The following is a 57,671-nucleotide window of genomic DNA, read 5'->3' as shown; positions in this document are numbered from 1 at the left end:
CTGCGACCCAGCCTGACGCGAGGCTCGCCAGCACGACGATGACGCCGGCGATGATGGCCCCGACCGTCGGGATGAAGGCGAGCAATCCGGCCTGAATCCCCAGGATGAACGAGCCGGGGATGCCGATCAGGGCAAGCCCGATCCAGGTCACGACGCCGACCGCAATCATCACGACGATCTGCGCGATCAGCCAGCGCTCCAGCGTCTCGCTGATGCGGTCGATGATCAGGGCGACGCGGATGCGATGTCTTGCGGGCGCAAGGAACAGCAGCCCGTCGTGATAGATGCTGGGCTGTGCGGCGAAGGCCAGCCCGAGAAACAGCACGATGAAGATATTGCCGACGGCGCTGATGGTGCCGAGCAGCAGCTTGAAGGTCTGGCTCACGATCGCCCCGCCGCTGGAGGCGAGGGCGCCTGCGCCGGACAATCCGTTCTTTGGCGGGGCGCCGGGCGGGAGGCTGGGCTCCGTCGGTGTCGCGTCCGAGGCGGGAGCGGCGCTGCCGAGATCGAAGAAGCTGGTGTCGACGCCGTGGCTGTCGAGGAAGGACTTCACGTTCGTGATCTGCGACTTGATGGTCTTGCTGAGCAGCGAAGCCTGTTCGGCGATGGTGGCGCCGCCAAGATAGGCGACACCCGCCAGCATCAAGGCCAGCACGACGCAGACGATCGCGAGCCGAGCCGTATGCGGCAGGCGCACGCGGCGGCCGAGCGCGTTGGTCAGTGCATTGAGGGCGACGCCGAACAGAAGACCGGCGAAGATCAGCAGCAGTGTGGCGGCAAAATACCAGGTGAACACCAGCAACGCGGTGAAAAGCACGACACCGATGCCGCCGACCGAGATCGCCCAGGCCAGGTCGTTGCGTGTCGAGGGCCGTTCATCTCTTGAAATCGTCACATCGAGTCCTTTTCGGCGGCTGCAGCCGCCGCACTCTCTCGACAAACGCGCTTCGGATCAAGACCGCGTCAACGCGCTGGTTTGACGCTGCGGTTCGAACGGTGCAGAGCGATGAGGAGAGAACAGGTGGGGGCGGCTTGAGTTTCATCAGCAAATGGGCCGGTCTGCTCGGGCTTCTGGCCGTGCTCGTGATCGGCGACCAGATCCGGATCAATCGGCCAGGCCACAAATATCGCCTCACGGTCGAGGTGACGACGCCGGGCGGGATCAGGACCGGGTCCGGCATTCTGGCCGTCGTACCCGACCGCGGCTACAGCCGTGGCGGCCGCACCACGATGCTTGGAGAGGCCGTGTTCGTCGACCTCGGCCATGGAAAGAACCTGGTGGCACTGCTGGCGCATCGGCAGGACGCCAAGCTCGACCTCGATGATATCAATTATGTCGCGCTCCGCGCCTATGGCGTCGCGCGCGGCAACCGCGTCTCGTTTGGCGAGCTCAACCGGCAGACCGGCATTGTCCCGGTGCAGGGGGACCTCGTCCCCGTGCTCGTGAGCTTTGGCGATCCCGCAGACCCCAGGACCGCGCGTCTTGTCGCCGGCGACCATGCCGATGCGGTTCTGGGCGACGGCTACGCCATCCGCGGGCTCACCGCCGAGGTGGTGCCCAACGGGCTTTGGCCGATCGATTTCGGTGGCGTGCTCGGGGAGCCCGTGACGCGTGGAATCGAGGCGAAACTGCCCTGGCTGACCGCGCCGGGCGAACTGGCGGCAACCGCGCTGAAGGCCGCCGGCCTGCCCGCCGGGAGCGAGATCGAGGCACGGGAGGGATTTGCGCGAAAATAGCATTGCCGTCCCGCGTGCCCTTCAGTTGAATTTGTTCCACCCCGGGGGCATGTTTGGAGAATCTTCTTACGGGGAGGTCGGAACGGAAGATGAGAAAGCCGGTCGTCGGCGTGATCGGGAACGCCCATCGCGTCGAGAATCGATTTCAGGTCCAGATGGTCGGCGAGCGTAATTTGCGCGCCGTGGCCGAGGTTTCCGGCGGCCTGCCGTTGATGTTTGCGGGCGCGCCCGACATTACCGACATCAGTGCGCTGCTCGACACCGTCGACGGTATCGTGCTGACCGGCGCCCGCGCGAACGTTCATCCGACCCGTTTCAATGTCGATCCCTGTGAGGCGCACGAGCCCTATGACATCCACCGCGACGAGGTCGCGCTGGCGCTCTCGCTCGCCTGCGTCGCCCGCGGCATTCCGCTGTTCGGCATCTGCCGCGGCTTGCAGGAGATGAACGTCGCCTTCGGCGGCTCGCTGCATCCGGAGATCCGCGAAATCCCGGGCCGCATGAACCACCGCATGCCGAGGCTCGAGAACGGCGAGATCCATCCCGACCCGACCGTGGTGTTCGCCGACCGCCACGACGTCGATCTCACGCCGGGCGGCGCGTTCGCGCAGTTGCTCGGCTGTGAGAAAATTCGCGTCAATTCGCTGCACGGTCAGGGCATTCTCGATCCCGGCAAGCGCGTACTGATCGAAGGCGTTGCCGAGGACGGCACCATCGAGGCGATCCGCATCGCGGAAGCCCCGACCTTCGCGCTCGGCGTGCAATGGCACGCCGAATACGACCCGCAGCGCAATCCGATCAACCGCAAGCTGTTCGAGGCGTTCGGCGAAGCCCTGGTGGCGAAGCAGAAGGCGGCGGCGTAGGAGTGGCGCGCGGACGCTCTGATCGCGACGTCAGCGCAGCGCAGGCAATGCGGCGCTGGTGACGTGGGCGCCGGCGGCGATCGGGTTGAATTTTCCGGGCGAGTGGGTTCGACCAATGAACCGAGTTCTCAGTATTTTCGGGCGGCATAAACCAATCGGCAAGAATTGGTGCGCGTCGATTTTCGCGACTCCGATTCGTTCTTCGAGAACGAAATGGAGTCGGATGCAGAACGAAGCTTGCTGGCCTCAAACAAAAAGGCGCCCCTTTCGGAGCGCCTTTCGCATTGTTGTCTCTCGAGCCGCTTAGCCCGAATAGTACATGTCGAATTCGACCGGGTGCGGGGTCATTTCGAAGCGGGCGACTTCGGTCATCTTCAGCTCGATGTAGGCGTCGATGAAGTCGTCGTCGAACACGCCGCCGTTCTTGAGGAAGCCGCGGTCCTTGTCGAGATTTTCCAGCGCCTCGCGGAGCGAGCCGCAGACGGTCGGGATCTGCTTCAGCTCTTCCTTCGGCAGGTCGTAGAGGTCCTTGTCCATCGCCGGACCCGGATCAATCTTGTTCTTGATGCCGTCGAGGCCGGCCATCAGCATCGATGCGAAGCCGAGATAGGGATTGGCGAGCGGATCGGGGAAACGCACCTCGACACGCTTGGCCTTCGGATTCGCCGTGTAGGGGATGCGGCAGGAAGCCGAGCGGTTGCGCGCGGAATAGGCGAGCAGCACGGGAGCCTCATAGCCCGGGACCAGACGCTTGTAGGAGTTGGTCGACGGGTTGGTGAAGGCGTTGATCGCCTTGGCGTGCTTGATGATGCCGCCGATGTAGTGGAGGCAGGTCTCCGACAGGTCGGCGTACTTGTTGCCGGCGAACACCGGCTTGCCGTCCTTCCAGATCGACTGGTGCACGTGCATGCCCGAGCCGTTGTCGCCGTAGATCGGCTTCGGCATGAAGGTGGCGGTCTTGCCGTAGATGTGCGCGACCTGGTGGATGCAGTACTTGTAGATCTGCATGTGGTCGGCCATCAGCGTCAGCGTGTCGAACTTCATGCCGAGTTCGTGCTGGGCCGAAGCGACCTCGTGATGGTGCTTCTCGACCTTGACGCCCATCTTGGCCATGGCGCCGAGCATTTCCGAGCGCATGTCCTGCACCGAGTCCTGCGGCGGGACGGGGAAGTAGCCGCCCTTGGTGCGGATGCGGTGGCCGAGATTGCCGCCTTCATATTCGGTGTCGGAGTTGGTCGGCAGCTCGGAGGAGTCGAGACGGAAGCCGGTGTTGTAGGGGCCGCTGGAGAAGCGGACGTCGTCGAACACGAAGAACTCGGCCTCGGGACCGACAAACACGCTGTCGCCCACGCCCATCGACTTCACCATGGCTTCCGCCTTCTTGGCGATGCCGCGGGGGTCGCGGTTGTAGGCCTCGCCGGTGGTCGGCTCGAGCACGTCGCAGGTGATGACCATGGTGGTCTCGGCGAAGAACGGATCGATCGTCGCGGTCACCGGATCGGGCATCAGGCACATGTCGGACTCGTTGATCGCCTTCCAGCCGGCGATCGAGGAGCCGTCGAACATCGTCCCTTCGGCGAAGATATCGTCGTCGATCATGCTGACGTCGAACGTCACATGCTGCCACTTGCCGCGCGGATCGGTGAAGCGCAGGTCGACGTACTTGACGTCGTTGTCCTTGATCGATTTCAGGACGTCTTTGGCGGTCTTCATGCATACCCCTTTTGGCTCTGCGGGTCGGTTTCCAGGTGAGCAAGATTGTTCTCGCTTTTGGCGAGTTCGCGCGCGACCGCACAAACGAAATCAGGCCGCCGAAGCAGCCTTATTTCTTTTCAGAGTGTCGCAAGCTGCGGGATAGCACCCGGCTCAGATAGCGTCCAGCCCGGATTCGCCGGTACGGATGCGGATCGCCTCTTCGATGTTGGAGACGAAAATCTTGCCGTCGCCGATCCGTCCGGTCTGCGCGGCGCGGCGAATTGCGTCGATGGCGCGTTCGACCAGATCGTCGCCGATCACGATCTCGATCTTCACCTTGGGCAGGAAGTCGACGATGTATTCCGCGCCGCGATAAAGCTCGGCGTGCCCCTTTTGGCGGCCAAAGCCCTTGGCTTCGGTGACGGTAATGCCTTGCAGGCCGACTTCCTGAAGCGCTTCCTTCACCTCGTCGAGCTTGAATGGCTTGATGATGGCTTCGATTTTCTTCACTGCGCGCCTCCCGGCCTTTCGATCAAATAGCAACGTCTTCGTCAGGATGCGCTTTTGTCACGCACGATCGTGTCTTCGATATGCCTGAAACCCTGACCAGTCCGGCAACAACGGCCGGCCACACCCCTTGAAAGATGCCAGTGAGCACGACGAACCGAAGCGGCTTCCTCGAAAGCAGGGTCTATGCCAAGTTGCAAATGCCCTGATTATTGGAGCGTTATCAGCCTTTTAACGAGCAACTCTGATAGGTGGAGCCGACCGGCCCAAAATACCGAAGACTACGAAATAGGCAAACGGTTCGATCTGTGTGCAGATCGATGTCCCGTCGGTCGGATCGGCACGGAAGATGCCTGTTGAAGAGGCGTTTGTACAGGGAAGTGGCATGGAAGTTCTGACCAACGCTGAGATGGCGCGCGCCGACCAGCTCTCGATCGCGGCCGGCACACCCGGCTTCAAGCTGATGCTGAGCGCGGGCCAGGCCGTCGCCGCAGCCGCCAGCGCGCTGGTGGAGGAGGGGCCGATCCTGATCGTGGCCGGCCCCGGCAACAATGGCGGCGACGGTTTCGTCGTGGCCGCCGAGCTCGCAGCGCAAGGCCGGGAGGTTTCGGTGATCCTGATGTGCGAGCGCGACCAGCTCCAGGGCGATGCGGCCTCCGCCGCGCGCGGCTGGAAGCATCCGGTGCTCCCGTTCAATCCCCAGGCGATCGGACGGCCCGCGCTGATCATCGATGCGCTGTTCGGCGCTGGCCTCAGTCGGCCCGTCGACGGCGAGGCGCGCGCGATGATCGAGGCGATCAACGCCAACGGCGCCCCCGTACTCGCGGTCGACCTGCCGAGCGGCATCAATGGGACCAGCGCCGCCGTGATGGGCGTGGCGGTGAATGCCACCGAGACCGTCACCTTCTTCCGCAAGAAGCCGGCGCACCTCCTGATGCCCGGCCGGATGCATTGCGGCCACGTGCGCGTCGCCGACATCGGGATCGACGCACAGGTGCTGGACGAGATCGCGCCGCAGATTTTCGAGAACGATCCGGATTTCTGGAGCGCCGCCTTTCCGGTGCCGCGCATCGACGGCCACAAATATGCGCGGGGCCACGTACTCGCGGTCTCCGGCGATGCGGCGGCGACGGGGGCTGCGCGACTCGCTGCGCGTGCGGCGCTGCGGGCCGGTGCCGGTCTCGTGACGCTGGCCACCCCGCGCGATGCGCTCGCGATCAATGCGGCCGCGCTGACCGCGGTGATGGTTCGTCCCGTCGACACCGCGATCGAATTCGGCGAGTTGCTCGGCGACAAGCGCTACAACACCTGCATGATCGGACCCGGCGCGGGCATCGGCGAGCGCACCTGCGATCTCGTCCACACGGCGCTCGGCGCGCAGCGGCATCTGGTGCTCGACGCCGATGCGCTGACGAGTTTCGCCGCGAATCCCGAGCGGCTGTTCGAATCGATCAAGTCCTCGCAGGACAATGCGGTGGTGCTGACGCCGCACGAGGGCGAGTTTCCCCGCCTGTTCTCCGACCTCAGCAACAAATATCCGGGCCGCTCGAAGCTGGAGCGCGTCCGTGCTGCTGCCGAGCGCTCCGGCGCGGTCGTGCTGTTGAAGGGTCCGGACACCACGATCGCGGCGCCCGACGGCCGCGCCACCATCGCTGCCAACGCACCGCCATGGCTCGCCACCGCCGGCGCCGGCGACGTGCTCGCGGGGATCATCGCCGGGCTTTTGGCGCAAGGCGTGCCGGCCTTCGAAGCCGCCAGCATCGGTGTGTGGATGCACGGCGAGGCGGCGAGCGAGGCGGGGCCCGGACTGATCGCGGAAGACCTGACAGAGACGCTGCCGGCCGTGCACCGGCGGATTTATGGTGCGCTTGGGGTGGAGTACTAAGTGATCAGAGAGCTCGCGCTCACCGATACGGGCGCGGCAGCGCGGCTCCATCGGATTGCGTTTGACCATGCGATGCCTAGGCTCGTCGGGCTATATACGCCCGCCGAGGACCGCTGGTTCTACCGCGAGCATGTCTTCGCGATGTGCCGCGTGTGGGGACGCTTCGACGGCGACGAGCTCAGCGGGCTCATCGCCTTCCATGACGGCTGGATCGAGCAGCTCTACGTGCTTCCCGCTGTTCACGGCCGCGGCGTCGGCACCGAACTCCTCGGCATTGCCAAGGGCGCCTGCAAACGGCTGGAGCTCTGGACCTTCCAGCGCAACGCGCGAGCGCGACGCTTCTACGAAGCGCGGGGGTTCACGCCGGTCGAAAAGACCGACGGAACGCGGAACGAGGAGCGGGAGCCCGACGTCCGCTACCTCTGGACGCGTGCGGGCCGATAACTCACTCCACCGCGTACCAGCGCACCAGCCGCGGCGCGGCCCAGTCGGTGACGACGGATCTCGATCAGCCATCGTCCGGGGAGGTCGCGGCGAACGCGATGCGCTGGGTCTGGCCGGGCTCGACCGCGAGCGTGTCGAGCCAGTAGGGCTTCCAGCCGTCGTCGAGCCGGTCGAGCAGACGGAAGTGATGGCCGTGCAGGTGGAACACGCTGGTGACCGGCGCGGGGTTCTTGAGGGCCAGAACGACGGTGCGGCCGGGCTTGGCACGGAAGGCGGGAACGGAGGCGACGGAGAAGTCTGCCGGCCGCGTCCAGCCGGCGTCGGTTGCGCCGAGCGCGACATCGAACCGCAGGGCGCCTCTCAGGTCGAGCTTCTCGGGCAGATCGTTTGGCGGCAGCCGCTCGGGCGGCAACAGCGGGGCGCGCCGCTCCAGTCTGTCCGATATCGTCAGCTTCCCGATGGCGCGCGCCTCCTTGCCATCATGGAGCAGGAACGGGGCCGATGCGGCCGCATCCACCACGGCGTCGGCGCGCGCCCCCGGAGCCAGCACCAGGGCGCCGTTCCGCGCCGGGAACGGCTCGGCCGGTTGTCCGTCCAGCGCCATGACCCGGACGTCGTGGTTTTCCAATTTGATTGCCAGCACAGACCTTTGGGAGCCATTGATAAAGCGCAGCCGCATCCGCTCATCGGCCTTGGCTGAGAGTTCAAATGAAGTCTGCCCGTTGATTGTGTAGAGCGGCGTCGTGTTTCTGGGGTCGTGCCCCGGGGGCAGCGCGGTCCCGTCCGGCCGCACTCGCCATTCCTCGATCAGCAGGATCTCGTCGCGATCGACTGCGATCCGGATCGGTTCGTCGGCGATGATCGGAAGGGGGCGTGCGGGCTGCTTGAGGCTGTCCTCGAAAAGGCGGAAGTCGGCCAGCAGGGTCCCGGCGCTCACTATTGAAATAATTGAGGTTTCGGCCGTGTCCGGCGCTGTCGGCGCGCGCGCCCGCAGCGGGTCGACCGCGGCTGGGCCATTCAGGCCGTACCAGACTGGGGCAAGCGGCACAGGCAGGTCGTTGCGGAAGACGACCTCGCAGCGGTCGCTTCGCCTGAGACGGACGCCCCTGGTGTGGCTTACGGCGGCCAGCTCCCAGATTGGTGTAGCCGGCTGACCCGACCTCAAAGCCAAGGTCGCGAGTCGGGCCTGGAGCGCGACCTGGGCGGTCACGAGCGGGCCTGCGCCGCCGGACATAAACCCGGCCGCAGACGCTCCGAGCGAGGCGCCAAGTCCGGCCAGAACCTCGCGTCTGGTCGGGTCGAAAATCCGCAGTTTCATGGCTCGATCCGGACCACGCCGCGCTGGATAAGTCCAGCCATCCCGCCTACTTGAAGCCTGCCTGGATCAGGCCATTTTTTTGCTGCGAACAGGCGGGCACATGTTATAAGCCCGCCGCCCGCGGCATCGCGGCCGGTCTTGATGCAAATTACGCGGGCGTGGCGGAACTGGTAGACGCGCTGGATTTAGGTTCCAGTGACGAAAGTTGTGGGGGTTCGAGTCCCTCCGCCCGCACCAAGCGCTTTCAGCGTTTGCACGGATTACCGAAGGGTTGCTTCCACACGGAGTGTTTCCGGCGGAAGCGGTCCGATCAACTGCCGGCGTTGAGGCGTTCGCCTCGCGCCGGATCGATTAATGACAGCGTCCCGACGCGATAGCGTGCCGGGGCCGAACGAGAAGAAGATTGGACGCCATGCAGGTCACAGAAACCCTCTCGGAAGGTTTGAAGCACGAGTTCAAGATCAGCGTTCCTGCGTCTGATCTCGACGCCAAGGCCGGTGCCAAGCTCGTCGACCTCAAGGACAAGGTCAAAATCAACGGCTTCCGTCCGGGCAAGGTGCCGGTCTCGCACCTGAAGAAAGTGTATGGCCGCTCGGTGATGGCCGAGACCATCGACCAGACTATCCGCGACACCAACACGCAGCTGTTCAGCGAGCGCGGCTTCAAGCTCGCGACCGAGCCGAAGATCACCATGCCGAGCGAGCAGGCCGAGGTCGAGGAACTGCTGAGCGGCAAGACCGATCTGACCTACACGGTCGCGATCGAGGTGGTGCCGGCGATCGCGCTCGCCGACTTCAAGTCCTTCCAGGTCGAGAAGCCGGTGGCCGACGTGACCGACGCCGACGTTGACGAGGCGATCAAGCGCGTCGCCGATTCCAACCGCGGCTATGCCGCGAAGGCGGACGGCGCCAAGGCTGAGTCGGGCGACCGCGTCACCATCAGCTTCAAGGGCACCATCAACGGCGAAGCCTTCGAGGGCGGCACCGGCGAGGGCATCCAGGTCGTGATCGGCTCCAACACCTTCATTCCGGGCTTCGAGGAGCAGCTCATCGGCATCGGCGCGGGCGAGACCCGCACGCTGAAGGTGACGTTCCCCAAGAACTACATGAGCGAGAAGCTCGCCGGCCAGCCGGCCGAGTTCGAGACCACTGCAACGACGATCGAGGCGCCGCAGGACATCGCGATCGACGACGAGTTCGCCAAGACGCTCGGCCTCGAATCGCTCGACAAGCTGAAGGAAGCCGCGCGCGAGCGGCTGGTCGCCGAGTTCGCGACCGCGACGCGCCAGCGCGTCAAGCGTGCGCTGCTCGACCAGCTCGACGAGGCCCATCGCTTCGAGGCGCCGCCCTCGCTGGTCGACGAGGAGTTCAATCTGATGTGGAACTCGGTCAGGGCCGAGATGGACTCCGCGGCCAAGACCTTTGCCGACGAGGACACCACTGAAGACGCCGCCAAGGAAGAGTACCGCAAGATCGCCGACCGCCGCGTGCGGCTCGGCCTGGTGCTCTCGGAGATCGGCGAGAAGAACAAGATCACCGTGACCGACGACGAGGTCGGCCGCGCCGTGATCGAGCGGGCGCGCTCGATGCCCGGTCGCGAGAAGGAAGTCTGGGACTATTACCGCAGTAACGCCCAGGCGCTGGCCCAGCTTCGTGCACCGATTTACGAGGACAAGGTCGTCGACTTCATCCTCGAACTCGCCAACGTGACCGAGAAGAAGGTCTCGCGCGATGACCTCTACAAGGACGACGAGGCGGAAAAGACCGCAGCCTGAAGGCTTTGAGCAATCCTTTCCCCAGGGAAGCCTTCTATTAAGGATGATCAGCGGAAGCGCCCGGCTAGCCAAGTGGCTGGCTGGGCCTTTTGCGAGAATCAGCTTCAAGTGCCGGGTGGATTAAGCCTTAATTCGCTCCGCACTTGTCTGGCGCGAATTGGGCTATATCTGTCGGTACGCCCTTTACGTACGCGTTCTACTTCTACCAACTCCCTGCATCACGGGACGTCCATCGGCCTTCCGGCAAGTCCAGCAAGCCTGGCAGCCAAGACTGGCGATGTCCTCCTAAAACCCCAGGTGACTCATGCGCGATCCGGTTGAAACCTACATGAACCTCGTGCCCATGGTGGTCGAGCAGACCAACCGTGGCGAGCGCGCCTACGACATTTTCTCGCGCCTTTTGAAGGAGCGCATCATCTTCCTGACCGGACCGGTCGAGGACGGCATGTCGACGCTGATCGTCGCGCAGCTCTTGTTCCTCGAGGCGGAAAATCCGAAGAAGGAAATCTCGATGTACATCAACTCGCCGGGCGGCGTGGTGACGTCGGGTCTTGCGATCTATGACACCATGCAGTTCATCCGCCCGCCGGTCTCGACGCTGTGCACGGGCCAGGCCGCCTCGATGGGCTCGCTGCTGCTCTGCGCCGGCGAGAAGGACATGCGCTTCTCGCTGCCGAACGCGCGCATCATGGTGCATCAGCCCTCCGGCGGCTTCCAAGGCCAGGCCACCGACATCATGCTGCACGCCCAGGAAATCCTGAACCTGAAGAAGCGGCTCAACGAGATCTACGTGAAGCACACCGGCCAGACCTACAAGACGATCGAGGACGCGCTGGAACGCGACAAGTTCCTGACCGCGAACGACGCCAAGGAGTTCGGTCTGGTGGACAGGGTCATCGACAAGCGTGCCGAGGAACCGGCGGGCGCGAAAACGCCGTAGCACTCGGGGGATTGCTGGGACGCCGTTCATGCTAAGGACGCGTTCGCAGGGGGCGGAAAAGCAATTTTGCGCCCAGCGGCAGGCAGAAGGTTCCGCTTTCGTGCTTGTTTTTCGTGGCAATCCAGCCACGCAACCGTGATTTCGATCAGTTCTCCCGTGCCAAGACGTGAAATCACGGTATTGTCACGGGTAGCCGGCGGCTCCCCGATTAGCGAATTCTTGATAGTCGGGTGACAGCATGGTTGGCTACGAATGATCGGCTATGATCACGGAGAGTCGAGTGACCGTGATTCGCACGGGATGTAACGCGTAGGGTCTTTTTTGGTACGGAATTTGCTCTATTTGAGTCCCATGCCGGCTACTGTGTCGGAATGGGCGATCGAGCGGACGAGATCGAACCGCGGACGGAGATACGAATGAGTAAGGTCGGCACGAGCGACTCCAAGAACACGCTATATTGCTCGTTCTGCGGCAAGAGCCAGCACGAAGTCCGCAAACTGATCGCGGGTCCCACGGTCTTCATCTGCGACGAGTGCGTCGAGCTGTGCATGGACATCATCCGCGAGGAAAACAAATCCTCGCTGGTCAAGTCGCGCGACGGCATTCCGACACCGAAGGAAATCTGCAAGGTCCTGGACGATTACGTGATCGGCCAGAGCCATGCCAAGAAGGTCCTGTCGGTCGCGGTGCACAACCACTACAAGCGCCTCAATCACCAGACCAAGCACAACGACGTCGAGCTTGCGAAGTCGAACATCCTGCTGATCGGTCCGACCGGCTCGGGCAAGACGCTGCTCGCGCAGACGCTCGCCCGCATCCTGGACGTGCCCTTCACGATGGCTGATGCGACGACGCTGACCGAAGCCGGCTATGTCGGTGAGGACGTCGAGAACATCATCCTGAAGCTGCTTCAGGCCGCCGACTACAATGTCGAGCGCGCCCAGCGCGGCATCGTCTACATCGACGAAATCGACAAGATCAGCCGCAAGTCCGACAATCCCTCGATCACACGCGACGTGTCGGGTGAGGGCGTGCAGCAGGCGCTGCTGAAGATCATGGAAGGCACGGTGGCTTCGGTCCCGCCGCAGGGCGGCCGCAAGCATCCGCAGCAGGAGTTCCTGCAGGTGGATACCACCAACATCCTGTTCATCTGCGGCGGTGCGTTCGCCGGCCTCGAGAAGATCATCTCGGCGCGCGGCCGGTCGACCTCGATCGGCTTCGCCGCGCAGGTGCTCGCGCCAGAGGATCGCCGGACCGGCGAGATCTTCCGTCACGTCGAGCCTGAGGACCTCCTGAAGTACGGCCTCATTCCCGAGTTCGTCGGCCGTCTGCCGGTCGTGGCGACGCTCGAGGACCTCGACGAGGCCTCGCTGAAGAAGATCCTCACCGAGCCGAAGAACGCGCTGGTGAAACAGTACCAGCGGCTGTTCGAGATGGAGAACATCGAGCTGACCTTCGCCGACGAGGCGCTTGGCGCGGTCGCCCGCAAGGCGATCGAGCGCAAGACCGGCGCGCGTGGCTTGCGTTCGATCCTCGAGGCGATCCTGCTCGAGACCATGTTCGACCTGCCGGGCCTCGAAGGTGTGGAAGAAGTCGTGATTTCGCGCGAAGTCGTGGAAGGAACGGCCCGTCCGCTCTACATCTACGCCGATCGGTCCGATCGCGCCGTCGAGAACGCCAGCGCCTGATTTGCGGCGCTGGAACGCTCCAATCGTCTAATCAAGCAAGGGCTGCGGAAAGTTCATCCGCAGCCGGTGTTGCGTCGCTTATTCGCGTGCGTAAGCGCCTGATGGCGCGCGTCTTTCAATGACTTGACACCCCCCGCTCGATAGCCACCTAATATCGACGGCGAGCGAAACTTCTGTTCAAGATCTGCCTCAGTTCCGATCCGGCAAGCCCGGTCCGCCCGTGAATGGCAGGCTGGTTTTGTGGATCACCTCGGCACCTTGTGGCGGTTGCGCATGAGCATGCGGGCTGCGTGCAAGGGGGCAAAGCAAAAGGAAAAGGCCATGACGAATCCAAAACCCCGGCCAACCATTGTCCATGGCGAAACACACGCTTATCCCGTGCTGCCGCTGCGCGACATCGTCGTCTTCCCGCACATGATCGTTCCGCTCTTCGTCGGTCGCGAGAAGTCGATCCGCGCGCTCGAAGAGGTGATGAAGAACGACGCGCTGATCATGCTCGCGACGCAGAAGAACGCGTCGGACGATGATCCGGCGCCCGATGCCATTTACGAGACCGGTACGCTTGCCAGCGTGCTCCAGCTCCTGAAGCTTCCCGACGGTACCGTGAAGGTGCTGGTCGAAGGGCTCGAGCGTGCGCGCGTGCAGAAGTACACCGATCGCAGCGAGTACTATGAAGCGACCGCAACTGCGCTCGCCGATACCGACGCGAAGTCGGTCGAGGCGGAAGCGCTGTCGCGTTCGGTCGTGTCCGACTTCGAGAGCTATGTGAAGCTCAACAAGAAGATCTCGGCCGAGGTCGTCGGTGTCGTGCAGGCGATCACCGATTTTGCCAAGCTCGCAGACACCGTTGCCTCGCATCTCGCCGTCAAGATCGCGGACCGCCAGGGCATCTTGGAGACGCTGTCCGTCACCACGCGCCTCGAGAAGGTGCTGGGCCTGATGGAGAGCGAGATCTCGGTCCTCCAGGTCGAGAAGCGGATCCGCTCGCGCGTCAAGCGCCAGATGGAGAAGACCCAGCGCGAGTATTATCTCAACGAGCAGATGAAGGCGATCCAGAAGGAACTCGGCGACGACGATGGTCGCGACGAGCTCGCCGATCTCGAAGAGAAGATCTCCAAGACCAAGCTCTCCAAGGAAGCGCGCGAGAAGGCGCAGCATGAATTGAAGAAGCTGCGCCAGATGTCGCCGATGTCCGCGGAAGCGACCGTCGTGCGCAACTATCTGGATTGGCTGCTGTCGATTCCGTGGAACAAGAAGTCCAAGGTGAAGAAGGATCTGGGAGCGGCGCAGGCCGTTCTGGACTCCGATCACTACGGGCTGGAGAAGGTCAAGGAACGCATCGTCGAGTATCTCGCGGTGCAGTCGCGCGCCAACAAGCTGACCGGCCCGATCCTGTGCCTCGTCGGACCTCCCGGCGTCGGCAAGACCTCGCTCGGCAAGTCGATCGCGAAAGCGACGGGGCGCGAATTCGTGCGCGTCTCGCTCGGCGGCGTGCGCGACGAGGCCGAGATCCGCGGTCACCGCCGCACCTATATCGGCTCGATGCCCGGCAAGATCATCCAGTCGATGCGCAAGGCGAAGTCGTCCAATCCGCTGTTCCTGCTGGACGAGATCGACAAGATGGGCGCCGATTTCCGCGGCGATCCGTCCTCGGCCTTGCTCGAGGTCCTCGACCCCGAGCAGAACGGGACGTTTGCCGACCACTATCTGGAGGTCGACTACGATCTGTCGAACGTCATGTTCATCACGACCGCGAATACGCTGAACATCCCGGGCCCGCTGATGGACCGCATGGAGATCATCCGTATCGCGGGCTACACCGAGAACGAGAAGGTCGAGATCGCGCGCAAGCACCTGATCCCGAACGCGGTGTCGAAGCACGGTCTGGACTCCAAGGAGTTCTCGATCGACGACGACGCGCTGCTGCTGCTGATCCGCCGTTACACCCGCGAAGCGGGCGTGCGTAATCTGGAGCGTGAGCTGTCCACACTCGCCCGCAAGGCGGTGAAGGAGCTGATGATCTCCAAGAAGAAGACGGTCAAGGTCACCGAGAAGACTCTGGAAGAGCTTCTGGGCGTGCCGAAGTACCGCTACGGCGAGATCGAGAGCGAACCGCAGGTCGGCATCGTCACCGGCCTTGCCTGGACCGATGTCGGCGGCGAGCTCTTGACCATCGAAGGCGTCATGATGCCCGGCAAGGGCAAGATGACGGTCACGGGCAATCTGCGCGACGTGATGAAGGAGTCGATCTCGGCGGCGGCGTCCTACGTCCGCTCGCGTGCGATCGTCTACGGCATCGAGCCGCCGCTGTTCGACCGCCGCGACATCCACGTGCACGTGCCGGAAGGCGCGACGCCGAAGGACGGTCCGTCCGCGGGCGTGGCGATGGCCACCGCGATCATCTCGGTCATGACCGGCATTCCGGTCCGCCACGATGTCGCAATGACCGGCGAGATCACGCTGCGCGGCCGCGTGCTGCCGATCGGCGGTCTGAAGGAAAAGCTGCTGGCCGCTGCCCGCGGCGGCATCAAGACGGTGCTGATCCCCGAGGACAACGCCAAGGATCTCACGGAGATTTCCGATGCGATCAAGGGCGGCATGGAGATCATCCCGGTCTCGCGCCTCGACGACGTCGTCGCCAGGGCGCTGGTGAAGAAGCCGGTGCCGATCGTCTGGGAAGAGGACACCAAGGTGACGGTGAAGCCGGACGGCGACGAAGCCGCCGGCGGCCTGACCGCTCACTAAAGTTCAGCAAGCGATGATAAAACGGCGCCTTCGGGCGCCGTTTTTGTTTTGGGGAGGGGTTGCGATGCAGGTCGACGGTCAATGCCATTGCGGGCAAATCACCTTCGAGGCCGAGATCGATCCGGAGGCGGTCTCGGTCTGTCATTGCCGGGATTGCCAGACCCTGACGGGATCGCCCTTCCGGGTGACCGCGATCTGTACCAGTGCCGACGTCAAGCTGACCGGCGGCACCCCGAAGGTCTACGGCAAGCGCGGCGACAACGGCCGGATGCGTTTCCAGCATTTTTGCAGCGACTGCGGTTCCCCGCTGTTCACCAGCGGCGAGGGCGACCAGGATGACGACTGGGGCGTCCGCTGGGGCAGCATCCGCCAGCGCGATCAATTGCGGCCCGTGAGGCAGATCTGGTGCCAGTCGGCGGCAGTGTGGATCGACGCGGTGCCGCTGCTGCCGGGCAGGCCGGGAGATTGAGGTTCCGGACTTGCCCCTGTGGGGCGGGTAGGGATAAAGAAGCGGCGAGGGGCGGTTAGCTCAGCTGGTTAGAGCATCTCGTTTACACCGAGAGGGTCCGCGGTTCGAATCCGTGACCGCCCACCAGCCTCTGCTCGCAAGTCGAGCAAACGGCTAAGCAGGCCAGCCCGAGCGAGTCGCCATAGGGGAGGGTCTGATGCAACAGCCAAGCGCACACGAGCAAAACGCCGACCAGATCGCCTATTGGAACGGCCCCAGCGGGCAGCGCTGGGCTGATCGCCATGCGGCACAGGAAACGCTGCTTGGACCCATTGCCGACGTGCTGATCGACCGCGCCAGGCCGAAGCCGGGCGAGCGCGTCCTCGACGTCGGCTGCGGCTCCGGCGCGACGACGTTCGCGTTCGCCAAAGCGGTGGCGCCTGACGGCTTTGCGCTCGGGCTCGACGTCTCCGAGCCGATGCTGTCGCAGGCGCGCGCGTTTGCACCAAAAGGCCTGCCGCTCGATTTCGTGCTGGCGGATGCGACGGTGCATTCGTTCGAGCCGGCGAGTTTTGATCTGCTCGCCTCGCGTTTCGGCGTGATGTTCTTCGCCGATCCGATCGCGTCGTTCACCAACCTCCACCGCGCGCTGAAGCCATCCGGGCGGCTGGCGTTTGCCTGCTGGCGCGAGCCGAAGGAGAACCCGTGGATGATGGCGCCGTTGATGGCGGTCTACAAGCACGTGCCGAAGATGCCGCCGGTCGGGCCGGAGGAGCCGGGCCCGTTCGCCTTCGCCTCAGAGGATCGCGTGACGCGCATCCTCCAGGGGGCAGGCTTCGTTGACGTGGCGATGGAGCCGCATAACCTGGCGATGGACATCGCCATCGGCGGCGGACTCGATGCCGCGGTCGAGGGCTCGCTCCAGATCGGCCCCGCCAGCCGCGCGCTGCAGGGCCATCCGCCGGAGACCTATGCGGCGGCAAAAGCCTCGATCCGCGAGATGCTGACGCCATTCGTGAAGGGGCAAAGCGTGGCGCTGCAAGGCGCGATCTGGATCGTGACGGCGAAGGCGGCTTAAGCCCCCTCACACCACGTCATCCGGCGCCAGCGCGCAGCCATTGTCGGGATGTGTCTCCACCTGAAGCGTGGTGTGGCCGATGCGGAACGACGCTTTGAGCTGTTGCGCCGTCTGCATCAGGAACGCATCGCCGCTACCTGCGGGCATGACGAGATGGCAGGTCAGCGCCGTCTCGGTGGTCGAGATCGGCCAGACATGGAGATCGTGGACCGCCGCTACGCCGGGCCTTTCCAGCAGAAACAGCTTGATCGCGGCGATATCGGTGCCTTTCGGCGCCGCCGCCATCGACATGTCGATCGAATTTCTCAGCAGGCTCGTGGTGCTCCAGAGGATGGTGGCGCAGATCACGAGGCTGGTGATGGGATCGAGCCAGAGCCAGCCGGTCCAGATGATCAGCGCCGCCGAGACCACCACGCCGAGCGAGACCGCAGCGTCGGCCGCCATGTGCAGATAGGCGCCTTCGATGTTGATGTCGTCCTTGCGCCCGCGCGCGAACAGCAGCGCGGTGAAGCCGTTGATGAGGATGCCGATGCCGGCGACCACCATGACAGTCACGCCCGCGACCGGCTCCGGCTCGCGCAAACGCAAAATTGCCTCCCAGCCGATCGCGCCGGTGGCGACCAGCAGGAACACCGCGTTGGCCAGCGCAGCCAGGATGGTGGAGGCGCGCAAGCCATAGGTGAAGCGGCCGCTCGGCGCGCGCCGCGCCGCGATCGATGCGCACCACGCCACGACCAGGCCGAGCACGTCGGACAGATTGTGACCGGCGTCCGCAAGCAGGGCGGTGGAGTTGCCGAGATAGCCGTAGATCGCCTCGGCCACGACCAGCGCGGTGTTGAGCGTGATGCCGATTGCGAACGCCTTGCCGAAACTGGCGGGCGCGTGGACATGCCCGTGGCCGTGATCGTGACCATGATCATGCGTGTGGCCGTGATCATGGTGGTCATGACCGTGGTGGTCGTGGCTGCCCAATGCTAGCGCTCCCCGGATGCGGCCAAATCAGGCGCCATTGTAGGCGTTTCGCGCGTGACGTCACGGCGGAACAGCAAATAGAGCGCCGGCAGCACCAGCAGCGTCAGCACGGTCGAGGAGATGATGCCGCCGATCACCACGGTCGCCAGCGGCCGCTGCACCTCGGCGCCGGCACCGGTCGCGAGCGCCATCGGTACGAATCCGAGGGATGCCACCAGCGCCGTCATCAGCACCGGACGCAGCCGCGTCAGCGCGCCTTCGCGCACGGCCTCGGCGATCGGCCGCCCCTCGCTGCGCAGCCGCTCGATGAAGGCGATGATCACGAGGCCGTTGAGCACGGCGACGCCCGACAGTGCGATGAAGCCGACGCCGGCGCTGATCGACAGCGGAATCCCGCGCAGCAGCAGCGCCGCGACGCCGCCGGTCAGCGCCAGCGGCACGCCGGAGAACACCAGCGCCGCATCGGCTGCGGATCCCATGCCCATGAACAGCAGCAGGAACACCAGCAGCAGCGCCACCGGGACGACGATCGTCAGCCGCTTGGTCGCGGAGACCAGTTGCTCGAATTGTCCGCCCCAGCCGATCCAGTAGCCCGGCGGCAGCTTGACCTTCTCCGCGACGGCCACTTCAGCCTCGGTGACGAAAGAGCCGAGATCGCGCGCGCGGACGTTTGCGGTGACGACGATCCGCCGCTTGCCGTTCTCGCGGCTGATCTGGTTTGGCCCGGGCGTCGCATCGACGGTTGCGACCGACGACAGCGGCACGTAGCGCATCTGGGCGAGGGGAGGGCCCGATAGCGCCGTCCGGATCGGCGCGCCGGCATCCTCGCCCGGTGGCAACGGAATCGGGATCGCCCTGATCGCGTCGAGATCGCCGCGCAGGCGTTCCGGCAGCCGCACCACGATGTCGAAGCGGCGGTCGCCCTCGAACAGCTTGCCGGCCGATTTGCCACCGATGGCCATCTCGACGATGCCCTGCACCTCGCTGATGCTGAGGCCGTAGCGGGCCAGCGCCTGGCGGTCGAGGCGCACGGTCAGGATCGGGAGCCCTGCAACCTGCTCGATCTTGACGTCGCTGGCGCCGCGGATGCCACGGATCGCGGCCTCGACCTGTTTTGCGGCACCTTGCAGGATGTCGAGGTCGTCGCCGAACACTTTGATGCCGACATCGCTGCGCACGCCGGAAATCAGCTCGTTGACGCGGAACTGCACCGGCTGGGAGATTTCATAGGCGCTGCCGGGAATGTCATCGGCGGCCTTGTCGATGGCTTCGATCACGGCCGATTTTGGCTTGCTGGGGTCGGGCCATTCGGCCCGCGGCTTCAGCATCACGTAGCCGTCGCTCTGTGCCGGCGACATCGGATCGGTCGCGACCTCCGCGGTGCCAATGCGGGTGAAGAACTCCTTTACCTCCGGGATCTGCGTGATGCGCTTTTCCAGCGCCTTTTGCAGATCCAGCGACTGGGTGAGACTGGTGCCGGGAATCCGGATCGATGCCAGCGCGACGTCGCCTTCGTCCAGGCTCGGGATGAACTCGCCGCCCATGCGGGAGGCGGCAATGCCGCTCGCGATCACGATGATCGCGGCCATGATGGCGACCGCGCCGCGATGGTCGATGGCGAAGCGGAGCAGGGGCAGATAGGCGCGCTTCGCACCGCGCATGAACAGGTTCTCGTGCTCGGAGATCTTGCCGGTGACGAAGATGGCGACGGCCGCCGGCACGAAAGTGATGGAGAACAGGGCGGCGGCGCCGAGAGCCATCAGCACTGTCAGCGCCATCGGCGTGAACATCTTGCCCTCGGCGCCGGTCAGCGTCAGCACGGGCAAATAGACCACCGCGATGATCAGCGTTCCGAACAGGCTCGGCTTGATGACCTCGCTCGACCCGCGCAGGATCGTGTGCAGTCGCTCGGACGTCGTGAGCAGACCGCCTTTCTCGCGCTGGGCCACGGCCAGCATGCGCAGGCAATTCTCGACGATGATCACGGCACCATCGACGATGATGCCGAAGTCGATCGCGCCAAGGCTCATCAGGTTGGCGCTGACTTTTGTCTCGACCATGCCGGTGATGGTCATGGCCATGGACAGGGGGATCACACAGGCGGTGACGAGCGCGGCGCGGATATTGCCGAGGATCAGGAACAGCACGGCCACGACCAGCGCTGCGCCCTCCAGCAGATTGTTCTCGACGGTGCGGACGGTGGCCTCGACCAGATGGGTGCGGTCGTAGACGGTTCGCGTCACGACGCCGTCTGGCAGTGATTTGGCGATCTCTTCGAGGCGCGCTGCGACGCGCCGCGCCACCGTGCGGCTGTTCTCGCCGATCAGCAGCATGGCGGTGCCGAGCACGGTTTCCTCGCCGTCGCGGGTTGCCGCACCTGTGCGCAGGTCGCGGCCTTCGGTGACGGTTGCGACATCCCTGATCCGGACGGGATTGCCGCCGCGCGAGCCGATCACGATGTCCTGGATCTCGCTCATATTGCCGACCTGGCCCGGCGAGCGAACCAGATATTGCTCGCCGTTGCGCTCGATATAGCCGGCGCCGACATTGGCGTTGTTGGCGGCGAGCGCCGTCATGACGTCGCGAAAGCCGAGCCGGTAAGCCATCAGCTTGCCGGGGTCGGGCAGCACGTGGAATTGCCGCTCGAAGCCGCCGATGGTGTTGACCTCGATCACGCCGGGCACGTCGCGCAGCTGCGGCTTGATGATCCAGTCCTGCACGGTGCGCAGATCCGTGAGCGAGTAGTCGTGGCCGCCTTGCGTCTTCGCACCCGCCCTGGCCTCGACGGTGTACATGAAGATCTCGCCGAGCCCGGTCGAGACCGGCCCCATCGCGACCTCGACGCCGGCCGGCAGCTGGTCTTTCACCTGCTGAATGCGTTCGCCCACAAGCTGGCGGGCGAAAAAGATGTCGGTGCCGTCCTCGAACACGACCGTCACCTGGCTGAGACCGTAGCGCGACAGCGAGCGCGTGTAGTCGAGCTTTGGCAGGCCGCCCATCGCGGTCTCGATCGGGAAGGTGATGCGCTGCTCGGTCTCCAGCGGAGAGTAACCGGGCGCACGGGTGTTGATCTGGACCTGGACGTTGGTGATATCGGGCACGGCGTCGATCGGCAGACGCTGGAAATTCCAGGTCCCGAACGCGACGGCACCGAGCGCGAGCAGAAGGACGAGCCAGCGCTGTTGCAGCGAGACGGCGATGAGACGCTCAATCATGCTCTGCCTCGCCCTTGCCCATCTCCGCCTTCACGACAAAGCTGTTTTCAGCGACGTAATGCTCGCCGGCCGACAGGCCGGCCTTGATCTCGACATGGCGAGGATCGGAATCGCCCAACTCCACCGGGCGCGCCTCGATCTTGTCGCCGTCCTCGCGCACGAACACGATGGTGCGGCCCTCCAGCGTCTGGATCGCGCTTTTGCGTACCGCGACCGCGACGTTGCGCGCGGCGAGGATCAGCCGCGCCGTGACGAACAGGCCGGGGCGGAGCCTGCCATCAGGATTTGGCAGCACCACGCGGGCCAGCGCAGTCTGGGTCTCGCTGCTGCCGATCGGCGCGATATAGGAGATCGTGCCCTTGATCTCGCCGCGCCCGTCGTCGGGATCTATCAGCACCTCGTCGTTGAGGCGCACGCGCCGGAGGTCCTGCCGGTAGATCGACAGGTCGACCCAGATGGTGGAGAGATCGGCGACGACGAAGGCCGGCTTCTGCTCCGAAACATATTCGCCCAGCGAGATCTGCCGCTCGATGATGGTGCCGGCGATCGGCGCCTTCAGCTCGTAGACGGTGAGGCTCTGGTTGCTCTCGATGGTGGCGAGCAGGTCGTCCTTGCCGACCTTGTCGCCGATGCGCTTCTGGATCGATTTGACGACGCCCGGAAAGCGCGGCGTGACCTGCACGACGGCCTCCTGGTTGGCGCGCAAGATGCCGTTGAAGGAGAGCGTATCCGTCAACGTGGCGCTCGCGGCCTCCGCCAGCGTCACGCCGGCAGCCGCGAGCTTGACGTCGGAGATGCGGATTCGGTCGGCGCCGTGCTCGTCCTGTTCGATATGGTCGTTCGGCTTCTCGTGCTTCTTGTCCGCGGCCTGTTCTGCTGGTGCGACCCCGGCGGGCGCGATCAAGGAATAGCCGTAAGCGCCGAGCGCGGCGGCGACGACGACCGCGAGGATGGTTGGGGCTGTCTTCATCGTGCGCGTTCCCGAGCCAGCGTAAAGGGATTGCCGACGAGGCCTTCGATGATCGCAACCCCGGCATGGAAGTTTTGCAGCGCTTCCTGCTCGCGCAGCCGCGCTTGCGACACGCTCGCCTGGGCGTCGAGTACTTCGAGCAGGCTGAAGCGGCCCTGGCCGTAGCCCTGCGAGATCGCTTCCGCCGCCTCGGTCGCTTTCGGGATCGCGGTCTCGCGCAGCACCGCGAGTTCGCGCAGCGAGCCCTGCAGCGAGTCGTAGGCCCGGCCGGCGATGACGATCAGCGTGTTGCGGTTGGCTTCGCGCTCGGCCCTGGTCTTGGCGAGGCTTTCCTGTGCGGAGAGGATGTTGCCCTGGTTCCGGTCGAATACGGGGATCGGCACCGAGACGGAGAGCCGCACCGCATCGTCATTGGTCTCGTTGAAATGGCGCCAGCCGGCGGCGATGCGGACGTCGGGATAAGGCCTCAGCCGCGCCAGCAGCAGCTCGGCATTGCGCTGCGCGTACACCGCGGTCCAGCGCACCAGTTGCGGATTGGCATCGATGGCCGCGACCACCGACTGGAACGTCGGCGGCTTCGCCATCGTGTCGAGCCGGCCGGAAACCTCGCCGAACTTTGCGGCGGGATCGCCCATCAGCACCGCAAGCTCGCGCCGGGCGCTGGCCAGCGTCGCCTTGAATCGCTCGCGATCCGCCTTGACCAGGGCAGAGGCGACTTCGGCGCGACCGGTCTCGGCCGGCGAGGAGGCGCCGGCCTCGACGCGGCGGCGCAAGAGCGGCGTCAGCTTGTCGATCGCGGTGATCTGCTCGTCGAGGATCTGGATGCGCCGCTGCGCGCCGAGCACGCCGAGGAAGGCGATCGCCGTCTCCGACAGCACCTCCAGCCTGACAGCCTTGCGCTGGATGGCGGCGACCTCGATGCCGGCGGCGCCCGCAGCGATCCGCGCGTCGCGCTTGCCGAACAGCTCGAAGGCCTGGCTGATCTGGAGCGTGGTCTCGGCCGATCGGGTGCCGCGATAGTTGCCCGAGCCGAGGGAATTGTCCTGTTCATAGGACAGTTCGGGATTGAGGAGCGCGCCGGCCTGGATGCGCTGGCCTGTCGCGATGCCGACATCGCGTTCCGCCGCCGTCAGGCGCGGACTGGCGGCCAGCGCGCGCGACAGCGCGGCGCGCATCGTCAGCGTCTGGGCGTAAGTGGGCTGTGTCAGCGAGGAGCCAACGAGAATCGCCATCGCGCACGCGAGGCGCGCAGCAGTCCGTCTGCAAGACATGAAGGTGACCTGTGAACAATAGCATCGGGGGCGCGCGGACGCCCGGCTGATCAGTTCAGGTCAGATGTTTGGGAGGCGGGAAGTCGGTATCGGGCGCAATGCCGTTCAGGGCAGGCTCGCGCTGCGCGATCGGTGCAGCGACGATATCGGCCGCCGCTCCGGACTGCAGCGGCTGTGTTACGGCAATCGAGAAGCAGCCATGGCAGTGGTGGCCGCCGGGCGCCTTGTGATCGCCATGGCCGTTGGCGCCGTCGTCGAGGATCGAGGTGATCTCCGAGCCGCCCGAGGGGCTGGTGACATCGATGTCGTGTGCGCCGTGAAGCACGCCCGACAGCAGATACACGACCGCGACGAACATGGCCACGAGCCCGCGCCAGTTGCGCAGGTTCCAAAAGCTGATGCGGCGGCCGATCGAAATCACTGTTGTCTCGGGTTCCTGATCCGCTTGCGGTAGCATGGCGGCCGGAACAGTGTCGACCCGCAATAGTGTTACGTGTGGGGAACTCGATGTCGCACAGCAAGACGCGAAAAGGCCCCAGCCCGGGGCTGACCGGCTGAGGCCTTCTGTGCTCACAATTCTGATCCTTGGGACTTGAAGCGGCAACGTGCCTCGCACCGGATCGTTCCGGGAGGCCCGCGACCATTTTGCGCTGCTACGCGTTTTCCTCCCAGATCATCGCAAGGTGCACGATCGTCTGCACCGCCTTCTCCATGTCCTGACGGCTGACCCATTCCAGACGCGAGTGGAACGCATGCTCGCCGGCGAAGATGTTGGGGCAGGGCAGGCCCATGAAGGACAGGCGCGAGCCGTCGGTGCCGCCGCGGATCGCGGTGCGCATCGGGCGCAGGCCGGCGCGGCGGATCGCCTCGATGGCGTATTCGAGGATGTGCGGGTGACGGTCGATCACCTGCTTCATGTTGCGGTACTGCTCCTTCACCTCGAATTTGTAGGTCGAGCGCGGATAGTCCTTCATCACGTCCTTGACGATGTTTTCGAGCAGGACTTCCTTTTGCTTCAGCCCTTCCTCGGTGAAGTCGCGCACGATGAACGAGAGCGTTGCCTGTTCCAGCGCGCCGTCGATGCCGATCGGATGCAGGAAGCCCTGCTTGCCCGAGGTCGTCTCGGGCGAGCAGCCTTCCTTCGGCAGCCGCTCGACGATGGCCGCCGCGATCTTGATCGCATGCTCCATCTTGCCCTTGGCGTAGCCGGGATGGGCGCTGACGCCGGTGATGGTGATGGTGGCGCCGTCGGCCGAGAACGTCTCGTCCTCGACGCTGCCGGCGCTCTCGCCGTCCATGGTGTAGCCGAAATCGGCGCCCAGCTTCTTGATGTCGACATTGTCGACGCCGCGGCCGATCTCCTCGTCGGGCGTGAACAGGATCTTGATGGTGCCGTGCTTCACATCGGGGTTGTTGATGAAGAAATGCGCGGCATCCATGATCTCGGCGACGCCGGCTTTGTTGTCGGCGCCCAAGAGCGTGGTGCCGTCGGTGGTGATGATGTCGTTGCCGATCTGGTTCTTCAGCGCCGGATGCTCGGCGAAGCGGATCACCTGGCTGGGATCGCCCGGCAGCGTGATGTCGCCGCCGCGATAGTTCTTCACCATCTGCGGCTTGACGTCCTTGCCGGTGACGTCGGGCGAGGTGTCCATGTGCGAGCAGAAGCAGATCACCGGCACCTTCTTGGTCGTGTTGGCCGGGATCGTTCCATAGACATAGCCGTAATCGTCGAGATGGGCGTCCGCGACGCCGATGTCCCTGAGCTCGGTGACGAGCACGCGGCCGAGATCCTTCTGCTTCTCGGTCGAGGGCGAACTGGGGATTCCGGATCGGACTGGGTGTCGATGGTGACGTAGCGCAGGAAGCGCTCGGTCACGGTATGCGTGAAGGTGAGGGAGGACATGTCTGGTCAAACCGCCGGGTCTTGGGGAAGCAGGGCTTGGGGAAGCAGGCGGTATAGCAGAAAAGCGGGCCGCGTTGCGGCCGGAACGGCGCGGATCAGGCTTAACGAAAGCTTGCCGCTCAGATCGCCTCTTTCAGTTCCTTGACCGGGCGGAAGGTGACCTTCTTGCTGGCCTTGATGTGGATGGCTTCGCCAGTGGCCGGATTGCGGCCGGTGCGGGCGGCGCGCCTGCGGACCTGGAGGATGCCGAGGCCCACGATGCGGACGCGATCGCCCTTCTTCAGGTGCTTGGTGATCAGCTCGACCATGTCGGTCAGGACGGCCTCGGCGCGCTTCTTCGAGAGCTCCTGGCTGTCCGCAATGTCGGCGGCGAGGTGCTTGAGCGTGATGGTGGCGGGAGCGGCTGGCTTTTTCGCCGAATCCTTCTTGGCCGAATCCTTTTTAGCCAAATCCTTTTTAGCCAAATCCTTTTTAGCCATGTCTGGCCTCCTCAATGACGGGGAAGCCCCGGAAAAGCCGGGAAAGCGGGGGGATCCCTCTGGTCCTCGAAGGCGTAGACGATTCGGGCGCCGGCTGACTACGTCGCCGGTTCGGAGATGCGGCGTCGCAACGGATGCGACGGGCGTCGAGAAACCAAAGCTAAGACTATGAAGGGATTGCCAAAATGGCGCGAGAGACGGGGCTCGAACCCGCGACCTCCGGCGTGACAGGCCGGCGCTCTAACCAACTGAGCTACTCCCGCGTGGTTCGCTCAAAGCGCGCGGAACGAGGGGGGACTTAAAGGCGGGGCTTAGTGAAGTCAAGGACGTTGCGCTTGGCCCGTGCCCCTCGGCTAAGTATTGCTTTGGAAAACAAAAGGCCGCCCGGAGGCGGCCATCGATCAGCCCGGAGCAGGGCGTGTCAGCGAATCTGGGACGTACCTGCGCTCGTCACCACCACCGGCTTGCCGGCCTTGATCACGTGGGTCGACTGGGCGGTCTGGCTGTAATCGGCGTTGGTCCGGGCTGCGATCCCGAAACCGGCAACCGCAATGCCGGCAACCAGCGCCACCACCACGATCTTCAGGTGGGTCGCACGATCAGCAGAGTGGATGGAGTGGTTCATCTGAGCCTCCCGACGGGCTTTGCCGCCGTCTATGGGCTCATGTCTTAAGGACCATCTGTTTCCGGATGGTTTCGCGGGTTCCGCAAAATGGTTTCATTTCTACACCGATCTACACCCGGTTGGTTTCGCCAGGCTTGCGGGCGGAATGGGCCTCAGGCGGCGGCCCGGCCGATATCGTCCCGGATGGTGCGGGCGGCCCAGACGAACAGCAGGGCGCCCAGAACGGTCGTGACCGCGGCAGAAAGCAGCGAATAGCGCACGGCGTCCGCGCCATAACTGCCCTTCAGGGCGTCGTTGACCACGCCGACGGCGAGCGGGCCGACGCCCTGTCCGAAACAAGTGGCGGTGAGCGCGATGAGGGCGGAGGCGAGCGCACGCATGCTCGGCCTGGCCACGGTCTGCGCGATCGCGAAGATCGGGCCGAGATGGAAGCCGACCAGGAACGAGGTCAGCGCCAGCATGGCGACCATCATCGTAAAGTCCTGCGTCAGCATGCACAGCGCGAACACCGGGCCGGCGAGCCCTGAGGTCATCGCAGGCGCCCACAGCTTCCAGCGGTCGTCGCGGCGGCTGATTTGCGCCACCACGAAGCCGCCAAACAGGGTGCCGGCCATGCCGGCGAGCCCCTTGAAGGTGCCGGCATAGGTGCCGATCTCGGCGCTCGACAGGTGGTGCACGCGGGCGAGGAACGGCGGGATCCAGGCCGCGGTCGCGTAATTGGTGTAGGTGGTGAGGCAGAAGCCGATCAGCACGATGAGGAAGCTCTTCTGCGAGGCCAGGAAGCGCAGCGTCGGCCCGAGCGGCTCGGGCACGAAGCTCTCCTGCATCGCACCGCGCTTCGGCTCGGAGATCGTCAGCCACAGGACAATTGCGAGCAGGATACCCGGCAGGCCCGCGACATAGAACGCCGATCGCCAGCCATAGTGCTGGTTGACATAGCCGCCGATGAAATAACCGAGGAAGACGCCGAGATAGGTGCCGATCGCGTAGATGCCGAGCGCGCGCGGGCGCTCGTTCTTGGTGAAGAGATCGGCCACGATCGACTGCGAGGCGGGGAGCCCGCGGATTCGCCGATGCCGACGCCGATGCGCGCCAGCGCCAGCGAGGTCACGCTCGAGGCGGCGCCGCACAGCGCCGTCATCGCGCTCCAGAACGCAAACGCCATGGCGACGATGTTGCGCCGGTTGAGCCGGTCGGCGACGCGCGCGATGGGGATGCCGAGCAGGGAATAGAACAGCGCGAAACCGAAGCCCGCGAGCAGGCCCATCATGGTGTCGCTGAGCTGAAACTCCTTCTTGATCGGCTCGATCAGGACGTTGAAGATCGTGCGGTCGAGAAAGTTCAGCGCGTAGATGATGGTGAGCAGGCCCAGCACGTAATAACGCCGCGCGGGGAGCTTTGCCGCGGCGGCCACCTGCACCGACACTTGTGACGTCACATCGACCATCGCATCCCCCCAATTTGTCTTTGTTGTCGTTGTCGGTCCAGCCCTTCGTGGAGCTGGGCAGCCTATCCTTCGCGGATGTAATTCCCCGCCTCGAATTCGACCGGCGGCGCGCTTGCGTCGAATGAGACGCCGATCGGGTCGCGATTTGCTTCCATCGCTTCCAGTTGCTCGCCCAGCATGCGCCGGATCATCAGGATGCCGCGGTCGCTTTGGCCGAAATGTTCCTCGGAGTGCACGGTCACGTCGCCCTGGCCGACCTGGGCCTCGTAATCGCCGGGGAATTGCTGGTGCTCGGCCTCCGTCATGTCCCACCAGAACTTGCCGTTGAATTTCGACCGCATCCGGCCGATGTCGCCTGAAGTCTTGACGCGGCCGGCGACATAGATGCGGAAGGACGTGTCGTCGATCGGCAGCGTCCAGCCGATCGACTCGACGCGGGCAAATTGCGCCACACGCGGATTGGGCACGACGCGCAGAGTGGGCAGCGCCGCTTCGGTGACGCGGTAGAACACCTTGCCGTCGTCCTGTTTCCGGATCGAGCGCACGGCGATGCCGCGCGGCGTCTTGTCGAACGTCACCTCCGGCATCGAGGCCATCATGTTGGTGAACTGCGGCCCCGAGAACGAGCCGTGCAGCACCGGCACGTGATAGGGATCGACCACGTTCTCGAAGTGCTGCAGCCAGTTGCAGGGGATGACCGCAGGGCCGCCGCCGCCGATCGAGGAATCGTCGGCCTCGACGAACTCGCCGTCGTCCATGTTTTCCAGGCACTCGTAGCGCGGCAGCACCGGGCGTTTCCCGGCCGGGCCCATATAGGCGAAAATCAGCCCGTAGCGCTCCTCGACCGGATACCAGGGCTGGCGCACCTTGTCCTTGAACGCACCGCCGTCGGGCTCGCAGGGCTGCTCCAGGCAGTGGCCCTCGGTGTCGAACTTCCAGCCGTGATAGCAGCAGCGGATGCCGTCCTCCTCGACCTTCCCATAGTAGAGCGTGGTGCCGCGATGGCAGCAGCGGGCGTGCAACAGGCCGACCCGGCCATGCCTGTCGCGGAACAGGATCAGATCCTCGCCGAGCGCACGCACCTTCTTCGGGGTGTCGTTGGCGTCGCTGACGAGTCCGACCGGATGCCAGTAGCGGCGCAGCAGCTCGCCCATCGGCGTGCCGCGCACGACCGAGGTGAGCTCGGTGCGCGTGGTCGCCGGCTTCATTGCATAGGCCGTGCCGAGATCGCGATCCCGCTGGGTCATCGTCATTCTGTTCCTCCCGTCAGGCCACGAGCCAGGCCCGGTCGTCTTGTTTGTTGACCCAATGAAAAATAATTCGATGACAATGTCAACGAATTTCAGGACACTTTTTAGTTGTATCTGGATGGTCGCACCTCCGCGGTCAACCGGGCTTGGCACGCCCCGGCTTTCTTGGCAGAGGTGGATCATGAGCAAGACACCGAGCAGGGACGGGCGCGCATCGCCCGACGCGGACGAAAGCCATTCGCCGGCGCCGATCACCGTGATGCTGTCGTCACGGCTGATGGTGCTCGCCAATCTGCTCAAGCGCGGCGCGATCCTGCGCTACAAGCGCCTCGCCGGATTGTCCTCGGTCGAGTTCGGCCTCGTCGCCTCGCTCGGCCGGCGGCCGCCGATGAGCGTGGCACGGCTCGCTGAAGCCGTCGGCCAGGACAAGGGACAGATCAGCCGGGCGCTGGCTGAGCTCGTCTCGCGCAAGCTGATCGCGAAATCGGCGAACCCGAAGGACAGCCGCGAGGTGCTGGTCTCGCTGACCCCGGCAGGGCTCGCCGCGCACGACGTGATCGTCGAAGGCGCGCAGGATCGCAATCGGCAATTGCTGGAACAGTTGAGCGCGCACGAGTTCGAGACGCTGCTGGCGCAGATCGATCGTCTCACGGCGACCGCCGAGAAGCTGCTCGAATCCGAAAAGCATTCGCGCTGATCTGCCGGCAATCTCCGGACATGTTGGATCGCTTCCAAGAGGTCTTCTAAGAGTCCTTCCAAGACTCGTTCCAAGACTGCTTCTAAGAACTTTTCAATTAGGCAATCTGCGCGCCCTCCCATAAGCGTCGCCGCAAGCGCTTGCCGTCGGGGGAACGAGGGCATGACGCACGCAGACAGACATCCTGGGGTGCGCGTTGAACAGTCTTTCTATGCTGCGGTCAGCCGTCTTGGCGACCGCGTCCGCTTTCGTGTTGGTGCCGCAGGCATCGCTGGCCCAATCGTCGACGCAGAGCGGCGCGCAAAATCTGCCGTCGGTCACCGTCACCGCGCCGGACGCGCGCCGCCGCGCAGCCTCGACCGCGCCGCGCCGTGCGCAGCGCACGGTGCAAAGCGCCAACAACAGCAAGCCGCAGCCGCAGCGCAATGTCGGCTTCGTCGAGACGCCGCGCGGTCCGGTGCACGGCTACGTCGCGAACCGCAGCTCGTCGGGTACGAAGACCAATACGCCGATCATGCAGACGCCGCAGTCGGTCTCGGTGATCGGCGCCGAGCAGATCCGCGACCAGAAGCCGACCAAGCTGGATGAGGCCCTGCGCTACACCGCAGGCGTTCGCGCCGGCACCTTCGGCGCCGATACGCGCAACGACTGGTGGCTGATCCGCGGCTTCAAATCCGACGACATCGGATTGTTCCTCGACGGCATGCAGCTGTTCTACACGGCCTATGCGAGCTGGCGGCTTCCGCCGTCCAACATGGAGCGGATCGAAGTGCTGCGCGGTCCGTCCGCCGTGCTCTATGGCGAGCTCGAGCCCGAGCGGCATCGTCAACGTCATCAGCAAGCTGCCGCCGGCCGAGCCGATCCGGTACATCGAGACCGGCGTCAACAATTTCGGCAACGCCTATGTCGGCTTCGATGTCGGCGGTCCCGTCGCCACGCAGCCTCAGGACGGCAAGCTGTTCTACCGCGTCGTCGGCGAGGTCAGGAATGGTGACACCCAGGTCAACTTCACGCCCGACAACAATTACTTCATCGCGCCGTCGTTCACCTGGAAGCCGGACGCCGATACGACCTTCACGGTCCTTGCCTCGGCGTCGAAGACCGACACCCGCGGCATCAACTTCCTGCCTTATCAGGGCACGGTGACCAGTGCGCCGTTCGGCAAGATCCCGACCAGCTTCTTCGCCGGCGATCCCGGTGTCGACAAGTTCACGCGCGAGCAGGAGATGCTCGGCTACCAGTTCGAGCGCAATCTCACCGACGATGTGACGTTCCGGCAGAATGCGCGGTTTGCCCATATCGACCTGACGTATCGCGGCTACGTCGGCAACGGCTGGGACAACATCAACACGGCCACGATGGGCCGCTACAATTGGTACGCCAAGGACACGGCCAATCAGGCCACCCTGGACAACCAGCTGGAGTATCGCTTCAACACGGGTCCGGTGAAGCACACCATGCTGTTCGGCGTCGACCTGAAGGGCTACCAGATCGACGACTACCAGGCCTTCAACTTCGGCACCGTTCCGTCGGTCAACGTCTTCAATCCCGTCTACGGCATCAACGTGCCGATCACGGGCGCGCCGTTCCGCAACTTCCAGATCACGCAGAAGCAGGCCGGCACCTATCTCCAGGACCAGATGAAGCTCGGCAATTTCACGCTGGTGCTGAGCGGCCGCAACGATTGGGTCGAGACCACGCAGGCTGCACGTGACACCGGCGCCACCGTCGGCCAGCGCGACGACAGCAAGTTCAGCGGGCGGGCAGGGCTGATCTACAATTTCGACAACGGCATTGCGCCCTATATTTCCTATGCGACCAGCTACAATCCGATCATCGGCCTCAATGCCGCGAACCAGCTGTTCCTGCCGGAGACCGGCCAGCAGGCCGAGATCGGCGTGAAGGTCGCGCCCAGGGGATTCGACGGCTACTTCACCGCGTCGCTGTTCGACCTGAAGCGCCAGAACGTGCCGTCCGCCGCGCCGGGCGCCATCGTTACGTTGCAGAACCAGACCGGCGAGGTCACCTCGCGCGGCATCGAGCTTGAAGCGGTGGCCAATGCCACGAAGGAACTGAAGCTGATCGGCGCGTTCACGGCCTACCATCTCTTCAACAGCAAGGATATCGATCCGTCGGTGATCGGCAAGGCACCGACCAACACGCCCGAGCTGCTGGTCTCGGGCTGGGCGGACTACACCTTCAGGGACGGACCGCTCGAAGGCTTCGGTTTCGGCGGCGGCGTCCGTTATGTCGGCTCCTCCTGGGCCGATGCCGTCAACACACTCGAGGTCCCCGCGGTCGTGCTCGGCGATCTCGCGGTCCACTACGAATGGCAGAACTGGCGCACGGCCATCAACGTGATCAATCTGACTGACAAGATCTATGTCGCGAGCTGCGCCTCGGAATCCTCGTGCTTCTACGGCGACCGCCGGCGCGTTACCGCCAGCGTCTCCTACAAATGGTAGGCGAGGCCATCGTGAGCTGACCGGCCACCGTTGGTCTTCCACCACGTGATCGATGAGCTCCCGGGCCAAGCCCCCGGCCCGAAGCTCATGCGAGCGCGGCGCGCGGCGCCGAAGCAAGGCGCAGCCGCCGCGCTCGCGGTCGATCCGCCCGGGGGCTGAGACATATCTGGCGGGACGATGCATTCGCCAGGCGAGCCCCGGCCCCGTCCTGGTGCATGGCTCGTCTGAGCGCTCGTGCCTGTGGATACGTGTCTTCGCTGCACCTATCCTGCTGGCGGCCGCGACCGTCATCAGTCTCTCAGCAGCACTGCTCCGGGGCAGGGGCGGCCACTATGTCGTCTGGGTGACAGTTGGGCCCCGGTGCGGGTCATCGCCGGCGTTTGGGTGCGCCGCCGCACGCGAGGAACCGGGTATTTTCCGCGGGCGATACGCAGCAAGGAGCCGTCTCGGTCCATGCGCCGCAATCTCGGGACTGCTGCCCTGCAAAACCGTGGCAACCCTTGCTGGGTTGGACGATCTGCTCCATACCAGCGCCGGGTGATTCCGGGGTTTCCACCGTTCTGGGGGCGGCAAAGGGCCTAAAAAGAGCGTGTCTTGCGCCCATTGGTGCACTGCGCTAAGGCTCAGAACAATTCCAAATTGGACGAATCCGTGGCTGTCCCGAGGCTGCGGGAAAAAGGGCTCGTCAATGAGCGGCATTCTGCAGAACTATCTTCCACTCGTTGTCTTCATAGGGGTCGCGGGTCTGATTGGCCTCGTGCTGCTGATTGCGCCCTTCATCGTGGCGTTCCAGCAGCCCGATCCGGAAAAGCTGTCGGCGTATGAGTGCGGTTTCAACGCCTTCGACGATGCCCGCATGAAGTTCGACGTCCGCTTCTACCTGGTCGCCATTCTCTTCATCATCTTCGACCTCGAGGTGGCGTTCCTGTTTCCCTGGGCCGTGGCGTTCGGCAAGCTCGGCGCGACCGGCTTCTGGTCCATGGTGGTGTTCCTCGGCGTACTGACGGTTGGGTTCGCCTACGAATGGAAGAAAGGCGCACTCGAATGGGATTGAATCCTGCACCATCGGCCGGTCCGGTCCTAGCGCCGGCCCCCAAGGGCATCCTGGATCCGTCGACCGGCAAGCCGGTCGGGGCCAATGATCCGTTCTTTCTCGAGGTCAATTCCGAGCTGTCCGACAAGGGCTTCTTCGTCGCCGCGACCGACGACCTCATCACCTGGGCGCGCACCGGCTCGCTGATGTGGATGACCTTCGGTCTCGCCTGCTGCGCGGTCGAGATGATGCAGGTGTCGATGCCGCGCTACGACGTCGAGCGCTTCGGCTTCGCACCGCGGGCCTCGCCGCGCCAGTCCGACGTGATGATCGTCGCGGGCACGCTGACCAACAAGATGGCGCCTGCGCTGCGCAAGGTCTACGACCAGATGCCGGAGCCGCGCTACGTCATCTCGATGGGCTCCTGCGCCAATGGCGGCGGCTACTATCACTATTCCTATTCGGTCGTGCGCGGCTGCGACCGCATCGTGCCGATCGACATCTACGTGCCGGGCTGCCCGCCCACGGCGGAAGCGCTGCTCTACGGGGTGCTGCTGCTGCAGAAGAAGATCCGGCGTACCGGCACCATCGAACGCTAAGGTTTAAGGTCATGGACGACGCCAAGCTCGACGCCCTGGGGCAGACGATCGTGAGCGCGCTTCCGGGCGCCGCCCTCGGTCATGTGGTCGCCTTCAACCAGCTCACGGTTGACGTCGAGGCCAGCAAGATCGTCGAGGTGGTCAAGTACCTCCGCGATGACCCGGGCTGCCGCTTCATCAACTTCACCGACATCACGGCGGTGGACTATCCGGATCGCGAGAAGCGCTTCGACGTGATCTATCATTTCCTGTCCCCGACGCTGAACACGCGGATCCGGCTCAGGGCCCATGCCGACGAAACCACCCAGGTGCCGTCGCTGATCGAGGTGTTTCCCGGCTCCGACTGGTTCGAGCGCGAGGCCTACGACCTCTATGGCGTGATCTTCGTCGGCCATCCCGACATGCGCCGCTTGCTCACCGACTACGGTTTCGAGGGCCATCCGCTGCGCAAGGATTTCCCGACCACCGGCTTCCTCGAGGTCCGCTACGACGACCAGGAGAAGCGGGTGGTGTACGAGCCCGTCAAGCTCAACCAGGAATTCCGCAAGTTCGACTTTTTGTCTCCGTGGGAAGGGGCCGATTATCCGGTTCTTCCGGGGGATGAAAAAGCGGGGCCGAAGGTCTGATCATGAACGAACAACCCGAAAACCTTCGCAACTTCACCATCAATTTCGGACCGCAGCATCCGGCGGCGCACGGCGTTCTGCGTCTGGTGCTGGAGCTCGACGGTGAAGTCGTCGCCCGCGTCGATCCCCATATCGGCCTGCTTCACCGCGGCACCGAGAAGCTGATCGAGCAGAAGACCTATCTGCAGGCGATCCCGTACTTCGACCGGCTCGACTACGTCGCGCCGATGAACCAGGAGCATGCCTTCTGTCTGGCGGCCGAAAAGCTGCTCGGCATCGAGGTGCCGCGCCGCGGCCAGCTGATCCGCGTGCTCTATTGCGAGATCGGCCGCATCCTCTCGCACCTGCTCAACGTCACCACGCAGGCGATGGACGTCGGCGCGCTGACCCCGCCGCTGTGGGGTTTCGAAGAGCGCGAGAAGCTGATGGTGTTCTACGAGCGCGCTTCGGGCAGCCGCATGCACGCAGCCTTCTTCCGCGTCGGCGGCGTGCATCAGGACCTGCCGCAGAAGCTGGTCGACGACATCGAGGCCTGGTGCGATCCGTTCCTGAAAGTGGTCGAGGACCTCGATCGCCTGCTCACCGCCAACCGCATCTTCAAGCAGCGCAACGTCGACATCGGCGTGGTGCCGCTGAAGGAAGCCTGGGAATGGGGTTTCTCGGGCGTGATGGTGCGCGGCTCGGGCGCGGCCTGGGATTTGCGCAAGTCGCAGCCCTATGAGTGCTACGCCGAGATGGATTTCGACATTCCGATCGGCAAGAACGGCGACTGTTACGACCGCTATCTGATCCGCATGGAAGAGATGCGCCAGTCCGTGCGCATCATGAAGCAGTGCCTTCAGAAGCTGAACGCGCCGGACGGGAAGGGCCCCGTCGTCGTCGCCGACAACAAGGTCGCGCCGCCGCGCCGTGGCGAGATGAAGCGCTCGATGGAAGCGCTGATCCACCACTTCAAGCTCTACACCGAAGGCGTTCACGTGCCGGCCGGCGAAGTCTACGCCGCGGTCGAGGCGCCCAAGGGCGAGTTCGGCGTCTATCTCGTCGCCGACGGCACCAACAAGCCCTACAAGTGCAAGATCCGCGCGCCGGGCTTTGCCCATCTGCAGGCGATGGATCACATCTGCCGCGGCCATCTGCTCGCCGACGTCTCCGCGATCCTCGGCTCGCTCGACATCGTGTTCGGAGAGGTCGATCGGTGATGGGGCAGCAGGCGCCAATCCAGTTCGACCGTGCCTCGGGGGCCCTGGAAGGGGCCAACCTGTGGGAGCGGACGGCTGCCTTGGCGCTGGTGACGGGATCGAAGATCTCGTCGCACTTCTCGCATATGGGCTACATCGCCTGCGCCAATTTGCTGCGGAAGACGCTGCCGGAGCGGAACATCGCGATCAGGCTCAATCCCGACGCCGTGTTCGAATTCCCCTATGGCGACGGCTACTGGAGCAAGCTGCTCAACCGCTCTTACAGCTACGAGGACGAGCTGGAGCTGCTGTTCGCGAACTCGATCGACGTCGACTACACGCTGCTCGATTGCGGCGCCAATTACGGCTACTGGTCGGTGCTGGTCTCGAGCAAGCCGTTCGGCGCGCACAAGGCGATCGCGATCGAGCCGTCGGGGCAGAACTATCCGAAGCTCGCCAACAACGCCCGCGTCAACGGCAACCGCTTCGAGACCATGAAATGCGCGATCGGCGCGGCCCGCGGCACCGCGCGGCTGTCCGGCACCAAGCACGAGGCCTTCAGCATCGCCGGCGGCGCGTCGGCCGGCGGCGAGGACGTGCCGGTCATCGCGCTCGACAATCTGATCGACGACGGCAAGGTCGCAGCCACCGGCAAATATCTGATCAAGCTCGACGTCGAAGGCGTCGAGATCGAGGCGATCAAGGGCGGCGCCCGGCTGCTCCAGGCCGACAGCGTCATCATGTGCGAAGAGCACGGCAGCGACCGCTCGCACGCGGTGTCGCGCTACATCCTCGAACAGACCCCGCTCAAGCTGATCGTGTTCGATCCGCGCACCAACCGGATGGAGACCGTGACCGAGCTGTCGATCCTCGATCGCATCAAGGTCTCGACCCACGTCGGCTACAACGTTTTCGGCACCGCAAGCGCATTCTGGCAGGACAGGATCAATGCCCTGAATGCGAATACCGCGCGCCGCATGCAGTGAGAGATTGAGAGATGTCCGTCCGCCGATTAGCACCGAAGGAAGTCCAGCCCGCGAGCTTTGCGTTCACGGACGAGAACCTCGCATTCGCCAAGCAGCAGATCGCCAAATATCCGGCAGGCAGGCAGGCCTCCGCCGTGATCGCGATCCTCTGGCGTGTCCAGGAACAGCACGAAGGCTGGGTGTCGGAAGCCGCGATCCGCGCCGTCGCCGACCTGCTCGACATGCCCTATATCCGCGTGCTCGAAGTCGCGACCTTCTACACGATGTTCCAGCTCGCTCCCGTCGGCAAGAAAGCCCACGTTCAGGTCTGCGGCACCACGCCGTGCCGCCTGCGCGGCGCCGAGGATTTGATCCACGTCTGCGAGCACCGCATCCATCACGAGCCCTTCCATCTGTCCAAGGACGGCAATTTCAGCTGGGAAGAGGTCGAGTGCCTCGGTGCCTGCGTGAACGCGCCGATGGTGCTGATCGGCAAGGACACCTATGAGGACCTGACCAAGGAAAGCTTTGGCAAGGTGCTCGACGGCTTCGCTTCGGGCAATCCGCCCAAGCCCGGCCCGCAGAACGGCCGCCAGTTCTCGGCACCTATGGGCGGACCGACCACGCTGAAGGAGAGCACCTGATGGGTGATCTCCCCGCCATTGGAGGGAACGAGGCCGTGAAGAAATGGGGCTTCGTCGCCATGCACGCCGCGGTCGCGGCCGCCTTCATGTTTCTGCTGCAGCGTTTCATCATGAACGCGACGCAGGAAACCAGTCTGCTCTGGGCGCTGATCTTCGCCGTCTGCGCCGCCGGACTTGCCTACAAGCAGTCCATTCGTTGATCGGAAAGCACTGATATGCTCGAGGACAAGGACCGCATCTTCAAGAACCTCTACGGCCTCCATGATTGGGGCCTCGAGGGCGCGCGGCGTCGCGGTGCCTGGGATGGCACCAAGAACATCATCGACAAGGGCCGCGACTGGATCATCAACGAGATGAAGGCGTCGGGCCTGCGCGGCCGTGGCGGCGCCGGCTTCCCGACCGGCCTGAAATGGTCGTTCATGCCGAAGGAATCGACCGACGGCCGGCCGAGCTATCTCGTCGTCAACGCCGACGAATCCGAGCCCGGCACCTGCAAGGATCGCGAGATCATGCGGCACGATCCGCATCTGCTGATCGAGGGCTGCCTGATCGCGAGCTGCGCCATGAATGCGCATGCCTGCTACATCTACGTCCGCGGCGAGTTCATCAGGGAGCGCGAGCATCTCCAGGCCGCAATCGACCAGGCCTATGAGGCCAAGCTGGTCGGCAAGGACAACGTCAACGGCTGGCCGTTCGACATCTACGTCGCGCACGGTGCCGGCGCCTATATCTGCGGCGAGGAAACCGCGCTGCTCGAAAGCCTCGAAGGCAAGAAGGGCCAGCCGCGGCTGAAGCCACCGTTCCCGGCGAACGTCGGCCTCTACGGCTGCCCGACCACCGTCAACAACGTCGAGTCCATCGCGGTCGCGCCGGATATCCTGCGCCGTGGCGCGGCCTGGTTCGCCGGCATCGGCCGTCCGAACAATGTCGGCACGAAACTGTTCTGCATCTCCGGCCATGTCGAACGGCCCTGCAATGTCGAAGAGGCCATGGGCATTCCGTTCCGTGAGCTGATCGAGAAGCATTGCGGCGGCATCCGCGGCGGCTGGGACAACCTCAAGGCCGTGATCCCCGGCGGCTCGTCGGTGCGCATGGTGCCGGCCGAGCAGATCATCGACACGCCGATGGATTTCGACAGCTTGAGCAAGCTGCGCTCGGGCCTCGGCACCGCCGCCGTGATCGTGATGGACAAGTCGACCGATCTGATCCGCGCCATCGCCCGCATCTCCTATTTCTACAAGCATGAGAGTTGCGGCCAGTGCACGCCGTGCCGCGAAGGCACCGGGTGGATGTGGCGCGTGCTCACCCGCATGGCCGACGGTCGCGCCCACAAGCGCGAGATTGACATGCTGCTTGAGGTCACCAAGCAGGTCGAAGGCCACACCATCTGTGCACTTGGCGACGCGGCGGCATGGCCGATCCAGGGCCTGATCGCGCATTTCCGTCACGAGATCGAAGCGCGCATCGACCAGTATTCGCATAAGGCCGACATCGACGATATCGGCGTCCGCGATCCCGTGAACATGGTCGCGGCGGAGTAAGAGACATGACCAAGCTCATCATCGACGGCAAAGAGATCGATGTCCCTGCCGAGTACACGCTGCTTCAGGCGTGCGAGGCGGCCGGCGCCGAGATTCCGCGCTTCTGCTATCACGAGCGGCTGTCGATCGCCGGCAATTGCCGGATGTGCCTCGTCGAAGTGAAGGGCGGCCCGAAGCCGGTCGCAAGCTGCGCCTGGGGCGTCCGCGACTGCCGTCCGGGCCCCAAGGGCGAGCCGCCGGAAATCTCGACGCGTTCGCCGATGGTGAAGAAGGCACGCGAAGGCGTGATGGAATTCCTTCTCATCAACCATCCGCTGGACTGCCCGATCTGCGACCAGGGCGGCGAGTGCGACCTGCAAGACCAGGCGATGGGCTATGGTGTCGACACCAGCCGCTTTGCCGAGAACAAGCGTGCGGTCGAGGACAAGTACCTCGGCGCGCTGGTCAAGACCTCGATGAATCGCTGCATCCAGTGCACGCGCTGCGTCCGCTTCTCGGCGGAAGTGGCCGGCGCGCCCGAAATGGGCGCCACCGGCCGCGGCGAGGACATGGAGATCACGACTTACCTCGAGCATGCGCTGACCTCGGAACTGCAAGGCAACCTCGTCGACATCTGCCCGGTCGGCGCGCTGACATCGAAACCTTATGCTTTCGCGGCGCGTCCATGGGAGCTCGGCAAGACCCAGTCGATCGACGTGATGGACGGGGTGGGATCGGCGATCCGCGTCGACACGCGCGGCCGTGAGGTGATGCGCGTGCTGCCGCGCATCAACGAGGCGGTGAACGAGGAGTGGATCTCCGACAAGACCCGCCACATTGTCGACGGCCTGCGCACCCAGCGGCTCGACCGGCCCTATATTCGCGAAGCCGGCAAGCTGCGCGCTGCGAGCTGGCCCGAGGCCTTTGCCGCGATTGCTGCGAAAGCGGCGCGCACCGACGGCAAGCGCATCGGCGCGATCGCGGGCGACCTCGCCGGCGTCGAGGAGATGTTTGCGCTGAAGGACCTGCTGTCCAAATACGGCTCGGCCAATCTGGCGGTGCAGGGCGGCGACGCTTTCGACCCCGCGCTTGGTCGCGGCTCCTACATCTTCAATCCGACGCTGGCAGGCGTCGAGCAGGCCGATGCGCTGCTCATCGTCGGCGCCAATCCGCGCAAGGAAGCGGCCGTGTTCAACGCCCGTATCCGCAAGCGCTGGCGCGCCGGCGGCTTCAAGGTCGGGGTGATCGGCGCCAAGGTCGACCTGACCTACGATTATGACCATCTTGGTGCGGGCACCGACACGCTCGGCGAGCTCGCGGCCGGCAAGCACTCCTTCATGGACGTGCTGAAGACCGCCAAGAATCCGATCATCCTGGTTGGCGCAGGCGCCGCCTCGCGTCACGACGGCGCCGCCATCCTGGCCGCCGCCGCCAAGCTCGCGCTCGACGTCGGCGCGCTCAAGGACGGCTGGAACGGCTTCGGCGTGCTGCACGAGAGCGCCTCGCGCGTCGGTGCGCTCGATATCGGTTTCTCCGCCACCTCGGGCGGCCTCAACGCGGCGCAGATGACGACGTTCGGCACGCTGGACCTCTTGTTCCTGCTCGGCGCCGACGAGATCAAGGCGCCGGACGGCACCTTCGTCGTCTATATCGGCACCCATGGTGATCGCGGAGCGCATCGCGCCGACGTGATCCTGCCGGCTGCGGCCTATACCGAGAAGTCCGCGATCTACGTCAACACCGAAGGCCGCGTGCAGATGACGGGACGTGCCGCATTCCCGCCGGGCGAAGCCCGCGAGGACTGGGCGATCGTCCGCGCGCTGTCGGAGGCGCTCGGCAAGAAGCTCGGCTACGACTCGCTTGCCGCGCTGCGCCAGGCGATCTTCAAGGCCGTGCCGCATCTGATCCGTCTCGACCAGATCGAGGCCGGCTCCGCCGACCAGATCAAGAAGCTGGCGGGGAAGGGCGGTTCGCCCGAGAAGGCGCCGTTCAAGCCTGTCATCGAGGACTTCTATTTGACCAACCCAATCGCGCGTGCGTCCGCCGTGATGGCGGAATGCTCGCGGCTTGCCTCCGGGCAGATGCTGACCGCAGCGGAGTGAGCTGATGGAATTCTTCGAAAGCGCATTCTGGACCGGCTTCCTCTGGCCGCTGATCATCATGATCGCGGAGAGCGTCCTGGTGCTCGTCGTCCTGCTGATCGCGATCGCCTACATCCTGCTCGCCGACCGCAAGATCTGGGCGGCGGTGCAAATCCGCCGCGGCCCGAACGTGGTCGGCCCCTGGGGCCTGCTGCAGTCCTTCGCGGACCTGCTCAAGTTCGTGCTGAAGGAGCCGATCATCCCGGCCGGCGCCAACAAGGGCGTCTTCCTGCTGGCCCCGCTGGTCTCATGCGTGCTCGCGCTCGCGGCCTGGGCGGTGATCCCGACTAATCTCGGCTGGGTGATCTCCGACATCAATGTCGGCATCCTCTTCATCTTCGCGATCTCGTCGCTGTCGATCTACGGCATCATCATGGCCGGCTGGTCGTCGAACTCGAAATACCCGTTCCTGGCCGCGCTGCGCTCGGCGGCGCAGATGGTGTCCTATGAAGTCTCGATCGGCTTCGTCATCATCACGGTGCTGCTCTGCGCCGGTACGCTGAACCTGTCGGCCGTGGTCGAAGCCCAGCATGTCCGCGGGCTCGCCAGCCTGATCGGTCTGCCGCAACTGACCATCCTGAACTGGTATGTGTGGCCGCTGTTCCCGATGTTCGTGATCTTCTACGTCTCGGCGCTGGCGGAAACCAACCGTCCGCCCTTCGACCTCGTCGAAGCGGAATCCGAGCTCGTCGCCGGCTTCATGGTCGAATACGGCTCGACGCCGTATCTGCTGTTCATGCTCGGCGAGTACGTCGCGATCGTCACGATGTGCGCGATGGCCACGATCCTGTTCCTCGGAGGCTGGCTGCCGCCGGTGGACCTGCCGCCCTTCAACTGGGTGCCCGGGATCATCTGGTTCTCGCTCAAAGTCTTCTTCATGTTCTTCCTGTTCGCGATGGCAAAGGCGATCGTGCCGCGCTACCGCTACGATCAACTGATGCGCCTCGGCTGGAAGGTGTTCCTGCCGCTGTCGCTGGCGATGGTGATCGTGGTGGCCGGCGTGCTGCATTTCGCCGACATCGCGCCGAAGTGAGGGCCGTCATGGGTATCAACATCAACGCCACTGCACGCTCGCTTCTGCTGTCGGAATTCGTCTCGGCGTTCTTCCTCGCCATGCGCTATTTCTTCCAGCCGAAGCCGACGCTGAACTATCCGTTCGAGAAGGGCCCGATCTCGCCGCGCTTCCGCGGCGAGCATGCGCTGCGCCGCTATCCCAACGGCGAAGAGCGCTGCATCGCCTGCAAGCTGTGCGAAGCGGTCTGCCCGGCGCAGGCCATCACCATCGAGGCCGGCCCGCGCCGCAACGACGGCACCCGCCGCACCGTGCGCTACGACATCGACATGGTGAAGTGCATCTATTGCGGCCTCTGCCAGGAAGCCTGTCCGGTCGATGCCATCGTCGAAGGTCCGAATTTCGAGTTCGCGACCGAGACCCGCGAGGAACTGTTCTATGACAAGGCCAAGCTGCTCGCCAATGGCGACCGCTGGGAACGCGAGATCGCAAAAGCGATCGAGCTCGACGCGCCGTACCGGTGAGATGAGAGCATGATCCTTCCCGCGCTGTTCTTCTATCTCTTCGCCGGCGTCTGCGTCGCCTCGGCGGTGATGGTGATTGTCTCGCGCAATCCCGTGCACTCCGTGCTGTACCTGATCCTGGCCTTCGTCAACGCCTCCGGCCTGTTCGTGCTGATGGGCGCCGAATTCCTCGCTATGATCCTGATCGTCGTCTATGTCGGCGCCGTCGCGGTGCTGTTCCTGTTCGTGATCATGATGCTCGATGTCGATTTCGTCGAGCTGCGCGAGGGCTTCATTCAGTATTTGCCGGTCGGCCTCGTCATCGGCGGCATCTTCCTGTTCGAACTGCTGCTGACCGTCGGAGCCTGGATCATCAACCCGACCGTGACCAAGACCATCACGGCGCCGATCCCGACCAACGTGTCGAACACCGAGGCGCTCGGCCTCGTGCTCTATACGAAGTACATCCACTACTTCCAGCTCTCGGGCATGGTACTGCTGGTCGCCATGATCGGCGCCATCGTGCTGACGCTGCGCCACAAGGCGAGCGTGAAGCGGCAGGACATCAACGTTCAGAACGCGCGCACGCCCGACATGGCGATGGCGATGCGCAAGGTGGCGCCGGGGCAGGGGCTCCAGGACAGCGACGCGGCGGAGTGGGTGAAATGACGATCGGGCTCGGACATTACCTGGCGGTCGCCGCGATCCTGTTCACGCTCGGGATCCTCGGCATCTTCCTGAACCGCAAGAACATCATCGTCATCCTGATGTCGATCGAGCTGATCCTGCTCGCGGTCAACATCAACCTCGTCGCGTTCTCGACCTTCCTCGGCGACATCGTCGGCCAGGTCTTTGCGCTTCTGGTCCTGACCGTCGCCGCTGCGGAAGCCGCGATCGGTCTCGCCATCCTGGTGGTCTATTTCCGCAACCGCGGCTCGATCGCGGTTGAGGACGTCAATCTGATGAAGGGCTGAACTCAGTCATGGTCCAGGCAATCGTTTTTCTGCCTCTGCTGGGCGCCGTTCTGGCTGGCCTGATCGCGCTGTTCGGCGCGCATGCCCGCAACCCCTCGGGCGACACGGTCGAGCATCACGACGACCACGGTCATGGCGACTCCCATGCGGCAGCCGCTCATGACGATCATGGTCACGACGATCACGGCCATGACGACCATCACGTCTCCGAGCCGGCGGCGGCGGGCTCGCGCGGCGCCGAGCTGATCACCACCGCGCTGCTGTTCGTCTCGGCCGCGCTGTCCTGGATGACGCTGGTTGATGTCGGCTTCATGCACCACGATGTCAGGATCCAGCTTCTGCCCTGGATCTTCTCGGGCGACCTCCAGGTCTGGTGGACACTGCGGGTCGACACCCTGACCGCCGTGATGCTGGTGGTGGTGACGACCGTGTCCTCGCTCGTGCACCTCTATTCCATCGGCTACATGGACGAGGACCCGAACCGGCCGCGTTTCTTCGGCTATCTCAGCCTGTTCACCTTCGCCATGCTGATGCTGGTGACCGCGGACAACCTCGTTCAGCTGTTCTTCGGCTGGGAAGGCGTGGGTCTGGCGAGCTACCTGCTGATCGGCTTCTGGTACCAGAAGCCGTCGGCGAACGCGGCGGCGATCAAGGCCTTCGTGGTCAACCGCGTCGGCGACTTCGGATTTGCGCTCGGCATCTTCGCCATCTTCCTGCTGACCAATTCGACCGACTTCGAGACCATCTTTCACGCCGCGCCGAGCCTCACCGGCAAGACCATCAACTTGTTCGGCTGGCATGCCGACGCGCTGACGCTGACCTGCCTGTTCCTGTTTATGGGCGCGATGGGCAAGTCGGCGCAGTTCCTGCTGCACACCTGGCTGCCGGACGCGATGGAAGGCCCGACGCCGGTGTCGGCGCTGATCCACGCCGCGACCATGGTCACCGCCGGCGTGTTCATGGTGGCGCGCCTGTCGCCGCTGTTCGAACTGGCTCCGAACGCCCAGGCCGTCGTGATGTTCTTCGGCGCCACCACCGCGTTCTTCGCGGCGACCATCGGCCTCGTCCAGAACGACATCAAGCGCATCGTCGCCTACTCGACCTGTTCGCAGCTCGGCTACATGTTCGTGGCGATGGGAGCGGGGGCCTATTCGGTCGGCATGTTCCATCTGTTCACGCACGCCTTCTTCAAGGCGTTGCTGTTCCTGGGCTCCGGCTCGGTGATCTACGCGATGCACCACGAGCAGGACATCCGCAACATGGGCGGCCTCTGGAAGAAGATCCCCTACACCTATGCGGTGATGGTGGTCGGCACCCTGGCGTTGACCGGTTTCCCGCTCACCGCCGGCTACTTCTCCAAGGACGCGATCATCGAATCCGCCTACGCCTCGCACAATCCGTTCGCGATGTACGGCTTCCTGATGACGGTGGTCGCCGCCGGCCTGACCTCGTTCTACTCCTGGCGCCTGATCTTCAAGACCTTCCACGGCGAGCCGCATGACGAGCATCACTACGAGGCGGCGCACGAGGCTCCGATCTGGATGCTGATCCCGATCGGCGTGCTCGCGGTCGGCTCCTTCGTGGCGGGTCTGCCGTTCAAGGAACTGTTCGCCGGTCACGGCATCGAGGAGTTCTTCCGCGAGTCCGTGAAGATGAACCCGCACATCATCGAGGACATGCACCACATTCCCGAGCACATCGCCTTCCTGCCGACGGTGATGATGGTGCTGGGCTTCCTGGTGTCGTACCTGTTCTACATCCGCCGGCCTTATCTGCCGGTCGAGCTCGCGAACACGCAGCCGATGCTTTACAAGTTCCTGCTCAACAAATGGTACTTCGACGAGCTCTACGACCTCATCTTCGTCCGTCCGGCGAAGTGGATCGGCTACCAGCTCTGGAAGAAGGGCGACGGCTTCATCATCGACGGCCTCGGCCCCGATGGCGTCTCCGCCCGCGTGCTGGACGTCACCCGCAACGTCGTCAAGATCCAGACCGGTTATCTCTATCACTACGCCTTTGCCATGCTGATCGGCGCCGCCGGCCTGATCACCTGGTTCATGTTCGGCTTTGGAGGCCAGTAAATGACGACCTGGCCCATTCTTTCGGTCACGACGTTCCTGCCGCTGGTCGGTGCGCTGATCGTCTATCTCAGCCGCGGCGATGACGAGGCCAGCAGGCGCAATTCGTGCTGGATCGCGCTCTGGACCACGCTGATCACCTTCGCTGTGTCGGTGCTCCTGGTGCTGCGCTTCGACCCGTCCAACCCGGACTTCCAGTTCGTCGAGAAGGCGAACTGGCTCGCCACCGGCATCACCTACCACATGGGTGTCGACGGCATCTCGCTGCCGCTGGTGATCCTGACCACCGCGATCATGCCGTTCTGCATCATCGCGAGCTGGAAGTCGGTCAAGAGCCGGGTCCGCGAATACATGATGGCGTTCCTGATCCTGGAAACGCTGATGATCGGCACCTTCTCGGCGCTCGATCTCGTGCTGTTCTACCTGTTCTTCGAGGGCGGCCTGATCCCGATGTTCCTGATCATCGGCATCTGGGGCGGTCCGCGCCGGGTCTACGCCTCGTTCAAATTCTTCCTTTACACGTTCCTCGGCTCGGTGCTGATGCTGCTCGCCATCATGGCGCTGTACTGGAACGGCGGCACCACCGATATCCCGACGCTGATGCATACGGCCGTGCCGCGCGGCTTGCAGACCTGGGCGTGGCTGGCCTTCTTCGCCTCCTTCGCGGTGAAGATGCCGATGTGGCCGGTGCACACCTGGCTCCCCGACGCCCACGTCGAGGCGCCGACCGCAGGCTCCGTGGTCCTGGCCGCGATCATGCTGAAGATGGGCGGCTACGGCTTCCTGCGCTTCTCGCTGCCGATGTTCCCGCTGGCCTCGCACGACTTCGCGCCGCTGATGTTCACGCTCTCCGCGATCGCCATCATCTACACCTCGCTGGTGGCGCTGATGCAGGAGGACATGAAGAAGCTGATCGCGTACTCCTCGGTCGCGCATATGGGCTTCGTCACCATGGGCATCTTCGCCGGCACCATGCAGGGCGTCGCCGGCGGCGTATTCCAGATGATCTCGCACGGCATCGTCTCCGGCGCGCTGTTCCTCTGCGTCGGCGTCGTCTACGACCGCATGCACACCCGCGAGATCGCGGCCTATGGCGGCCTCGTCAACCGGATGCCGCTCTACGCGCTGGCCTTCATGGTCTTCACCATGGCCAATGTCGGACTGCCCGGCACCTCCGGCTTCGTCGGCGAATTCATGACGTTGCTCGGCACCTTCAAGGTCTCGATCCCGACCGCGTTCTTCGCCACATCAGGGGTGATCTTCTCGGCGGCCTACGCGCTGTGGCTCTACCGCAAGGTCGTGTTCGGCGCGCTGGTGAAACCGTCGCTGATGAGCATGAAGGATCTCACCTTCCGTGAGTGCGTGACGCTGTTCCCGCTGCTCGCGCTGACGATCCTGTTCGGCGTCTGGCCGAAGCCGGTGCTCGACATGTCGGCGGCCTCGGTCCAGCAACTCGTCAACAATTACAACACCGCTGTGACGGCCGTGAAGGCCGCCGCGCTGCTCCCGTGAGCAGGCAGGTCAGGATATCGCCATGAGCTTTGAGACTGCAGGTTATCAACTGGCGCCAGTGCTGCCCGAGCTCGTGCTCGCGATCGGTGCCATGGCGCTGCTGATGCTGGGCGCCTATCGCGGGCAGGAGACCACCAAGGCGGTCACGACGCTCGCGGTCCTGCTCCTGGTCGTGGTCGGCGTGCTCGAATACATGGTGCCCGCGGGCAAGCAGGTGACCTTCGGCGGCAGCTTCATCGTCGACGACTTCGCCCGCTTCATGAAGATCCTGGCCCTGATCGGCTCGGCGGTGACGCTGATCCTGTCGACCGAGTTCCTGTCCGACCCGTCACGCCGCATCTTCGAATACGCCATCCTGGTGCTGCTCTCGACGCTCGGCATGATGGTGCTGATCTCGGCCGGCGACCTGATTGCGCTCTATCTCGGCCTCGAGCTGATGTCGCTTGCGCTCTACGTCGTGGCGGCCTCGAACCGCGACAACGCCAAGTCGACCGAAGCCGGCCTGAAGTATTTCGTGCTCGGCGCGCTGTCCTCGGGCATGCTGCTCTACGGCTCCTCGCTGATCTACGGCTTCACCGGCACGGTCAGCTTCACCGGCATCGCCACGGCCGCGACCGTCTCCAATGTCGGCCTCGTGTTCGGCCTCGTCTTCCTGCTCGCCGGCCTCTGCTTCAAGGTTTCGGCCGTGCCGTTCCACATGTGGACGCCTGACGTGTACGAGGGCGCGCCGACGCCGGTCACCGCCTTCTTCGCGTCCGCGCCGAAGGTCGCCGCGCTCGCCGTCTTCACCCGCGTCACGCTGACCGCATTCCCGGGCATCGTCTCGCAGTGGCAGCAGATCCTGGTGTTCGTCGCGATCGCCTCGATGGCGCTCGGCTCCTTCGCCGCGATCGGCCAGACCAACATCAAGCGCCTGATGGCCTATTCCTCGATCGGCCATATGGGCTTCGCCCTGGTCGGGCTTGCCTCCGGCACGCTGGAAGGCGCGCAGGGCGTGGTGATGTACATCGTGATCTACGTCGCGATGACGCTGGGCTCGTTCTCGATCATCCTTGCAATGAAACGCAACGGCCAGGCCGTGGAGCAGATCAGCGACTTCGCAGGCCTGTCGCGGACCAATCCGCTGCTCGCCTTCATGTTCGCGATGCTGCTGTTCTCGCTTGCGGGTGTGCCGCCGCTCGCCGGCTTCTTCGGCAAATGGTATGTGTTCGTCGCTGCCATCAAGGCCAACCTGTTTACGCTCGCCGTGATCGGCGTGCTGACCAGCGTGGTGGGCGCCTATTATTACCTCTCCATCGTCAAGACGATGTATTTCGATGAGCCGGCCGGCCAGGTCGATCCGATGCGCATCGAGGTAAAGACGGTGCTGGCGGTATTTGGCCTGTTCAACATCCTGTTTGCGCTGTTCGCGGGCCCGGTCGTGACCGTGGCCTCCGCCGCGGCAAAGTCGCTGTTTTAGGATGGGGTTCGCGCTCGGTCCTCGCGCACTCCAGGCGGGCTACAAGCTCGCAGCTTTCGACCGGACCGGCTCGACCAACACCGACGCGATCGAGCGCGCGCGGGCCGGCGAACGCGGTCCGATGTGGTTCGTGACGACGGAGCAGACCGCCGGTCGGGGCCGGCGCCAGCGCGCCTGGATATCACCGCGCGGCAATCTCGCCGCCAGCGTCCTCGAGGTCCTCGACGTCGCGCCAGCGGTTGCCGCCACCATCGGTTTTGCGGCGGGGTTGGCGGAAGAGGCCGCCCTCGAGAAGGTCAGCCTGGAGGCTGCGTTGCGCCTCGGTCCCGACAGGCCCAGATACGCCCTGAAATGGCCGAACGACGTGCTCGCGAACGGCAGGAAGCTCGTCGGCATTGGCCTTGAGGCCGAAGCCGTCGGCGATCGCCTCGCCATCGTCGTCGGCATCGGCACCAATGTCGTGGGAGCGCCTGAGGGCACGCCGACGCCGGCGGTGTCGCTCGCCGCCCTCGGCGTCCAGATCAGTGCGGAAGAGCTGTTTTCGGCGTTGTCCGATGCCTGGGTCGAATTTCGCGGTATCTGGGACAATGGCCGCGGCTTTGCCGAGATCCGCAAGCTCTGGCTGGAACGTGCGGCTGGCCTTGGCGAGCGGGTTGCGATCAACACGGGGACGATGACGCTGGACGGCATTTTCGACACCATCGACGACACCGGTTGCCTGATCGTCCGCACCTCTGACGGCCGACGCCTGCCGGTGGCGGCCGGCGAGGTGTTCTTCGGCTCGGCCGCCTCCGTGGGAGCTGCGTGATGGCGAAGCCTGACGAACTGGTATTTGCGCCGCTTGGCGGCGTTGGCGAGATCGGCATGAATTTGTCGATCTACGGCCTCGGCAACCGCCAGCAGCGGTCTTGGCTCGCGGTCGATCTCGGCGTCTCATTCGGCGACGAGGAGCACCTGCCGGGCATCGACCTGATCATGCCCGACATCAGCTTCCTGGAGAAGGAACGCAAGAACCTGATGGGTCTGGTGCTGACCCACGCCCATGAGGACCATTTCGGCGCCATCATCGATCTCTGGCCGAAGCTGAAATGCCCGATCTATGCGACCCAGTTCAGCGCGGCGCTGTTCGAGGCCAAGCTTGCGGCCGAGCGCAACGCGCCGAAGATCCCGGTGACGGTGGTTCCGTCGGGCGGGCGCGTCGATATCGGCCCGTTCAACGTCGAGTTCATTCCGGTCGCGCATTCGATTCCCGAGGTCGCATGCGCTGGCCATCCACACCTCAGCCGGCATCGTGCTGCATACCGGCGACTGGAAGATTGACCCGACCCCGATCATCGGCCGCCCGACCGACGAGAAGCGGCTGCGCGAACTGGGCGATGAGGGCGTGCTCGCCCTGATCGGCGATTCCACCAACGCGGTGCGCGACGGCCGCTCACCGTCCGAGGCCGAGGTCGCCAAAACCATCACCGAGCTGGTGAAGGCCGCCAAGGGCCGTGTCGCGGTCACGACATTTGCCTCCAACGTCGCACGTCTTAAAGCGGTCGCCGATGCGGCGCGGGCTGCGGACCGCGAGGTCGTCGTGGTCGGCCGCGCCATGGAGCGTGTGTCGCAGGTCGCGCGCGAGACCGGCTATTTCGACGGCGTGCAGAGCTTCCGCTCGGCCGACGTCTACGGCCATCTGCCGCAGGACAAGGTGCTGGCGCTCTGCACCGGCAGCCAGGGCGAGGCGCGCGCCGCGCTGGCGCGCATCGCCAATGACGACCACCCCGAGATCACGCTGAATCGCGGCGACTGCGTGATCTTCTCCTCGCGCACCATTCCCGGCAACGAGAAGGCCGTCGGCTCCATCATCAACAATCTGGTGCTCCAGGGCGTCGAGGTCATCACCGACCGCGATCATCTGGTCCACGTCTCCGGCCATCCGCGCCGCGACGAGCTGCGCGACATGATCTCCTGGGTCAAGCCGCAGCTGCTGATCCCCGTCCATGGCGAGGCCCTGCATCTTCACGAGCATGCAAAGCTCGCGCGCGCGGCCGGTGTCCCCCGTGTGCTGGTCATCCGCAACGGCGACCTGGTCAAGCTCGGCCCCGGCGATCCCGGCGTCGTGGGTGAGGTGCCTTCGGGCCGTCTCTACAAGGACGGCACGATCCTGGAGGACTCCAAGTCTCGTGCCGTGGTCGAGCGCCGCCGCATGGCATTTTCCGGCTGTGCCTTCGTTGCCTTCGCCATGACCGCGCAGGGTGAGCTGGTCGACGATCCCGAGGTCGATCTCGTCGGCATCCCCGAGAAGAACCGGGCGGGCGAGCCATTCGACGACATCGTGTTCGACGCCGTGGTCTCCACCATCGAGGGCCTGCCGAAGGCCCGTCGCCGCGATCCTGATGCCTTGGCCGAGTCGGTGCGACGCGCCGTTCGGTCCGTGATCAACGAACATTGGGGCAAAAAGCCCCCTGTCTGGTACACGTCCTGACAGTGTAACTATATCGGCATGGTCTTCCGGGAGGGCGGCATGCCGCCTGTTCGGATCATGCGCTGAGGGAGAAGAAACATGCTGGGTCGCCTCAACCATGTCGCGATCGCGACCAGGGACGCCGTCAAGTCCGCCAGGATCTACGGCGCGGCGTTCGGCGCCCAGATTTCGGAAGCCGTGCCGCTGCCCGAGCACGGCGTCATCACCGTGTTCGCGACGCTGCCGAACACCAAGATCGAGTTCATCGAGCCGCTGGGCGAGGCCTCGCCGATCGCAAAATTCGTCGAACGCAATCCCGACGGCGGCATCCACCACATCTGCTACGAGGTCGTCGACATCATCGCCTCGCGCGATACGCTGGTGAAGGAGGGCGCGCGGGTGCTCGGCGACGGCGTGCCGAAGATCGGCGCCCATGGCAAGCCGGTGCTGTTCCTGCACCCGAAGGATTTTTCCGGCGCTCTGGTCGAAATCGAGCAGGCGTAAGGCTGGATCCATGGCCATCCAGATTTCCACCGCGCTCGCCATCTACTTCGTCATCTGGTGGATCGCGCTGTTCCTGACGCTGCCGTTCGGCGTGCGCAGCCAGCACGAGGACGGCACCGGCGCGCCCGGCACCGATCCCGGTGCGCCGATCCTGACGCGCATGAAGGGCAAGCTGATCTGGACCACGATCATCTCGGCGATCATCTACGGGCTCGCCATGGTGGCCTACCAGGCCGGCTATCTCTCGATCGAACGCCTGTCGAAACTGATGGGAATGCCGTTTTAGGGGTGGGAGGAAGGCTATCAACCAAGCTCGTCGTTGCGAGCGCAGCGAAGCAATTCAGTATCCCACCGCGGAACGACTCTGGATAGCTTCGCTGCGCCCGCAATGACGGCGGAGACAGTTCGTAGAGTTTGGGGCAGAACAATGACTTTTCAGCGTATCGTCATCGCACTTCTGGTGCTGATCGTCGCCGGACTCGGTGCCGTCGGCTATTTCGAGTGGAGAATGGCCGTGCAGGTGCGCACGCTCAAGGCGTTCGTCGAGGGCTATGTCTTCAACGAGGCGGTGCTGTCCTGCGAGCAGGCCAAGAGCTCGACGCCGTTCAAATGGAACGGCGGCAAGAGCACCTCGGTCATCGGGCTGAATTCGGTCAAGCTGGACAAATACAACGTCAGCGCCAGCTACACGCTGGTGGCGGACGGCGTCTATTGCGATTACGATCCGATCAAAAGAAAGGCCGAGATCGGCTCGAGCTTCCTGGAGCGGGAGTAAACGATCCGGCCCACAAATGAGCATGATCCGGAAAAGTGTGAAGCGGTTTTCCGAAAAGATCATGCTCAAATGAAACAAAAGCGCGATTTCATCGCGCTTTGGGATGGGATCGTCATGACCGGAGACCGGGCAGGGGACTACCGCATTCTGCATGAGGCCGCCTTGCGGGACTATCTCGCGGGCGTGCCGGACCTCGTGGCGCTTCTCGGTGTCGAACCTGTGTCCTGGTCGATCACCGAGGTCGGCGACGGCAATCTCAATCTCGTCTTCATCGTCAAGGGCGACCGCGGCGGCGTCGCCGTGAAGCAGGCGCTGCCTTACGTCCGCCTCGTCGGCGAGAGCTGGCCGCTGCCGCTGTCGCGGGCCCATTACGAATTTCTGGCCTTGTCCCGGCAGGCCGAGCTCGCGCCCGGTCTCGTGCCGGCTCTGCTGCATCACAACGAGACGCTGGCGCTGACGGTGATGGAGCTGCTCGAGCCCCACATCATCATGCGCAGGGGGCTGGTAGCAGGCACCGAATATCCCCGTTTCGTGGACGACATCACCACCTTCATGGCGCGCACCCTGTTCTTCACGTCCGACCTCGCGCTCTCCGCGGCCGACAAGAAGCAGGCCATCGCCGCGTTTGCCGGCAACCACGCACTGTGCAAGATCACCGAGGATCTGATCTTCACCGATCCCTACCGCATCGCCGAGCAGAACCGCTGGACGGCGCCGTATCTCGACGGCCTCGCCGCCGGCTTGCGCGAGGACATGGACCTTCATGTCGCGAGCTCCCGGCTGAAACTGAAGTTCATGGCCAGCCCCGAGGCGCTGCTTCACGGCGACCTCCACACCGGCTCGATCATGGTGACGGACAGCCAGACCCGCGTGATCGATCCCGAATTCGCTTTCTACGGCCCCATGGGATTCGACATCGGCGCCGTGCTGGCCAATCTGTTGATGGCGTATTTTGCGTCGGCCGGCCACGAGCGAGCGCCGGGTGAACGGCGTGCGTTCGAGGGCTGGGTGCTGGAGACCGTGGAAACGGTGTGGAACGAGTTTGCGCGAAAGTTTCTGGATCTCTGGCGGACAGAAGCCGGGGGCGACGCCTATCCCGTCTCTCTCTTCGCCGGCGAGAAGGGCGCCGCGCGGCTGGAGGCCGAGCGGCAAGCCTACATGCAGCGTCTGTTCACCGACACCGTCGGCTTCGCCGCAGCCAAGACCATCCGCCGCATCTTCGGCCTCGCCCACAACATCGACTTCGAGCTGATCGAGGATCCGCGCCAGCGTGCGATCTGTGAGGCACGTGCGGTGCGGCTCGCAAGGACGATGATGGTGGAGGCGGAGGCGTATCCGACCATCGCCGACGTCACCGGTGCCTTGCGACGACTGCGCGATTGGCAGCCGGAGTTGTCCGGTTGAGAGCCTTGTCCTCACCAAACTCTTGCTGCTTCTCCGAGACCTCAACTCCCACGGATGCCGATCAGGCGCGGGCGGTTGTTCGCACGCGCATTGCTGGCCGGTAAGACCCGTAGCCACGTGCGAAAACTGACGATCTCGGGGCAATCCGCGGTGCCCTCGGGCGCGATCAACCAGTCACCAAGGCCCGGTCCTTCATGGATCCGGTCGCAGCGATAACCCGGATGATGGGCCACGCCGCGAGCGATCAAGAGATCGACCTTGCCCTCGATCAATTCGTGCAGGCCGGCCGGCTGGAGCACCCGCAAACCGATCTCCGGATGCGCGCCGCGGAACGCCGCCGATTCAAGGTGTCGCAGGTCGAAGCTGCCATGAACGCCCAACTGAAGCAGCACCGTGCCTGCCGGTTTCAATTGCGAGGTCGCCTCCGCAATGTGGCGGAAGCCTTCGGAGATCCCGGGCAGATAGGCCTGACCGGCCGAAGTCAGGATGAGCTGCTTGTGCAGCCGCTCGAACAGCTGCACGCCGAGGCGCGCCTCCAGCGCTTTCACCTGCTGCCCCACGGCGGCGGGTGTCACGTGCAACTCGTGCGCGGCCAGCTTGAAGCTGAGATGCCGTGCGGCGGCCTCGAAGGCGCGGAGCGCGTTGAGTGGAGGAAGGGCGTAGGTCATCGCGCCGCAGTTTGACACTGATGGCCCCCGTCCCTGCAATAGATTTTCTTGCGCTGAACCGCAGGAATGATGCTTTGCGCTGAGGCGGTGCCGCCGGATACGGTGGGCCCGCAATCGTGGTCGTCGAGACCATCGACAGCAAATAGCTGCTGAAGAACGAGGCGATCGCCGTCGACTGAACCCGGTGTCGCCGTCGTCGCAATGAGTGAACCATCGGATGCCCAATGACTGAAATCATCCATCCCTTCTACGAAACGCATCGGAGCGCCATGGAGGCTGCCATGCGCGAGCGGCTCGACATTGCCGAGGCGATGCTCCGCGAGCGCGCGCATCTCCCGGATATCGACGGGATCAGGCGGGAGGTGATGGACGAGTTCGAGATCGTGCTCACCCAGATGCCTTATGTCGGTGGCGCGGCAAGCCGCATGAGCGATTTCTTCATGCGGCTGACGGGGTTCATGGCGATCAGCCGCGTGCTGCTGCGGCACGGCGTGCCGGTGCCCGTGATCGGCGAGATCGAGCGGGATACCTACAAGGCGCAATTGCTAACCGCGCCTGAAGCGGAACGTCTCGCCGCGGGGCTTCAATTCATGTCACCGGAGAACCAGGCTTTGCTACGCGAGCAGGCGGCTATGAGCACGACTGACCGCCATCAGAAGGAATTTCCGGAAGATTTCGTCTACGATTTCGTCGAGCCGGGTCCGGAAGACAATTTCGAGTTCGGCATCAACTACAAGGCCTGCGGCTTCTGCAAGCTGGCGGCGCGCCACGGCGACAAGGAGATACTCCCCAACATCTGCGGGCTCGACTTCGTCGCCTACGCAGCGCGAGGCATCCATCTGGAGAGGACACAGACGTTAGCCGCCGGCGCGAGCCACTGCAATTTCCGCTTCTCGCGGCTGTCGTCGGATGAAAAGCCGTAGAGCGAAGCCGCGTTCCCATACTCCGCGATACAGGTGGCCTTGGATTGCCCGCCTGCCGCCGCATCGTCATTGCGAGCGCAGCGAAGCAATCCAGAATCCTTCCGCGGCGGCAGTCTGGATTGCTTCGCTGCACTCGCAATGACGGGGAGGCACCGCCTTTCGAAGCAGCTGCCATGGTGACATCATGCTCCTGTTTTGCCCGACGTGTCAAACGAAATTCGAAAAAGCAGCAATCGCGTGCGTTGGCCTCAAGCCGTTGATTTCGCTGGCCCCGGCTACTGTGCATGGGGTTGTTTTCGCACTTTTTGTTTTGGGCTGGTCTACTCGGCCGCTTTTTCTCTCAGCCGCTGCGCATAGACGTTGATGACCAGCGCCGCCAGCAGGATCAGGCCGCGGATCAGGATCTTCAGAAAACTGTCGATGTTGACGTGGTCGAGGCCGTTGTTGAGGACGCCGAGCACGAACAGCCCGACGATGGTATTGCCGATGCCGCCGCGGCCGCCGAACAGGCTGGTGCCGCCGACGACGACGGCGGCGATGGAGTCGAGCAGGTAGGTGTCGAACTCGTTCTGCTGCGCGCTGCCGAAATGGGCGACGCCGAGCATGCCGCCGATGCCGGAGCACACCGCCGAGATCACCATGACGCTGCCCAGGATGAGCTTGACGTTGAGGCCGGAATATTCGGCCGCCTCACGGTTGCCGCCGACCATGTAGACGTAGCGGCCGAAGCGCGTGTAGGTCAGCACCAGATGGCCCCCGAGCAGCATGATGGCGGCGACGATGACGATCCACGGGATGCCGCCGATCGAGCCGGAGCCGAGCGTGGTGATCAGGCCCGGCACCTTGTAGGCGATCTGGCCGCGCACCAGCAGGGCCGAGACGCCGGCCGCGATCTGCATCATTGCGAGCGTCATGATGAAGGAGGGGATGCCGATCACGGTCAGCCCCAGCGCATTGACCAGACCGAGCAGCGCGCAGAGCAGGATCGACATGAGGATCGCGACCGCGCCGGGCAGCGGGATGTTGGCGATGTTGACGTAGGACTCCTGCAGCGTGAAGTAGGCGACCGCGATGCCGGTGACGTTGGCGATGCTGGCGATGGAGAGGTCGATCTCCGCGCACAGGATCACGAAGGTGAGGCCGACGGCGATGATCCCCGTCACCGAAACTTGCGTGAGGATGTTGCCGAGATTGTCCAGCGTCGCGAAGGAGGGGCTGGCGAGCGCGAAGAAGCCGGACAGGAAGATCAGGGTCAGGAACGGCGCGATGTTGCGCATCTGCGAGCGCAGGAAGGGCGCGAGACCCCGCGCTTTCCGACCCGCCGCTGGAACCGTCTCACTGCTCGCCATGGTGCTTCTCCGTCACGCCGCTTCCAGCAGGCGGTCCTTGCTGACCGGCTCGTTCTTGAATTCCCGCACCAACGTGCCGCGCTTGAGCACGAGGATGCGGTCGGCCAGCGACAGCACCGTTTCCGGCTCGGTCGACAGCACGATGACGGCGAGCCCCCTGGCGCGGAGATCTCGGACGATGTTGATGACGTCGTTCTTGGCGCCGACATCCATGCCGCGGGTCGGCTCGCACAGCACCAGCAGCTTTGGCGGATAGGTCAGCCATTTTGCCAGCGCGACCTTCTGCTGGTTGCCGCCGGAGAGCATGCCGAGGTCGAGGCCGACCACCGGCGGCCGGATCTGCAGCTGCTCGACCTGGCGTATTGCGATCTCGCGTTCCTGCGCCGGCTTGAGCAGCAGGGACGAGATGCGATCGAGAATGCTGATCGAGATGTTCTTGTAGACCGGCTCCTGGTGGAACAGCATGTCGCGCCGGCTCTCCGGCACCAGCGCCACGCCCGCGCGGCGGGCCGCCGCCGTGCTGGCAAAGCTCCTCGGCTTACCTTCGACCGCGAGCGTGCCGCCATCCGGCTTCAGCTTGCCGAACAGGATGCGCGACAGCTCCTGCTGGCCGCAGCCCATGAAGCCGTAGATGCCGAGCACCTCGCCGGCGCGCGCCTCGAAGGAGATGTCCTTCAGGCTTCGCGCCAGCGACAGCTGGTCGACTTTCAGGACGACCGGGCTGTCGACAGGCTGCGGCAGCATCAGGTCGTCGCTGTAGCTGTGCTCGAGGGCCTCGCCGCCACGGCCGATCATGGCCTCGATCAGCGCGCCCTTGCTGGTGGCCGAGGCCGCGGTTTCGGCGACCTTCCGGCCGTTGCGGAACACGGTCACCGTATCGGACACGCGCAGGATGTCCTCAATGAAATGCGAGATGAAGACGATGGCCGTGCCTTCCTC

At 64.4% G+C, this 57,671-nt stretch carries 47 protein-coding genes, 3 tRNA genes and 5 pseudogenes (2 of these 55 running past the window's edge); 37 read left to right on the top strand and 18 right to left on the bottom strand.

Going from position 1 to position 57,671, the window contains the following annotated elements:
- On the bottom strand, positions 1–895 hold the 5' portion of the coding sequence (locus tag ACQ86E_RS33390; protein WP_431203556.1) for an AI-2E family transporter. The gene continues 242 nt to the left of window position 1, outside the view; only the first 895 of its 1,137 coding nucleotides appear in the window; it begins with the start codon at positions 893–895; its stop codon lies beyond the left edge, outside the window.
- A gap of 137 nt (positions 896–1,032) precedes the next feature.
- Here ACQ86E_RS33390 and ACQ86E_RS33385 point away from each other — a divergent pair, with 137 nt between their 5' ends.
- Both ACQ86E_RS33385 and ACQ86E_RS33380 read left to right on the top strand, forming a co-directional pair.
- Entirely contained in the window at positions 1,033–1,737 is a 705-nt protein-coding gene (locus tag ACQ86E_RS33385) for a hypothetical protein (RefSeq protein ID WP_431203555.1), read from the top strand.
- An 89-nt stretch (positions 1,738–1,826) separates the two neighbouring features.
- Positions 1,827–2,600, top strand: a complete 774-nt coding sequence (locus tag ACQ86E_RS33380) for a gamma-glutamyl-gamma-aminobutyrate hydrolase family protein (RefSeq protein ID WP_431203554.1) — start codon at positions 1,827–1,829, stop codon at positions 2,598–2,600.
- 303 nt (positions 2,601–2,903) lie between these two features.
- Here ACQ86E_RS33380 and glnA read toward each other — a convergent pair whose 3' ends face one another.
- Together glnA and ACQ86E_RS33370 are read right to left on the bottom strand one after the other, a co-directional pair.
- The gene (glnA, locus tag ACQ86E_RS33375; protein WP_015685734.1) at positions 2,904–4,313 is read right to left on the bottom strand and encodes a type I glutamate--ammonia ligase; all 1,410 of its coding nucleotides are present in this window, start codon (positions 4,311–4,313) and stop codon (positions 2,904–2,906) included.
- Positions 4,314–4,466: 153 nt separating this feature from the next.
- A complete protein-coding gene (locus tag ACQ86E_RS33370) occupies positions 4,467–4,805 on the bottom strand; it encodes a P-II family nitrogen regulator (protein WP_007603495.1) in 339 nt (112 codons plus the stop codon).
- 382 nt (positions 4,806–5,187) lie between these two features.
- Here ACQ86E_RS33370 and ACQ86E_RS33365 point away from each other — a divergent pair, with 382 nt between their 5' ends.
- Positions 5,188–6,687, top strand: a complete 1,500-nt coding sequence (locus tag ACQ86E_RS33365; protein ID WP_431203553.1) for an NAD(P)H-hydrate dehydratase — start codon at positions 5,188–5,190, stop codon at positions 6,685–6,687.
- Entirely contained in the window at positions 6,688–7,131 is a 444-nt protein-coding gene (locus ACQ86E_RS33360; protein WP_431203552.1) for a GNAT family N-acetyltransferase, read from the top strand. It begins immediately after the preceding gene.
- A 1-nt stretch (position 7,132) separates the two neighbouring features.
- Here ACQ86E_RS33360 and ACQ86E_RS33355 read toward each other — a convergent pair.
- A pseudogene (locus ACQ86E_RS33355) lies at positions 7,133–8,449 on the bottom strand (multicopper oxidase domain-containing protein).
- 152 nt (positions 8,450–8,601) lie between these two features.
- Here ACQ86E_RS33355 and ACQ86E_RS33350 point away from each other — a divergent pair.
- The 8 genes from ACQ86E_RS33350 (at position 8,602) to ACQ86E_RS33315 (ending at position 17,122) form a co-directional block, all read left to right on the top strand.
- A tRNA-Leu gene (locus ACQ86E_RS33350) sits at positions 8,602–8,686 on the top strand.
- Between the two features lie 175 nt (positions 8,687–8,861).
- Positions 8,862–10,223, top strand: coding sequence for a trigger factor (tig, locus tag ACQ86E_RS33345; protein WP_431203551.1), 1,362 nt, complete (start codon positions 8,862–8,864; stop codon positions 10,221–10,223).
- Positions 10,224–10,527: 304 nt separating this feature from the next.
- A complete protein-coding gene (locus ACQ86E_RS33340; RefSeq protein ID WP_431203550.1) occupies positions 10,528–11,163 on the top strand; it encodes an ATP-dependent Clp protease proteolytic subunit in 636 nt (211 codons plus the stop codon).
- A 416-nt stretch (positions 11,164–11,579) separates the two neighbouring features.
- On the top strand, positions 11,580–12,851 hold the full coding sequence (clpX, locus tag ACQ86E_RS33335) for an ATP-dependent Clp protease ATP-binding subunit ClpX (RefSeq protein WP_415027764.1): 1,272 nt from the start codon (positions 11,580–11,582) through the stop codon (positions 12,849–12,851).
- 321 nt (positions 12,852–13,172) lie between these two features.
- Positions 13,173–15,596: an endopeptidase La gene (gene lon / locus ACQ86E_RS33330; protein ID WP_431203549.1), complete on the top strand. Its 2,424-nt coding sequence runs from the start codon at positions 13,173–13,175 to the stop codon at positions 15,594–15,596.
- A 64-nt stretch (positions 15,597–15,660) separates the two neighbouring features.
- A complete protein-coding gene (locus tag ACQ86E_RS33325) occupies positions 15,661–16,065 on the top strand; it encodes a GFA family protein (protein ID WP_431203548.1) in 405 nt (134 codons plus the stop codon).
- 49 nt (positions 16,066–16,114) lie between these two features.
- Positions 16,115–16,191, top strand: a tRNA-Val gene (locus ACQ86E_RS33320).
- A gap of 70 nt (positions 16,192–16,261) precedes the next feature.
- A complete protein-coding gene (locus tag ACQ86E_RS33315) occupies positions 16,262–17,122 on the top strand; it encodes a methyltransferase domain-containing protein (RefSeq protein WP_431203547.1) in 861 nt (286 codons plus the stop codon).
- A gap of 6 nt (positions 17,123–17,128) precedes the next feature.
- Here the strand turns inward: ACQ86E_RS33315 and ACQ86E_RS33310 are convergent, their stop codons facing one another.
- The 11 genes and pseudogenes from ACQ86E_RS33310 to ACQ86E_RS33260 all read right to left on the bottom strand — a co-directional run bounded on the left by ACQ86E_RS33310 (position 17,129) and on the right by ACQ86E_RS33260 (position 29,257).
- Positions 17,129–18,094: a cation diffusion facilitator family transporter gene (locus ACQ86E_RS33310; protein WP_431203546.1), complete on the bottom strand. Its 966-nt coding sequence runs from the start codon at positions 18,092–18,094 to the stop codon at positions 17,129–17,131.
- Positions 18,095–18,096: 2 nt separating this feature from the next.
- Positions 18,097–21,309 (bottom strand): efflux RND transporter permease subunit, encoded by a 3,213-nt coding sequence (locus ACQ86E_RS33305; RefSeq protein WP_431203545.1) that lies wholly within the window; start codon positions 21,307–21,309, stop codon positions 18,097–18,099.
- On the bottom strand, positions 21,302–22,279 hold the full coding sequence (gene ihpB, locus ACQ86E_RS33300; RefSeq protein WP_431203544.1) for a divalent metal ion exporter adaptor subunit IhpB: 978 nt from the start codon (positions 22,277–22,279) through the stop codon (positions 21,302–21,304). Before ihpB ends, ACQ86E_RS33305 begins: the two co-directional genes overlap by 8 nt.
- The gene (ihpA, locus tag ACQ86E_RS33295; RefSeq protein WP_431203543.1) at positions 22,276–23,550 is read right to left on the bottom strand and encodes a divalent metal ion exporter subunit IhpA; all 1,275 of its coding nucleotides are present in this window, start codon (positions 23,548–23,550) and stop codon (positions 22,276–22,278) included. The genes ihpB and ihpA overlap by 4 nt, the downstream gene beginning before the upstream one ends.
- 55 nt (positions 23,551–23,605) lie before the next feature.
- Positions 23,606–23,971, bottom strand: coding sequence for a hypothetical protein (locus tag ACQ86E_RS33290; RefSeq protein ID WP_431203542.1), 366 nt, complete (start codon positions 23,969–23,971; stop codon positions 23,606–23,608).
- 232 nt (positions 23,972–24,203) lie between these two features.
- A pseudogene (gene pepT / locus ACQ86E_RS33285) lies at positions 24,204–25,453 on the bottom strand (peptidase T).
- A 119-nt stretch (positions 25,454–25,572) separates the two neighbouring features.
- Positions 25,573–25,932, bottom strand: a complete 360-nt coding sequence (locus tag ACQ86E_RS33280) for an HU family DNA-binding protein (protein WP_431203541.1) — start codon at positions 25,930–25,932, stop codon at positions 25,573–25,575.
- Positions 25,933–26,118: 186 nt separating this feature from the next.
- A tRNA-Asp gene (locus ACQ86E_RS33275) sits at positions 26,119–26,195 on the bottom strand.
- 158 nt (positions 26,196–26,353) lie between these two features.
- On the bottom strand, positions 26,354–26,557 hold the full coding sequence (locus ACQ86E_RS33270; RefSeq protein ID WP_431203540.1) for a hypothetical protein: 204 nt from the start codon (positions 26,555–26,557) through the stop codon (positions 26,354–26,356).
- A 152-nt stretch (positions 26,558–26,709) separates the two neighbouring features.
- Positions 26,710–28,004: pseudogene (locus ACQ86E_RS33265) on the bottom strand (spinster family MFS transporter).
- A gap of 62 nt (positions 28,005–28,066) precedes the next feature.
- Complete coding sequence (locus tag ACQ86E_RS33260; RefSeq protein ID WP_431203539.1) at positions 28,067–29,257, bottom strand: Rieske 2Fe-2S domain-containing protein; 1,191 nt, start codon at positions 29,255–29,257, stop codon at positions 28,067–28,069.
- 178 nt (positions 29,258–29,435) lie between these two features.
- Between ACQ86E_RS33260 and ACQ86E_RS33255 the strand changes: the two genes are divergently transcribed.
- The 24 genes and pseudogenes from ACQ86E_RS33255 (at position 29,436) to mtnK (ending at position 53,792) form a co-directional block, all read left to right on the top strand.
- Entirely contained in the window at positions 29,436–29,951 is a 516-nt protein-coding gene (locus ACQ86E_RS33255) for a MarR family winged helix-turn-helix transcriptional regulator (protein WP_431203538.1), read from the top strand.
- 211 nt (positions 29,952–30,162) lie between these two features.
- Positions 30,163–32,416 (top strand): annotated as a pseudogene (locus ACQ86E_RS33250) (TonB-dependent siderophore receptor).
- 688 nt (positions 32,417–33,104) lie between these two features.
- Positions 33,105–33,470, top strand: a complete 366-nt coding sequence (locus ACQ86E_RS33245; protein WP_007603535.1) for an NADH-quinone oxidoreductase subunit A — start codon at positions 33,105–33,107, stop codon at positions 33,468–33,470.
- Positions 33,467–34,048, top strand: a complete 582-nt coding sequence (locus tag ACQ86E_RS33240; RefSeq protein WP_371090238.1) for a NuoB/complex I 20 kDa subunit family protein — start codon at positions 33,467–33,469, stop codon at positions 34,046–34,048. The genes ACQ86E_RS33245 and ACQ86E_RS33240 overlap by 4 nt, the downstream gene beginning before the upstream one ends.
- An 11-nt stretch (positions 34,049–34,059) precedes the next feature.
- Complete coding sequence (locus ACQ86E_RS33235) at positions 34,060–34,674, top strand: NADH-quinone oxidoreductase subunit C (RefSeq protein WP_431203537.1); 615 nt, start codon at positions 34,060–34,062, stop codon at positions 34,672–34,674.
- A 2-nt stretch (positions 34,675–34,676) separates the two neighbouring features.
- On the top strand, positions 34,677–35,873 hold the full coding sequence (locus ACQ86E_RS33230; RefSeq protein WP_431203536.1) for an NADH-quinone oxidoreductase subunit D: 1,197 nt from the start codon (positions 34,677–34,679) through the stop codon (positions 35,871–35,873).
- Positions 35,873–36,838 carry an FkbM family methyltransferase gene (locus ACQ86E_RS33225; protein WP_431206630.1) on the top strand — a complete coding sequence of 322 codons (966 nt, stop codon included), beginning with the start codon at positions 35,873–35,875 and terminating at the stop codon, positions 36,836–36,838. Before ACQ86E_RS33230 ends, ACQ86E_RS33225 begins: the two co-directional genes overlap by 1 nt.
- 11 nt (positions 36,839–36,849) lie before the next feature.
- Positions 36,850–37,461 (top strand): NADH-quinone oxidoreductase subunit NuoE, encoded by a 612-nt coding sequence (gene nuoE, locus ACQ86E_RS33220; protein WP_431203535.1) that lies wholly within the window; start codon positions 36,850–36,852, stop codon positions 37,459–37,461.
- Entirely contained in the window at positions 37,461–37,661 is a 201-nt protein-coding gene (locus tag ACQ86E_RS33215) for a hypothetical protein (protein WP_015685764.1), read from the top strand. Before nuoE ends, ACQ86E_RS33215 begins: the two co-directional genes overlap by 1 nt.
- Positions 37,662–37,676: 15 nt before the next feature.
- Positions 37,677–39,002: an NADH-quinone oxidoreductase subunit NuoF gene (gene nuoF, locus ACQ86E_RS33210; protein ID WP_431203534.1), complete on the top strand. Its 1,326-nt coding sequence runs from the start codon at positions 37,677–37,679 to the stop codon at positions 39,000–39,002.
- A gap of 5 nt (positions 39,003–39,007) precedes the next feature.
- Positions 39,008–41,083 (top strand): NADH-quinone oxidoreductase subunit NuoG, encoded by a 2,076-nt coding sequence (nuoG, locus tag ACQ86E_RS33205; RefSeq protein WP_431203533.1) that lies wholly within the window; start codon positions 39,008–39,010, stop codon positions 41,081–41,083.
- Positions 41,084–41,087: 4 nt separating this feature from the next.
- Positions 41,088–42,155: an NADH-quinone oxidoreductase subunit NuoH gene (gene nuoH / locus ACQ86E_RS33200; RefSeq protein ID WP_431203532.1), complete on the top strand. Its 1,068-nt coding sequence runs from the start codon at positions 41,088–41,090 to the stop codon at positions 42,153–42,155.
- Between the two features lie 14 nt (positions 42,156–42,169).
- Positions 42,170–42,658, top strand: a complete 489-nt coding sequence (nuoI, locus tag ACQ86E_RS33195) for an NADH-quinone oxidoreductase subunit NuoI (RefSeq protein ID WP_026232873.1) — start codon at positions 42,170–42,172, stop codon at positions 42,656–42,658.
- A 9-nt stretch (positions 42,659–42,667) separates the two neighbouring features.
- On the top strand, positions 42,668–43,306 hold the full coding sequence (locus ACQ86E_RS33190) for an NADH-quinone oxidoreductase subunit J (RefSeq protein ID WP_431203531.1): 639 nt from the start codon (positions 42,668–42,670) through the stop codon (positions 43,304–43,306).
- Entirely contained in the window at positions 43,303–43,611 is a 309-nt protein-coding gene (gene nuoK / locus ACQ86E_RS33185) for an NADH-quinone oxidoreductase subunit NuoK (RefSeq protein ID WP_211376695.1), read from the top strand. The genes ACQ86E_RS33190 and nuoK overlap by 4 nt, the downstream gene beginning before the upstream one ends.
- A gap of 8 nt (positions 43,612–43,619) precedes the next feature.
- Positions 43,620–45,692, top strand: a complete 2,073-nt coding sequence (nuoL, locus tag ACQ86E_RS33180) for an NADH-quinone oxidoreductase subunit L (RefSeq protein WP_431203530.1) — start codon at positions 43,620–43,622, stop codon at positions 45,690–45,692.
- The gene (locus ACQ86E_RS33175; RefSeq protein ID WP_431203529.1) at positions 45,693–47,201 is read left to right on the top strand and encodes an NADH-quinone oxidoreductase subunit M; all 1,509 of its coding nucleotides are present in this window, start codon (positions 45,693–45,695) and stop codon (positions 47,199–47,201) included.
- A 22-nt stretch (positions 47,202–47,223) separates the two neighbouring features.
- A complete protein-coding gene (nuoN, locus tag ACQ86E_RS33170; protein WP_431203528.1) occupies positions 47,224–48,660 on the top strand; it encodes an NADH-quinone oxidoreductase subunit NuoN in 1,437 nt (478 codons plus the stop codon).
- Between the two features lies 1 nt (position 48,661).
- Positions 48,662–49,468 (top strand): biotin--[acetyl-CoA-carboxylase] ligase, encoded by an 807-nt coding sequence (locus tag ACQ86E_RS33165; protein ID WP_431203527.1) that lies wholly within the window; start codon positions 48,662–48,664, stop codon positions 49,466–49,468.
- Positions 49,468–51,138 (top strand): annotated as a pseudogene (locus tag ACQ86E_RS33160) (ribonuclease J). Before ACQ86E_RS33165 ends, ACQ86E_RS33160 begins: the two are co-directional and overlap by 1 nt.
- A 70-nt stretch (positions 51,139–51,208) precedes the next feature.
- Positions 51,209–51,613 carry a methylmalonyl-CoA epimerase gene (gene mce, locus ACQ86E_RS33155; protein WP_431203526.1) on the top strand — a complete coding sequence of 135 codons (405 nt, stop codon included), beginning with the start codon at positions 51,209–51,211 and terminating at the stop codon, positions 51,611–51,613.
- Between the two features lie 10 nt (positions 51,614–51,623).
- Positions 51,624–51,899: a DUF1467 family protein gene (locus ACQ86E_RS33150; protein ID WP_431203525.1), complete on the top strand. Its 276-nt coding sequence runs from the start codon at positions 51,624–51,626 to the stop codon at positions 51,897–51,899.
- A 141-nt stretch (positions 51,900–52,040) separates the two neighbouring features.
- Positions 52,041–52,388, top strand: a complete 348-nt coding sequence (locus ACQ86E_RS33145) for a hypothetical protein (protein ID WP_431203524.1) — start codon at positions 52,041–52,043, stop codon at positions 52,386–52,388.
- 114 nt (positions 52,389–52,502) lie between these two features.
- Complete coding sequence (mtnK, locus tag ACQ86E_RS33140; protein ID WP_431203523.1) at positions 52,503–53,792, top strand: S-methyl-5-thioribose kinase; 1,290 nt, start codon at positions 52,503–52,505, stop codon at positions 53,790–53,792.
- A gap of 41 nt (positions 53,793–53,833) precedes the next feature.
- On the opposite strand, the gene ACQ86E_RS33135 is transcribed toward mtnK, so the two are convergent.
- Positions 53,834–54,460 (bottom strand): LysR family transcriptional regulator, encoded by a 627-nt coding sequence (locus ACQ86E_RS33135; protein ID WP_431203522.1) that lies wholly within the window; start codon positions 54,458–54,460, stop codon positions 53,834–53,836.
- A 224-nt stretch (positions 54,461–54,684) separates the two neighbouring features.
- Between ACQ86E_RS33135 and ACQ86E_RS33130 the strand changes: the two genes are divergently transcribed.
- On the top strand, positions 54,685–55,383 hold the full coding sequence (locus ACQ86E_RS33130; protein ID WP_431203521.1) for an L-2-amino-thiazoline-4-carboxylic acid hydrolase: 699 nt from the start codon (positions 54,685–54,687) through the stop codon (positions 55,381–55,383).
- Positions 55,384–55,703: 320 nt separating this feature from the next.
- Here the strand turns inward: ACQ86E_RS33130 and ACQ86E_RS33125 are convergent, their stop codons facing one another.
- Positions 55,704–56,732: an ABC transporter permease gene (locus ACQ86E_RS33125; protein ID WP_431203520.1), complete on the bottom strand. Its 1,029-nt coding sequence runs from the start codon at positions 56,730–56,732 to the stop codon at positions 55,704–55,706.
- A gap of 12 nt (positions 56,733–56,744) precedes the next feature.
- Positions 56,745–57,671, bottom strand: partial view of a sugar ABC transporter ATP-binding protein gene (locus ACQ86E_RS33120; protein ID WP_431203519.1) — the 3' portion only. Its footprint extends 576 nt past the window's final position; the window shows 927 of its 1,503 coding nt (coding positions 577–1,503); its start codon lies beyond the right edge, outside the window — the gene reads right to left on this strand; it ends in the stop codon at positions 56,745–56,747.

Source organism: Bradyrhizobium betae (assembly GCF_050632175.1).
GTDB lineage: Bacteria > Pseudomonadota > Alphaproteobacteria > Rhizobiales > Xanthobacteraceae > Bradyrhizobium > Bradyrhizobium betae_B.
Note: the sequence above shows the minus strand (reverse complement) of the source record. Positions and strands in the feature narration are given on the sequence as shown.

Excerpts from the sequence above, each read along its gene's own strand:
- ACQ86E_RS33380 (WP_431203554.1), top strand. The coding sequence starts at position 1,827 with ATGAGAAAGCCGGTCGTCGGCGTGATCGGGAACGCCCATCGCGTCGAG.
- glnA (WP_015685734.1), bottom strand. The coding sequence starts at position 4,313 with ATGAAGACCGCCAAAGACGTCCTGAAATCGATCAAGGACAACGACGTC.
- ACQ86E_RS33280 (WP_431203541.1), bottom strand. The coding sequence starts at position 25,932 with ATGGCTAAAAAGGATTTGGCTAAAAAGGATTTGGCTAAAAAGGATTCG.
- nuoF (WP_431203534.1), top strand. The coding sequence starts at position 37,677 with ATGCTCGAGGACAAGGACCGCATCTTCAAGAACCTCTACGGCCTCCAT.
- nuoK (WP_211376695.1), top strand. The coding sequence starts at position 43,303 with ATGACGATCGGGCTCGGACATTACCTGGCGGTCGCCGCGATCCTGTTC.
- nuoG (WP_431203533.1), top strand. The coding sequence starts at position 39,008 with ATGACCAAGCTCATCATCGACGGCAAAGAGATCGATGTCCCTGCCGAG.
- ACQ86E_RS33365 (WP_431203553.1), top strand. The coding sequence starts at position 5,188 with ATGGAAGTTCTGACCAACGCTGAGATGGCGCGCGCCGACCAGCTCTCG.
- ACQ86E_RS33260 (WP_431203539.1), bottom strand. The coding sequence starts at position 29,257 with ATGACGATGACCCAGCGGGATCGCGATCTCGGCACGGCCTATGCAATG.
- ACQ86E_RS33150 (WP_431203525.1), top strand. The coding sequence starts at position 51,624 with ATGGCCATCCAGATTTCCACCGCGCTCGCCATCTACTTCGTCATCTGG.
- ACQ86E_RS33230 (WP_431203536.1), top strand. The coding sequence starts at position 34,677 with ATGAACGAACAACCCGAAAACCTTCGCAACTTCACCATCAATTTCGGA.
- ihpA (WP_431203543.1), bottom strand. The coding sequence starts at position 23,550 with ATGTCTTGCAGACGGACTGCTGCGCGCCTCGCGTGCGCGATGGCGATT.
- ACQ86E_RS33270 (WP_431203540.1), bottom strand. The coding sequence starts at position 26,557 with ATGAACCACTCCATCCACTCTGCTGATCGTGCGACCCACCTGAAGATC.
- ACQ86E_RS33165 (WP_431203527.1), top strand. The coding sequence starts at position 48,662 with ATGGGGTTCGCGCTCGGTCCTCGCGCACTCCAGGCGGGCTACAAGCTC.
- ACQ86E_RS33315 (WP_431203547.1), top strand. The coding sequence starts at position 16,262 with ATGCAACAGCCAAGCGCACACGAGCAAAACGCCGACCAGATCGCCTAT.
- ACQ86E_RS33130 (WP_431203521.1), top strand. The coding sequence starts at position 54,685 with ATGACTGAAATCATCCATCCCTTCTACGAAACGCATCGGAGCGCCATG.
- clpX (WP_415027764.1), top strand. The coding sequence starts at position 11,580 with ATGAGTAAGGTCGGCACGAGCGACTCCAAGAACACGCTATATTGCTCG.
- ACQ86E_RS33225 (WP_431206630.1), top strand. The coding sequence starts at position 35,873 with ATGGGGCAGCAGGCGCCAATCCAGTTCGACCGTGCCTCGGGGGCCCTG.
- tig (WP_431203551.1), top strand. The coding sequence starts at position 8,862 with ATGCAGGTCACAGAAACCCTCTCGGAAGGTTTGAAGCACGAGTTCAAG.
- mtnK (WP_431203523.1), top strand. The coding sequence starts at position 52,503 with ATGACCGGAGACCGGGCAGGGGACTACCGCATTCTGCATGAGGCCGCC.
- ACQ86E_RS33145 (WP_431203524.1), top strand. The coding sequence starts at position 52,041 with ATGACTTTTCAGCGTATCGTCATCGCACTTCTGGTGCTGATCGTCGCC.
- ACQ86E_RS33190 (WP_431203531.1), top strand. The coding sequence starts at position 42,668 with ATGATCCTTCCCGCGCTGTTCTTCTATCTCTTCGCCGGCGTCTGCGTC.
- ACQ86E_RS33255 (WP_431203538.1), top strand. The coding sequence starts at position 29,436 with ATGAGCAAGACACCGAGCAGGGACGGGCGCGCATCGCCCGACGCGGAC.
- nuoN (WP_431203528.1), top strand. The coding sequence starts at position 47,224 with ATGAGCTTTGAGACTGCAGGTTATCAACTGGCGCCAGTGCTGCCCGAG.
- ACQ86E_RS33245 (WP_007603535.1), top strand. The coding sequence starts at position 33,105 with ATGAGCGGCATTCTGCAGAACTATCTTCCACTCGTTGTCTTCATAGGG.
- nuoL (WP_431203530.1), top strand. The coding sequence starts at position 43,620 with ATGGTCCAGGCAATCGTTTTTCTGCCTCTGCTGGGCGCCGTTCTGGCT.
- nuoH (WP_431203532.1), top strand. The coding sequence starts at position 41,088 with ATGGAATTCTTCGAAAGCGCATTCTGGACCGGCTTCCTCTGGCCGCTG.
- nuoE (WP_431203535.1), top strand. The coding sequence starts at position 36,850 with ATGTCCGTCCGCCGATTAGCACCGAAGGAAGTCCAGCCCGCGAGCTTT.
- ACQ86E_RS33215 (WP_015685764.1), top strand. The coding sequence starts at position 37,461 with ATGGGTGATCTCCCCGCCATTGGAGGGAACGAGGCCGTGAAGAAATGG.
- ACQ86E_RS33340 (WP_431203550.1), top strand. The coding sequence starts at position 10,528 with ATGCGCGATCCGGTTGAAACCTACATGAACCTCGTGCCCATGGTGGTC.
- mce (WP_431203526.1), top strand. The coding sequence starts at position 51,209 with ATGCTGGGTCGCCTCAACCATGTCGCGATCGCGACCAGGGACGCCGTC.
- ACQ86E_RS33135 (WP_431203522.1), bottom strand. The coding sequence starts at position 54,460 with ATGACCTACGCCCTTCCTCCACTCAACGCGCTCCGCGCCTTCGAGGCC.
- ihpB (WP_431203544.1), bottom strand. The coding sequence starts at position 22,279 with ATGAAGACAGCCCCAACCATCCTCGCGGTCGTCGTCGCCGCCGCGCTC.
- ACQ86E_RS33305 (WP_431203545.1), bottom strand. The coding sequence starts at position 21,309 with ATGATTGAGCGTCTCATCGCCGTCTCGCTGCAACAGCGCTGGCTCGTC.
- ACQ86E_RS33175 (WP_431203529.1), top strand. The coding sequence starts at position 45,693 with ATGACGACCTGGCCCATTCTTTCGGTCACGACGTTCCTGCCGCTGGTC.
- ACQ86E_RS33325 (WP_431203548.1), top strand. The coding sequence starts at position 15,661 with ATGCAGGTCGACGGTCAATGCCATTGCGGGCAAATCACCTTCGAGGCC.
- ACQ86E_RS33125 (WP_431203520.1), bottom strand. The coding sequence starts at position 56,732 with ATGGCGAGCAGTGAGACGGTTCCAGCGGCGGGTCGGAAAGCGCGGGGT.
- lon (WP_431203549.1), top strand. The coding sequence starts at position 13,173 with ATGACGAATCCAAAACCCCGGCCAACCATTGTCCATGGCGAAACACAC.
- ACQ86E_RS33235 (WP_431203537.1), top strand. The coding sequence starts at position 34,060 with ATGGACGACGCCAAGCTCGACGCCCTGGGGCAGACGATCGTGAGCGCG.